The organism is bacterium (assembly GCA_026129405.1).
In the GTDB taxonomy this organism is placed as follows: Bacteria; Desulfobacterota; Binatia; order DP-6; family DP-6; genus JAHCID01.
Map to the genome: position 1 here is coordinate 1 of JAHCID010000011.1, position 56709 is coordinate 56709.

Consider the following 56709-nt stretch of genomic DNA (forward strand, 5'->3'; position numbering starts at 1 on the left):
GCGGGGCCCCCCCCGGGGGGGGGGGGGGGGCCCCCCCCCCCCGCCGTCCCGCGCGACCCGCCTGCAAGCTACGGCAGGACCGTGTTCGACGACACGGAGACCGAGGTCATCGTCGCCAGCGCGATGTTGCTTATCTTGGCGTAGTGCGTGGCGTCATGGATCGGCTGATCGTCGGCGCTCGCCCAGTCGTCCTTCGAGTACAGAGCGGTTGCCGCCGTGAGACTCGCCTTGTCCTTGCAGTTGGCGCCGTTGGCGCCCGTCGCCCAGAACGTCACTCGCGGCGGGTTGTCGTCCGTAACGTCGAGGCACACGGTCCCTGGACCAGGGTGCGCAGGCGGCGGGACGTCCGACGCATCCCTGAATCCGTCGAAGATTGCAGGCACCGAGCAGGGGTTCGCCGCCGGCGAGGTGATGGCGCTGTAGCGGAAGTAGTTCCAGGAGAAGTTGCAGCTCACGCTCTTGCCGGCGGTGAAGATGAAGCGACCGTCGCCCGCCGTCGGGGTCGCCGGGTTGGTTGCCGTCGATTCCAATCCCGAGGGGAATCCCAGGGCGAGATAGACGAACCCGTTGTCGCTCAACCCCATGTAGATGCCCTCCATGCGGAAGTGACGACCACTGCCGGCGGTCGGGACGCACAGGGGCTGGTAGTTCGCAGTCGACGGGTCGATCGCCGTCGAGCAGAAGGTTCCCGCGGGACCGTCCAAGATCGGATCGATGACGCACGAGCAATCCGAGGCGCACGCGCCGCACTCGCCCAGCGCCTCGCCGTCACACGCCTCTCCACTCTCGAGGATTCCGTTCCCGCACACCGGCTCCGTGCAGGTGCAGTCACCGGCGCACGCATCACACTCGCCCAAGGCGGCGCCGTCACACGCCTCGTCGCCCTCGATGACACCGTTTCCGCACACTGCCACACCGCAGCTACAGTCCGGATTGCAGACGTCGCAGAGGCCGAGATCGCTCCCGTCGCAGCGCTCGGTTCCCTCACGGATGCCGTCGCCGCAGGTGCCGCACGGCGAGAGGGTGCCGGCGGGACTGTCGGGATCGGTCGGGTCCTCGCCGTTGAAGAGGGCGTCGGTGGTGGCGTTCAGGATCGCGGTCACCGCCGGCGTGATGGAGGCGGCAGGCTGTGTCAGCTTGAGCGCGGCCTTGGCCTCGCACTCGGTGACGGAGGGATGGACGTCCTCGTCGCCGACGAGGCATACGCCGGCATTGGTCGTGGCGCCGCCGCCCTTCTTCCCGGTCAAGTCCAGCTCACACTTCTGCGCACACTTGGAGACGACCCCGAAGTACTTGCTGAGCTGCTTGATGCCGGTCCTGACGCAGGCGATGCGCGCCTTGCCATCGGGCGCGCCCGTACTCGCGCACCCACCGTCCACGAGCACGGCGAGCATGCCGATCTGTCCCTTCACGCCGTCGGCGACCTCGAGGGCTGCCTCGTAGGCGGCGAGCGTGCCGCACTGCTGCACGCCAGGGGCGGCATCGCAGTCCCCCGGACAGCCGATGCCGGCGTAGTCGGTGCCCTTCTTGTCGAGGTCCTGCTTGGCGTCGCACTTGGCGATGGCCGCCTGGAACTTGACAGTCTGGGTGCCGGGCGTCGGCTCGTAGGCGACGGCGCCCGTCGACAGGTCGCATTCGGGACTCGACAGCACGCCCTGCGTCTCGCACTTGCTGGCGGCCTTCATGAGACAGAGCGTGTACCCCGTCACCTGCTTGGCGACGTCGGCGCGTAGCTTGAAGAGGACCTTGTCTCCTTTGGCGTCGAGCACGTGCGCCGACGCGATCGTGGATGACAGCAGCAAGACCGCAACCCCTGCCAGCCCCTTGCTCATAGACATGACGACTCGCTCCCCTCGTTTGTCTCGCGAAGCCGTCGCTCCCGCGCGCGGTGGCGCATCGTTCCCCGTGGTCGGTCCAGGCCGTCAATGCCCCTGATGGAATCGACCCGGGTCATGAGCGGGCAGCTCGTCGAGAAGTGGGCGGGGCAGCAGCGCATGACAGCGGCGGTATCAGATATTGATAATCAATTTCAATGAGAATCACGCCCGCTCGGGCCATTTCGGTCGACGCGCCGCCGAGGCCAGGTATGCTCATCGGCCCGAGGCGCCGATTCGCGGTGCGAAGAGGCAGCGCAGGCGCGCACGACGACGGAGGGTGACGGCGCCCGGCGGTTGTGGGGCGGAACGGCGGCGGGGCCGAGGTCGCGGGCTCGTTTGACGAGGTGACCACCAGAGACTACCCTGCGCCCGCATGAAAGCCATCGGCGTCAAACAGCTGAAGGCACGGTTGTCGGAGTACCTGCGACTCGTGAAGAGCGGCGAGACCATCCTGGTCACCGAGCGTACGGAGGTCGTTGCCGAGCTGCGGCCCCCACGGCGGAGTCTGCCCCGCGCCGACGAGCTCGGCGAGGTGCTCGACGCGCTCGCCGAGACCGGACAGCTCACCCGGGCCTCGCTCTCCAAGAAGGGGTGGACGATGCGGTGCAAGGGATTGGGGCTCCCGTCCGGAACGGCGACCACCCTTCTGGACGAGGTGCGAGGCGATCGGGCGTGAGCACGGCGCCGATCTACCTCGATACGTCCGCGGTCCTGCGCGCCTGGCTCGAGACCGGCACGTCTCCCGAGGTCGAAGCGCGCCTGCTCGCGGCGCCGGCCCTCGTCACCTCGCGGCTCGCGCTCGTCGAATCGGCACGGGTCATGCATCGGGTGCGGAGTCTCGGTGCACTCGCCGAGGCGCGACTGGCCGACGCCGAGCGGGGTATCGAGGAGGTATGGGCTCGGTGTGACGTCTGGGAGCTCACGCGCGAGGTCTGCGATCTCGCCCGAACTCTGGCCCCCTCCAGGCCGCTCCGTGCGCTGGACGCGCTCCATCTGGCGACCTTCGTCGTCGCGCGACGCAGGATAGAGGGGCTCGAGATGTTGACGACCGATGGCCGTCTGGCCGAGGTGTCCGGCTTGGTGTGAGCGGCTGAGTGGCCTCCTCGACCTGCTCCACTCGCCCGTCGCGCTGATGCACGCGTCAACGGCGCAACCTCGACTACACCGCCGTGCTCCGAGGCGCGAAGCTTCCCGTCGCCGGCCGCGCGCCCGAGGTCTGCTGGTTCGGTGGTGCCGAAGACGATCGTCGCGCAGGTCGTCGAGGGGACATGCTCGTCGGGGCACTGACGCTCGTCGTCCGGGCAAGCCGAGAGGAAGAGGAGAGGCCGCAAGGCCGGGCCGGCAACGTCCGACAAGGCCGCGCTCCGCCGACGTCCCAGGTTGTCCTTCCCATCGCCCGGGTGAAGAACGACGCTGTCCTCTTCTACGAGCTGCTCGCCGTCCGTCGAGCAGGAAGGCGACCACGTGCGGCTCCGCATCAAGCACTTTTCACGCGAAGCTCGTCGCCCGGGAGGAGCGTGACCGCGCCGCCGAGTGGCTGCTGGTGCATCTCGGCGAGCGCGAGGCGGCCTTCCTCGAGCTCGGTGTGCCGGTAGTGCGATGGGCCATCTATCGGCGCGAGACCGGCGATCGCCTGGTCTCATACTTCGCCAGCGAGACGGCGGCGATTACCGGCACCGGATGTTCGCATACGCCCGCAGCTGAAGACGCGCGCGCAGGAGGGTCCACAGAAAGCGCGCAGCGACCCGCGTCCGCCGTTCCCGCCGGCGCCGCCGCGCACTACGGTTCCTCGTCGCCACCATCCCGCCTTCGTGCGGTGTTGCTGTCCAGCCAGGCCACCTCGGCGTCCACGGCGGCGCGCTCGCGGGCGAGGTAGTCGGCGATGGCGCGGCGGAGACGCGGCTCGGCGACCCAGTGCATGCTCGTCGTCACGCGAGCATCGAAGCCGCGCAGGTGCTTGAACTCGCCGCCCGCTCCCGGCTCGAAGCGCCCGAGCCCGTGCGCGATGCAGTGCTCGACGGCGGCGTAGTAGCAGACGTTGAAGTGGAGGTGGCGCAGGGGCCGGAACGCGCCCCAGTAGCGGCCGTAGAGGGCCGGCCCCTTCTGGACGTTGAAGGTGCCCGCGACGATCTCGCCCTCCTGCCGGGCGAGGATCAGGCACACGCGCTCGCGGAACCGCTCCAGCACGAGTTCGAAGAAGCGGGGGTTCAGATACCGCTGGCCCCAGGCGTTGGTGTCCACCGTGGTGCGGTAGAGGCGGTACATGGTGCCCGCGAGGCCGTCCGGAATCGCCGCGCCGACCGCCGCGGCAATGACGACCCGCTGGGCGTCGAGCTCGCGGCGCTCCCGGCGCGCCTGGTTGCGGCGCTTGCTGCGCAGGCCCGCGAGATAGTCGTCGAAGGTGCGATGGCCGTCGTTCCACCACTGGTACTGGTAGCCGCTGCGCCGCAGCCAGCCGCGCGCCTCGAGCGCGTCTGCATCCTCGGGCCGACAGAAGTTCACGTGGGCCGACGAGAACTCCTGCGCTCCGCACAGCTCCTCGAGAACGCTGCCGAGCGCGACGGTGACACGGTCGTGATCCGCCGGCGCCGCGAGAAAGCGTGCACCGGCGACCGGCGTGAACGGCACCGCGACGAGCAGCTTCGGATACCAGCGCAGCCCCGCGCGATGGGCCGCCGCCGCCCAGCTCTGGTCGAAAACGAACTCGCCCATGCTGTGCCCCTTCACGTAGAGCGGGCACGCGCCGATGAGCCGCTCTCCCTCCCAGAGCGTCAGGTGCTGCGGCAGCCAGCCCGTCTCGGCGCCGACCGTGCCCGCGTCCTCGAGCGTCGCGAGCCAGTCCCACTCGAGGAACGGCGAGCCGTCGTCGCCCACGAGCGCGTTCCACGCCTCGCGTCCGACGCCCCGCATGCCGTCGAGGACTCGGACCTTCACGCGCCCGAACGCTCCCCGCGACGGCCCGTGTCGTGCGGCCGGCCGCTCACCACTCGGCGACCTGGCGCACGACCCCGGCCCAGCGATCGAGCTTCGGCAGCACCGTGTCGGCGCCCTCGGACGGCAGCGCGAAGATGCCCCGCGTGACGCCCGCGTCCCGCAGCGCACGCAGCGTGTCGGCGTCGCTGCGACCGCCGTAAACGCTCACCGACAGCGACGCCGGGTTGCGCCCCTTCTCGCGGGCCACGCGATGCAGTTCGGCGATGCCGGCCCGCAGGTCGCCGGCGCGCATGCCGATCGGCAGCCATCCGTCGCAGTAGTCGGCGACGCGCGCGATCGCCTTCGGCCCGTGCCCGCCGAGCACGATCGGCGGGTGCGGCCGCTGCACCGGCTTCGGCCAGACCCAGATCGGCTCGAACTCGACGTGCTTCCCGGCGAAGTGCGCCTCGTTTTCGCTCCAGATCGCCTTCATCGCCGCGACGCGCTCGCGCAGGACGGCCCACCGCTGCCGGAACGGCGTGCCGTGATGCTCCATCTCCTCCGCGTTCCAGCGCCGCCGACACCGAAGATCACGCGGCCGCCCGAGAGCACGTCGAGCGATGCGACCTCCTTCGCGGTGGTGATCGGATCGCGCTCGACGAGGAGACAGATGCCGGTGCCGAGCTTGATCGTCGTCGTCACCGCCGCCGCCATCCCCAGCGCCACGAAGGGATCGTAGGTGTGCGAGTACTCCTTCGGCAGCACCGGTCCGCTCGGCCACGGGCTGCGGCGTGACACCGGGATATGCGTGTGCTCGGGAAACCAGATCGACTCGAAGCCACGCGCCTCGGCCTCGCGTGCGAGCTCGTCGGGACGGATCGCGTACTGCGTCGGAAACATCGTGACGCCGAGCTGCATGCGATTCGGCTATGCCGCGCCCCACGCATCGTCAAGGCGCGCCGAAACGCGACGGCCCCGGACGGCGGTGCCGTCCGGGGCCGTCGAACCGTGCGGGGCGGCCATCGCCGCCCGCGCGCTCAGCGGATGTCGGCCTTGCGGTACAGCGTGACCACGGCAGCGCCGCCGAGACCGAGGTTGTGCTGCAGCGCGACCTTCGCGCCCGGCACCTGCCGCTTCTCGGCGAGGCCGCGGATCTGCCAGTTGAGCTCCGCGCACTGCGCGAGGCCGGTGGCGCCGAGCGGGTGGCCCTTGGAGATGAGGCCGCCCGACGGGTTCACGACCCACTTTCCGCCGTAGGTGACGGCGCCCGAGTCGATGAGCGAGCCCGCCTTGCCCTCGGGGCAGAGGCCGAGGCCCTCGTAGGTCACCATCTCGTTGGCCGAGAAGCAGTCGTGCAGCTCGATGACGTCGACGTTCTCCGGCCCGAGGCCCGACTGCTCGTAGACCGACTGCGCGGCCTTCTTCGTCATGTCGAAGCCGATGAGCTTGATGCAGCTCTTCTCGTCGAACGTGCTCGGCAGGTCGGTCGCCATCGCCATGCCGGCGATCTCCACGGCCTTGTCCTCGAGGTTGTGCTTCTTGACGAAGTCCTCGCTGGCAAGGATCGCGGCGCCGGCGCCGTCGGACGTGGGACAGCACTGCAGCTTGGTCAGCGGGTCGTACACCATCGGGGCGCTCAGGATGTCCTCGAGGGAGTACTCGTCCTGGAACTGCGAGTACGGATTGTTCACCGAGTGCTTGTGGTTCTTGTGGCCGATCTTGGCGAACTGCTCGCGCGTCGTGCCGTAGCGGTCCATGTGCTCGCGGCCGGCGTTGCCGAAGAACTGCGGCGCCGGCGGCGCCTGCGCGAAGCCGCGCAGCCCGACCATCACCTCGAACTGCTTGTCCATCGGGTTCGTGCGGTCGGTGAACTTCACGCCGAGCGAGCCCTTCTCCATCTTCTCGAAGCCGAGGGCGAGGACGCAGTCGGCGAGGCCACCCTGCACGAACTGGCGCGCCATGAAGAGCGCCGTCGAGCCCGTCGAGCAGTTGTTGTTGACGTTGTAGATCGGGATGCCGGTGAGGCCGAGCGTGTAGACGGCGCGCTGGCCGCAGGTCGAGTCACCGTAGCAGTAGCCGACGCACGCCTGCTCGACGGCGCTGTACGGGATGCCGGCGTCCGCGAGCGCCTTCTCGCCGGCCTCCTTCGCCATGTCCGGGTAGTCCCATGCCTTGGAGCCCGGCTTCTCGAACTTCGTCATGCCGACGCCCACTACGAAAACCTTACGGCCCATGCTGTCTCCTTCCGCCAGGGGGTAATGAACCGGGGCACTCTCGCCCGCCCCGCGCCCCTTTTGCAACCGCGCGCCGCGGCGCCGATCGGGCAAGCGACGCCGCGACCTCGGCTCGGGCCGGCGCATGCGCACCCGGAGCGGCGCCCGCGAACGCCGCCGGCCCCCGGGAGCCGCGCGACCACGCGCGCGACCCCCCACGACGCGCTCACGCGAGCGGGAACCTCCGCCGCAGCCAGTCGACCAGGAGCCGGTTCAGCTCGTCCGGATACTCCTGCTGCGTCCAGTGCCCGCAGCGGGGGATCTGGTGCATCTCGAGGTCGTCGACGAGCCCGCGCATCGGCGCGGCCAGCTCGGGCCGCAGCGCCGCGTCCCACTCCGCCATGATCATCAGCGACGGCACGCCGATGCGGGCGCCGTCGAGCTGCGGCGTCGTCTCCCAGTTGCGGTCCATGTTGCGGTACCAGTTGAGGCCGCCGGTGAAGCCCGTGCGCGCGAAGGTCTCGACATACGGCTGGAGCGCCGCCTCGGAGAGCAACGGCTCGCCCAGGTGCCGCTCCTCCTCGACCATCTCGACCATGTTCGGCATGCCGCCGCGCGCGACCATCGCGGCCTCGACGTCGGCGAGCGGCACGCCGCGCCGCATGAGCTGCGTGAAGACGCGGCGCACGTCCTTCGCGAGCCCTGCGTCGGCGACGCCCGGCTGCTGGAAGTGCACGATGTAGTGATTGTCGCCGAAGACGGCGCGGATCATCTGCACCGGCGGCATCGGCCCGCGCGGCAGGTACGGCGTGTTGACGCCGACGACCCCCGCCGTCCGCGCCGGATGCAGCAGCGGCATCTGCCAGGTGACGAGCCCGCCCCAGTCGTGGCCGACGAAGACGGCGCGCTCGATGCCGCACGCGTCGAGCAGCCCGGCGAGGTCGCCGGTGAGATGGTGGATGTCGTACGTGCCGACGTCGTCGGGCCGGTCGGTGTCGCCGTAGCCGCGCTGCTCGGGGACGAGGACGCGGTAGCCGGCCTCGACCAGCGCGGGCACCTGGAAGCGCCACGAGTACGCCAGCTCGGGGAAGCCGTGGCAGAGCACGACGGCCGGGCCGCGGCCCTCGTCGCGCACCGCCATGCGGATGCCGTTGGTGGAGACGACGCGGTTCGTGAAGGCGGCCATCGGCCGGGTTTGGCACGCGCGTGCGACGCCACGCAACGCGGGTCTCGCCTCGGCCCCCCGCGCCGCCTAAGAGACCACGCATGGGACGCGCCGTCGTCGTGCACGCAACCGGAGGCCCCGAGGTGCTCCGCGTCGAGGATCGGGACCCCGGGGTCCCCGGGCCCGGGCAGGTGCGCGTGCGCGTCGCCGCGGCGGGCGTCAACTTCATCGACGTCTACTTCCGCACCGGCCTGTACCCGCGGCCCGTACCGTTCGTGTCGGGTCTCGAGGGCGCGGGCGTGGTCGAGGCCGTCGGCGACGGCGTCGAATCGCTGCGCGCCGGCGAGCGCGTCGCGTGGGCCTCGGTGCCGGGCTCGTACGCCGACGTCGTGCTCGCCGTGCCCGACCTGCTCGTGCGCGTCCCGGACGGCGTGTCCGACGAGATCGCGGCCGCGGCGATGCTCCAGGGCATGACGGCGCACTACCTCGTGCACGGCACGCGCACGACGCGCCACGGCGACACGGCGCTCGTGCATGCGGCTGCCGGCGGCGTCGGGCTCCTCCTGGTGCAGATGCTGAAGGCGGCGGGCGCACGCGTCCTCGCGACCTGCTCGACGGAGGAGAAGGCGGCGCTCGTACGCGAGGCCGGCGCCGACGACGTCGTCGTCTACACCCACGACCCGTTCACCACCGCCGCGCACCGGTTCACGGGCGGCACCGGCGTCGACGTGGTGTACGACGCCGTCGGCAAGACCACGTTCGACGGTAGCCTCCTGTCGCTGCGCCCGCGCGGCCTGCTCGTCCTCTATGGCCAGTCGAGCGGCCCCGTGCCGCCGTTCGAGCTGCGCCGCCTCTCCGAGGGCGGCTCGCTCTTCGTCACGCGCCCCTCGCTCGCCCACTACACGGCGACACGCGCGGAGCTCGAGGAGCGCGCCGGCGCGGTGCTGGACGCAATCGCCGCCGGCGGGCTCCAGGTGCGCATCGGCGACCGCTTCCCGCTCGCGCAGGCCGCCGAGGCACATCGCGCCCTCGAGGGCCGACGCACCACGGGCAAGGTGCTGCTGATGCCGGTGCCGCGATGACGTCCCCCGCCGCCTACCGGCCGCCGACCGGCGTCGCCGCCTGGTTCAACCGTCTCGTGCGGGCGCTCGGAGGGCTCGGGCTGAGCCTCTACGGCTCGCGGAACCTCGCCGTGCGCGGCCGCCGCCCCGGCGCCTGGCAGGTCGTCCCGGTGAATCCGCTGTCGCACGACGGCGCCCGCTACCTGGTCGCGCCGCGCGGCGTGACCCACTGGGTGCGCAACCTGCGCGCCGGCGGCGAGGCCGAGCTGCGCCTCGGCCGGCGATCCGAGCCGATCCGGGCACTCGAGCTCGACGACGCCGACAAGCCGCCGATCCTGCGCGCCTACCTCGCACGGTGGCTCTTCGAGGTGAAGGAGTTCTTCCCGGGTCTCGGACCCGACGCGAGCGACGCGGCGCTGCGTGCCGCGGCGCCGCGATACCCCGTCTTCCGCATCGAGCCGCGCGCGTGAGCGACGCGCCGCCCGCGCATCCGAGCTGGACCGCCGACGCCCGCAGCGTCCTCGACCGCGCCTGCGAGCGCCACGGCGGCTGGACGCGCTGGCGCGCGCTGGAGCACGTCCGCCTCGGGGTCGCCGTGCTGCGCGGCGCCATCCCGTGGCTGAAGGGCGCCGGGCGGACCTTCCCGGTACCGCGCGCCGTCGAGGTCGCCCCGCACGCGCGACGCGCCTCGTTCGCGCGGTATCCCGACGACGCGCACGACGGCGTCTTCGCAGACGGCGGCGTCGCCATCCGCGCCCGCGCCGGATCCGCGCTGGTCGCGACCACGCCGACGCCGCGCACCGACGCCGCCCGGCATTGGCGCTGGACGCCGCTCGATGCCCTCTACTTCTTCGGCTACGCGCTCTGGCACTATCACACGCTGCCGTTCACGCTCGCCGCCGCTCGGCTCCTCGTCCGGCGGCGCGCCGGTGGGCACGACGTCCTCCAGGTCGCGTTCCCGCCCGACGTGCCGACGCACAGCCGCCGGCAGACGTTCTGGTTCGCCGCAGACGGTCTGCTCGTCCGACACGACTACCATGCCGAGGTCGTCGGCCGCTGGGCCCGCGGCGCGCATCTCTGGCGACGCCACCGCGACGTCGACGGCATCCCGATCGCGCTCGAGCGGCACGTCGTCCCCACGGTGGGCGACCACACGCTGCCGTTCCCCGCCCTCCACGCCGAGCTGGACGATGTCGCCGTCGCATTCAGCGTCGGCGGTTGACCCCGCGCGCCGCGAGCGCGTACGCCGTCCGCATGCGACTCCCGGTCCGGCCCGTCCTGCTCGTCGCGCTGCTGCTGCTCGCGCTCCCCGCCGCGGCTGCGGCGGCCAAGAAGCGGCCGAAGCCCGCGCCCTGTCCGCCGGCGCAGTACGCCGTCGACGGCGCCCCGCTCGGCGCCACCGGCGTCACCAGCGACACGATCGAGGTCGGCGCCCTCGCCGGCGTCGGCGACAGCTGCCCGCTCGCGGCCCCCGTCCGCGCGCGCACCAGCCGCAAGGGCGTGACCACGGTGCGGGCGCGCTGGAACGCCTGCCCGGGGTTCACCGGGCCCGTGCGGCTGCGTGCGCGCATCGTCGACGGCTGCACGCGCCTCGCCGGCAAGGTCCGCGCCCGCCGCCACCGGCGCGCCGTCACCGCGACGCGCGCGGACTGCGGCGACGGCATCCTCGACGCCGCGGCGCCGCCGACCCCGTACCTGCCCACGCGCGAGTCGCTCGCCAGCCACGAGATCCCGCGCTGGTTCCGCGACGCCAAGCTCGGGATCATGATCCACTGGGGCATCTTCACGATCCCGGCGTGGGCGCCGCTGACGATCGATCCGCACGAGTGGCTCTGCTGCGGCAAGCTGATCGAGCCGCCCGACTTCGGCGCCCCGTTCTTCACCAACATCCCGTACACGGAGTGGTACTGGAACTCGATCCTGATCGACGGCTCGCCGGCGCAGCAGCACCACGCGGCCACCTACGGCGCCGACTACCCGTACGAGGCCTTCCGGCCGCAGTTCGACGCGGCCGCCGCCCCGTGGTCGGGCGAGGCGTGGGCCGATCTCTTCCGCGAGGCCGGCGCGCGCTACGTCGTCTTCGTGACCAAGCACCACGACGGCTACTCCCTGTGGCCGACCGCGGTGCCCCACCCCACCCGCACCGGCTGGCACACGACGCGCGACTACGTCGGCGAGCTCGACGGCGCCGTCCGCCGCCGCTGCATGCGCATGGGGCTCTATTTCTCGGGTGGCCTCGACTGGTCGGTGAAGGCGGGGCCGATCGTGACCTCGCTCGACGGCGCCGTGGTCGCGCCGACGACGCCCGAGTACACCGCCTTCGCCGACGGCCAGTGGCGCGAGCTGATCGCGCGCTATCGCCCCTCGGTCCTCTGGAACGACATCACCTACCCGAGCGAGGACGCCGCGCTCCGGCTGTTCGCCGACTACTACAACGGCCAGCCCGACGGGCTCGTGAACGACCGCTTCTCGATCCTCCCCGGCCTCACCCATCACGACTACTCGACGCCGGAGTTCAGCGTCGTCGCCGACGTCTCGCCGCGGACGTTCGAGACCGTGCGCGGCATGGGCCGCGGCTTCGGCTACAACCGCAACGAATCCGACGCCACCCTCGACAGCGCCGACGCGCTGATCCACCTCCTCGCCGACGTCGTCAGCAGGAACGGCAACCTCCTGCTGAACGTCGGCCCGATGGCCGACGGCACCATCCCGGCGGCGCAGGTCGACCGGCTGCGTGCGATCGGCGCCTGGCTCGGCACCAACGGCGCGGCGATCTTCGCCTCGCGCCCGGCGACCACGCCGGAGGCCACGACCGCGGACGGCACGCCCGTACGCTTCACGCTCGGCGCGGACGGGACCACGCGCTACGCGATCCTGCTCGGCCCGCTGCCCGCCGGCACGGTCGCCTTCCCGCTCGCCGACGGCGCACCCGGCCGCGTGCGGCTCCTCGGCGACGACGCCCCGCTCGACTGGACGCTCGACGGCGGCGTCCTGCGCATCACCGTCCCCGCGACGCTCGCCGGGCGCGCCAATCCGGTGCTCGCGCTCGCGGCGCCTTGAGCCGCGCGGCTTGACGACGCGCGATCGGCTCCGCTAGCGCCGGAAGCGTCGATGCCCCGCCCGCCCGCCGACGCGCCCATCACCGAGGACGACGCCTTCCTCGCCGAGGCGCTGTCGCACGCGAGCGTGCCGACGCTCATGATGTCGCTCGTCCACCTGACCGGCGACGCCGCGCTGCTGGACGGACCGATCCGTCCCGGGACGGCCACCATGGGCGCGGTCGACGGCGGCCTCTCGCGCGCGGACAAGGCTGTCGTACGGGCGACGGCGCTGGACGCGCTGCGGGCCTACCGCGACCGCGGCTGCACGCTGCCGCCGCCCCCGTCCGCCGACACGATCCGGCGGATGATGAGCTTCATGGTCGGCGAGGAGGTGCCGGCCGAGTACGTCCCGATGATGCGCGAGGAGATGGCGCTCGACGGCCGCGACGCGCGCGACGTCGCCTGGGACGCCGTGCCGGCGGCGCGCCGGCAGGCGTTGCGCGTGGTCGTCGTCGGCGCCGGCATGTCGGGGCTGCTCGCCGCGATCAAGCTCGAGGAGGCGGGCCTCCCCTACGTGGTCATCGAGAAAAACGCGGGCGTCGGCGGGACGTGGCTCGAGAACGCCTATCCCGGCTGCCGGGTCGACGTCGCCAACCACTTCTACAGCTACTCCTTCGCGCCGAACCACGACTGGTCGGAGTTCTTCTCCCGCCGCGACGAGCTGCGCGACTACTTCGAGCGCGTCGCCACCGACTTCCGCGTCCGCGCGCACATCCGCTTCGGCACGGAGGTGATCTCCGCGACCTTCGACGACGCGACGAGCCGCTGGCGCGTCGTCCTGCGCACGCCCGACGGCCGGACGGAGGCGCTCGCGGCCGACGCGGTCGTGAGCGCCGTCGGCCAGCTGAATCGCCCGAAGCTGCCCGACCTCCCGGGACGGGACGGGTTTCTCGGCCCCGCCTTCCACTCGGCGCGCTGGCCGCGCGACTTCGACCCCACCGCCAAGCGCATCGCCGTCGTCGGCACCGGCGCCAGCGCGTTCCAGCTCGTCCCGGAGCTCGCCCCGGTCGCGAGCCGCGTCGTCGTCTTCCAGCGCTCCGCGCCGTGGATGGTGCCGAACCCGCGCTACCATGCGCGCGTCGGGCCGGCGAAGAAGTGGCTGCTGCGCCACGTGCCGTACTATGCGCGCTGGTACCGCTTCCTCCTGTTCTGGCCCGGCTCGGACGGCCTCATGCCGTCGCTCGTCGTCGATCCGACGTGGGAGCACCCGGCGCGCGCGGTCAACGCGACCAACGACGCGATGCGCGCCATGTTCACGCAGTACCTGGCCGCCCAGGTCGGCGACGACCCGGCGCTGCTCGCCAAGGTGACGCCGACCTACCCGCCGTTCGTGAAGCGCATGCTCCAGGACGACGGCAGCTGGCTCGGCGCCCTCACGCAGCCGCACGTCGACCTCGTCACCGACGCCATCGCCGAGATCGCTCCCGCCGGCGTCCGCACCGGCGACGGCACGCTCCACGAGGTCGACGCCATCGTCTTCGCGACCGGCTTCCACGCGACGCGCTTCCTCTGGCCGATGGCGGTGACGGGCCGCGACGGCGCCTCGCTGCACGCGCGCTGGGGCGACGAGCCGCGCGCCTACCTCGGCATCACCGTCCCCGACTTCCCGAACCTCTTCTGCCTCTACGGCCCGGGCACGAACCTGGCGCACGCGGGCAGCATCATCTTCCACTCCGAGTGCCAGGTCCGCTACGTGATGGGCTGCCTCGCCGCGCTCCTGCGGAGCGGCCACGCGACGATGGAGCCGCGCCGGGCCGTGCACGAGGCCTACGCGGCGCGCTTCGACGCCCGCCACGCGGAGCTGGTCTGGTCCCACCCCGGCGCCGGCAGCTGGTACAAGAACGCCGCCGGCAAGATCGTCACGACGTCGCCGTGGCGCCTCGTCGACTACTGGCGCTGGACCCAGGCGCCCGACCTCGCGGACTACGAGCTGCGCTAGTGTCCCGAGCCCGAAGTTCGTTGCCAAAGATCGGGTGGGATCGCGCCGCCCGGCGAGGCGCGACGACGAGGCATGGCCGTCGCCATGGTGAGGAGGCGCAACGCAGCCGGGCGGTGTGAGACCGCCCGAGATTTGGTGACGAACTTCGGACTCGGGACACCAGCGCCGGCGGCTTCCGATCCTGCCGGCGATCGCCACCGCGGCGAACCGTCGGCGCGGCGCTCTCCCAGGCCCGCGCGACGAGGCGTCACGCCGGCGGCGGCCGCCGGCCGCGCCTACGCCCCGCGCAGCACGTGGCCCGGCAGCGCGCCGGTCGGCGTACCGTTCTCCAGCACCACCCCGCCGTTGACGATCACCGCCGCGTAGCCCTCGGCGTCGACGACGTAGCGCTCGCTGCCGGCGGGAAAATCACGCGCGAGGCGCGCGTGGCCGGCACGCAGGCGGCTGCGGTCGATGAGGAGGACGTCGGCCCACGCGCCCTCGCGCAGGAAGCCGCGGCCGGCGAGCCCGTGCACGGTCGCCGGCATGCCGGCCAGGCGCCAGATCGCCTGCTCGAACGAGAGCGCGTCGGGCACCCAGTCGGTGAGCAGGCGCGTCGTGTAGTCGGCGCCGACGAACGACGCCAGGTGCGCGCCGCCGTCGCTCGATCCCGCCATGACGCACGGCTCGGCGATGCCCGCGCGCACGACGTGGGCGATGAACGCCTTCGCCATGTCCTCGAGCCGCGTCTGCCACTGCACGCCGAGGTCTTCCGCCAGCGAGCAGTCGAGGAAGGCGTCGAGCGACGTGACGCCGCGCGCGGCGGCCAGCTCGACGACGCTGCGGCCCACCCAGCCGGCGTGCGCCGGATCGCCCACCGCCTCGACCTCGAGCACGTCCCAGGTGAAGCCGGCGGCGCGGCCGGGGGCATCGAACTCGGCGGCGAGGCGCGCCCGCACCAGCGGATCGCGCAGCGCCGCCAGGCGCTCGGCCTGCGGCAGCGTCAGCGCTGCGCGCCAGGCCGGCATCTCGTCGAAGACGAAGGTGTCGGCGAGGCGGAGGTGCAGGCCCAGCTCGTTGGTCGCGAACTGCGGGTGCAGGCGCGCGCCCTGCGCCGTCGCCTCGCGCACGAAGCCGAGCGTCGCCTCCCAGCACATCGGGTTGTCCGGCGTCGGCAGGAGCAGGTTCAGCTCCACCGGGCGGCCCGAGGCGCGGTACATGTCCAGGATCAGCGCGCGGTCGGCGGCGTCGTAGCCGGCGGCGATGCTGCGCGGGATGATCTCGAGCGCGCCGCGCCCGAACTCCGCCAGCACCGCCGACAGCGCCACGATCTCGTCGGGCCCCGCGTGGTTCGACGGCACCTCGCGCCCGTCCTCGCCGACGTGGATGTCGAGCTGCGAGGTCGAGAACCCGATCGCTCCCTCGCGCATCGCCGCACGCACGACCTCCTGCATGGCGGCGATCTCCGCCGGCGTCGCGCGCCGCTCGGACGCCGCGTCGCCCATGACGAAGCGGCGCACGGCCGAATGGCCGACGTAGCTGCCGACGTTGACCCCGAGCGTGCCGTCGAAGCGCTTCCAGTAGTCGCCGAAGCTGCCGCCGCGAAAGCGCAGGCCGGCGCGCAGCGCCGCACGCGACATGCCCTCGACCCGGCTCAGCATGCCCGCGAGCCAGTCGACGTCCGCGGGCTTCGCGGGCGCGAGCCCGAAGCCGCAGTTGCCGGCCAGCACCGTGGTCGTGCCGTGCCAGCAGGACGGCGTCGCGAGGGGGTCCCAGTCGAGCTGCACGTCGTAGTGCGTGTGCACGTCGATGAAGCCCGGCGTGACGCTGAGCCCGCGCGCGTCGAGCGTGCGTCCGGCGGTGCCCGTGACGCGGCCGATGGCGACGATGCGGCCGTCGCGGATGCCGAGGTCGGCGTCCCAGCCGGGCATGCCGGTGCCGTCGTAGACGCGGCCGCCGCGGATCACGAGGTCGAACCTCATGCGCGCTCTCTCCCACGCCCGCTCCGGCGGCGGCAAGACCGGCGCGCCGACCGGCGCGCTGGCCGCCGCCGGACGCGCGCGCTATCGAGCCCGGATGCACGTCGGTCCCGCCGCGCCCGCCAGCGGCCCACGCCCGGACCCGCACGCCGGGCCGCTCCGGGCCGGCGCCGGCACGCTCGCGTGAGCGACCTCGTCGACGTCGCCGTCGTGGGCGGCGGCGCCGCCGGCCTCATGGCCGCGGTCACGGCCGGCCGCCGCACCACCGGCCGCCGCATCGTGGTGCTCGACGGCGCCAGGACGCTGGGCGCGAAGATCCTCATCGCCGGCGGCGGGCGCTGCAACGTCACGCACGACGTCGTCGGCGAGCGCGACTTCGCCGGCAGCTCGCCCAACGCGATCCGCAAGGTGCTGCGCCGCTTCGACGTGGCGACGACGGTCGCGTTCTTCGCCGAGCTGGGCGTCACGCTGAAGCGCGAGGAGACGGGCAAGCTCTTCCCCACGACGGACCGCGCCCGCACGGTGCTCGACGCGCTCGTCGGCGCGGCCCGCACGGCCGGCGCCGAGCTGCGCCATCCCTGGCGCGTCGAGACGATCGACCCGGCGCCCGACGGCTTCGCCCTCGCCGGCCCCGCCGGCCGCTTCCGCGCCCGCCGCGTCGTGCTCGCATCCGGCGGGCGCAGCGTCCCGACCACGGGATCGGACGGACACGGCTACGTCCTGGCGCAGCGGCTCGGACACGGGCTCACGCCGCGCGTCCTGCCCGCCCTCGTCCCGCTCGTGATCGCGCCCGGGCACTTCGTCACCGCGCTCGCCGGCGTCACCGTACCGGCGACGCTCACCGTCGAGCACCCTTCGGGAAAACGCATCGCGGCGTGCACCGGGTCGACGCTTTGCACGCACCGCGGGGTCTCGGGGCCGGCGGTCCTCGACGTCAGCCGCCACTGGCTGCACGCGCACCTCGACGTCCCCGACGCGCGGCTCGTCGTCTCCTGGCTGCCGGGCGAGCGTCCCGAGACGATCGACGCGGCGCTGCGCGACCTCGGCGCCACCAGTCCCGGCCGCTTCCTCGCCCGCCACCTGCCCGAGCGGCTCGCGCGCGCGCTCTGCGCCGCGGCGGGCGTCGAGCCGAGCGCCGCGGGTCGCACGCTGTCGCGCGCCGGCCGCCGAGCGCTGGCCGACACGGTGGGGGCGACCGTGCTCCCCGTCACCGGCGACCGCGGCTTCACGCACGCCGAAGCGACCGCGGGCGGCGTTCCGCTCGCCGAGCTGCGCCTCGAGACGATGGCCTCGCGGGTGGCCGCCGGGCTCCATCTCTGCGGCGAGGTGTGCGACGTCGACGGCCGCATCGGCGGCTTCAACTTCCAGTGGGCGTGGGCGAGCGGCTTCGTCGCGGGGGCCGGCGTCGTCGCGAGCGCCTGATCCCCGCCGGTGAGCGGCCAGCGGGGCCGCCGCTCGCGTCGACGTCGTGGCTCGAGGCGGATGCGCGACGCGCCTCAGGCGCGCCGCCACTGCGGCACGAGGTCGCCGTCGGGCGAGGGCGCGAAGTCGACGACCAGCGGCATGTCCATGCGCAGGTCCTCCGCGGCCAGGTCGAGGACGTTGCCCATCGTCCGCACGCCCTCCTCGCACTGCACGAGCACGACCACGTACGGCGCCCGCTCCTTCCACACCGCCAGCAGCGGCGGATGGCAGACGACCCACGAGAGCAGCGTGCCGCGGCCGCTCGCCCGTGCCCACTCGACGCCGAACGACTGGCACGAGGGACACATCGGTCCGGGCGGATGGCGCCACGTGCCGCAGTCGGTGCAGCGCTGGAAGCGCAGCTCACGCCGGCGCCCCGCCTCCCAGTATGGCATCCACCACTCGCCGCCGGTGCGGCGGACGAACGCCTCGGCCTGCTCGCTCATCTCAGTCTCCCCGCAGGAGCAGTGCACCCGTCGGCACCATGTTGCCGCTGGTCGCCATGGACAGCCGCGCGCCCGGCACCTGGTTGCAGGACGTGCCGCGGATCTGCCGCACCGCCTCGATGATGAGGTTGATGCCGTGCACGTAGGCCTCCGACAGGCTGCCGCCGCTGGTGTTGTTCGGCAGGTTGCCGCCGACGCCGAGGCCGTCGTGCTCGACGAAATCGCCCGCCTCGCCCGGCTTGCAGAAGCCGTACTCCTCGAGCGACGCGAGCACGAGCGGCGTGAAGGCGTCGTAGAGCTGCGCCACGTCGACGTCCTGCGGCGTCACGCCCGCCATGCGCCAGAGATCGCGCGCGGCATGGGCGCCGGGCGACTCGAGGATCGGGTCCTTGAAGAAGTTGTTCATCGTCACGTTGCGCGGCCCCATGCCCTGCGACGCCGCCATGATCCACGCCGGCTTCTGGCGGCAGTCGCGCGCCAGCGACGCCTCGGCGACGAGCACCGCGGCGGCGCCGTCGGTCTCGAGACAGTTGTCGAACAGCCGCAGCGGATCCGAGATCACCCGCGACGCGGCGTGGTTCTCGAGCGTCATGGGCTCGCGCATCATCGCCATCGGGTTGCGCATGGCGTGCTTGCGCGTGGTGACGGCGATCCAGCCGAGGTGCCGCGTCGAGTAGCCGCGCTCGTGGAGGAAGCGCCGTGTGAACATCGCCACCTGGTCGACCGGCCGCACGAAGCCGTACGGCGCGTAGATCGCGGTCTCGTTGCTCTCGCTCTGCGACTGGTCGCGCTCGCGCGAGGTGCCGGCCCACGGCCGGCCGCCGGAGCCGCGGTTGCGCGAGCGGTAGACGAGGACGCAGCGCGCCATCCCCGCCGCGATCGCCGCCGCCGCGTGCGCGACGACGCCGCACCCGCCGCCGCCGCCGTAGCCGACCTCGCCGAACCAGCGCAGGTTGGGGACGCCGAGATTGCGCGCGATCAGGTTCTCGGCGGTGTTCTGGATGCTCCACTTGCTCGTGCCGTCGATGTCCTGCGGCCGCAGGCCCGCGTCGTCGAGCGCCAGCCGCGCCGCCTCGAGCGCGGTCACCTCCTCGGGCCGGCCGATGTTCTTCGAGAAGGGGAGCTGCCCGATGCCGACGATCGCGGCCTTGTCCTTGAGCGACACGCGGGTCGTGTAGCAGGGGCACGTGCGAGCCGCCAAGACGGACGACGGACGCGCGGCGACGACCTCGCCGACGCGTCGGTCGTTTCACGCGCCATGCCGGATGCCTGGCCGCCCGCGTCTTGCTCGCGTGACCGCGTCTCCGGTACGCTCCGCGCCCGCAGCGATGGCACCATCCCTCAGGTCTTCCCGGTCGCGGTTCCACTGATGGCAGGCATCCGCGATCGCTTCGCTGCCCTCGTCGGCCCCGACCACCCCGTCGATCTCGCGCGTGCGGCGCTCGAGATCGCGCGCATCGCGTATCCCCAGCTGGAGCCCGAGGCGTGGCTCCAGTCCCTCGACGATCTCGCCGCAGCGGCGCGCCGGCATCTGCCCGAGGGAAATCTCGAGCAACGCGCGACGGCGCTGGCGCGCTTCCTCTTCGAAGACTGCGGCTTTCGCGGCAACCAGGACGACTACTACGACCCGCGCAACAGCTTCCTCAACGACGTCCTCACCCGACGCGTCGGCATCCCCATCTCGCTCGCGGTCGTGATGATGGAGGTCGGCCGCCGCGTCGGCGTGCCGCTCGAGGGCGTCGGCTTCCCCGGCCACTTCCTCGTGCGCGTGCCGAGCACCGGCGAGCCCATCCTGCTCGACCCCTTCCACGGCGGCACGCGACTCCGCGACGACGACCTGCTGGCGCGCCTGCACTCGCTGGCGCAGTCGAGCGGCCGCAGCGGACCGCGCTTCGCCGAGGTGCCGAGCGAGTTCGTCGAGCCGACGAGCCTGCGCGCGATCCTCGCCCGGATGCTCCGCAACCTGCTGCGCATCTACCAGGAGCGCGACGAGCATCTCGCTGCGCTGCACGCGGTCGATCTGCTCCTCGTCCTCACGCCGCGCTCGCCCGACGACATCCGCACCCGCGGCACGCTCTACGAGGCGCTCGAGTGTCCCGCCGCGGCGGCCGACGACTTCCGCCGCTACCTCGAGATCGCGCCCGACGCCGACGACGCCGACGACGTCCGGGGCCGTCTCGCCCGTCTCGCCGACCAGGAGCCGACGCTCCACTGAGCCGGCCGCACCGGTCCGCGGGTTGAACCCCGTGCGGGCGCCGTCTAGGGTCGGCGCCGGCGATGACGTGGTGGATGTGGGCACTGGGCGGGCTCTTCCTGCTCGGCATCGAGGTCGCGACCCCCGGCAGCTTCTTCACGCTGTTCTTCGGCGTGGCCGCGCTGGTCGTCGCCGGTCTCGCCCTCTTCGGTCTCGCCGGCCCGGACTGGGTGCAGTGGCTGCTCTTCTCGCTCGGGTCGGTCGGCTCGCTCGTGCTCTTCCGCCAGAAGCTGCTGCGCCGCTCGTTCGGCGGCGGAGCCCACGCGCCGGGCACGGTCGTGGGCGAGGTGGCCGTGCTCCAGGAAGACCTCGCGCCGGGCCAGGTCGGACGCGCGGAGCTGCGCGGGACCGTCTGGTCGGCGCGGCACGACGGCCCGGCGGCGCTCGCACGCGGCCAGCGCTGCCGCGTCGTGCGGATCGAGGGGCTGACGCTCTGGCTGCGCGCGGAATGACGCGCGGAAAGTGAGGACGGGATGTCGGGCGCGTTGACGGTGGTGGTGGTTCTCGCGGTGCTGGTCGCCTGGGTGGTGGCGAAGACCGCGGTCGTCGTGCCGCAGCAGAACGCCTACGTCGTCGAACGGCTCGGCAAGTATCGCGGCACGCTCCAGGCGGGCTTCCACATCCTGTGGCCGTTCCTCGACGTCATCCGCTACCGGCACTCGCTGAAGGAGACCGCGGTCGACATCCCGGAGCAGGTCTGCATCACACGCGACAACGTCCAGGTGCACGTCGACGGCGTGCTCTACCTTCAGGTGCTGACCCCCGAGCGCGCGTCCTACGGCGTCGCAGACTTCGGCTTCGCGATCTCCCAGCTGGCGCAGACGACGCTGCGCAGCGAGATGGGCAAGATCGATCTCGACCGGACGTTCGAGGAGCGCGGCCACATCAACGCGGCGATCGTGAGCGAGCTCGACAAGGCGTCGGAGCCGTGGGGCGTCAAGGTGCTGCGCTACGAGATCAAGAACATCACGCCGCCGAACGACGTGCTCGCCGCGATGGAGAAGCAGATGCGCGCCGAGCGCGAGAAGCGCGCCGTCATCCTCACGTCGGAGGGCACGCGCGATGCCGCCATCAACAACGCCGAGGGCGAGAAGCAGCAGGTCATCAAAGCGTCGGAGGCGAAGCGTCAGCAGCAGGTGAACGAGGCCGAGGGCGCTGCGCAGGCGATCGAGGCCATCGCCGCCGCGACCGCCGAAGGCATCCGGCGGGTCGCCGAGGCGACGCAGGTGCCGGGCGGCGCCGAGGCGGTGCGCCTGCGTGTCGCCGAGCAGTACCTGACGCAGTTCGGTCTGCTGGCGCGCGAGAACAACACGATGATCCTCCCCGCCAATCTCGCCGACGTCGGCGGGATGGTGGCCACCGTGATGGCCGCGCTCGACCAGACGCGTCCGCGCGGCTGACGCGCGTCAGCCGCGCAGCAGGCCGAGCGCACGGGCGCGGCGCAGCAGGCCGGCGACGTTGTGGACGCCGAGCTTCGCCATGATGTGCTTGCGATGGGTGTGGACGGTGCCCACCGCCAGCCCGAGCGTCGTCGCGATCTGCCGATCGGTCTGCCCGCGCGCGATCCGCTCGAGCACCTCGAGCTCGCGCGGCGTCAGGGGCCGCAGCCCCGGCGTCGGGACGTCGGACGGGGGCTTCTGCGCCTCGATCAAGGACCGGGCGACGATCGGACAGCAGTACGTGCGGCCGGTCTCGGCGGCTTGCACGGCGGTCAGCAGATCGGCGAGATCGGCCGACGTCGACACGCAGGCGCTGGCTCCGGCCTCGAACGCGGCGAGCACCTGCTCGCGGACGTAGTCGCGGCGCAGGACCACGACCCGCGGCGGCGTCCCCAGGCCGTGCAGCCGGCGTACGTCACCGAGCCCGTCGCCATCCCCATCCGACTGGAGGTCGACCAGGACGACCGCCGGAACAGCGCCCTCCCCGACCAGAGCCGCCGTTCCGTCGCAGTCCGCGCTGGTGCCGACCACCTCCACGCCATCGGCGCTGCGCAGGAGCGCTGCCATCCCTTCGCGCTCGAGCGCGTAGGGGTTCTGGATCACCACTCGAGTATGACTCGTCATGTACGGCCGATCGTCCAGCGACGACCAGACGTTTTCGCATAGCCCTAGATGCCTCCCTAGTGCAAATCAAATCCGACTTGCGCGTCAGTAGCCATCGAGACGAGCCACCCGATCACGATGGAATGCCGCGTCGCCGAAGGTCAGCTCGGCCGCGCGGGCGCGCTTCAGGAAGAACCCCACGTCGTGCTCGTCGGTCATGCCGATGCCCCCGTGCATCTGCACGCCCTCGTTGGCGATGAGGACGTAGGCCTCGGAGCAGCGGACCTTCGCGGCCGAGGCGAGGCGGGCCACCTGGCCGTCGTCGGCGCCGTCGTCGAGCGCACGCATCGCCGCCAGGACGATCGAGCGGACCAGCTCGGTCTCGACGAAGAGCCGCGCCGCCCGGTGCTTGAGCGCCTGGAACGAGCCGATCGGCATCCCGAACTGCCGTCGCGTCTTCAGATAGGCGAGCGTCATCTCGAAGCAGGCGACCATGCCGCCCAGCATCTCGGCGCAGAGGCCGATGATCGCGCGGTCGAGGACCCGCTCGAGCAGCGCCGCGCCCTGCCCCTCCGGACCCAGCACGGCGTCGGCCGACACGGTCACGCTGTCGAGGCGTACGATCGCCGCGCCGCGGGCGTCGACCCGACGCTGCGTGGTGACGGTGACACCCGGGGCGTCGCGCTTCACGAGGAAGAGCGTCACGCCGCCGGCGTCGGCGACCTCGCCCGCCGTGCGGGCCGAGACCACGAACCAGTCGGCGATCTGGCCGTCGAGCACGTGGAGCTTCTCGCCGCTCAGCTTCCAGCCGCTCCCCGCGCGCTCGGCGCGGGTCTCGACGTGGTGGACGTTCCAGCGGCTCTGCCCCTCCTGATAGGCGAGCGCGAGGAAGCGCTCGCCGGCCGCCACCGCGGGCAGATGCGCCTGCTGCTGGGCATCGGAGCCGGCGAGCTGGAGCGCCGTCGCGCCGAGGAGCACGGTGCCGACGATCGGCTCCGGCAGGAGGCCGCGCCCGAGCTCCTCCATGACCACGCCCAGCTCGGTCCAGCCGAGGCCGGCGCCGCCGTGGGTCTCGGCGATCGGGATGCCGACCCAGCCGAGCCGCGCCATCTCGGCCCAGAGGTCGCGCGAGAAACCGTCGGACTCGGGATCGTCGCGCAGCGCACGCAGGCGCTTCCACGACGAGCGGCCCGCGACCAGCTCGCGGGCGGTGTGCTGCAGGAGCTGCTGCTCTTCGGTGAGGACGAGTGCCATGGGTTCAGTCCGGAAGGCCGAGCACGTGCTTGGCGATGATGTTGAGCTGGATCTCGGAGGTGCCGCCCTCGATCGTGTTGCCGCGGGAGCGGAGCCAGTCGCGGGTGAGCGCGAGCTCGTCGTCGGCGAAGCCGGGGCCTTCCCAGCCGAGCGCCTGCGGGCCGGCGAGCGTCATCATCAGCTCGCGCCGGCGCTGGTTCAGCTCGGTGCCGTACAGCTTGAAGAAGGAGGTCTCGGCGCCGGGCGCCTGGCCGACCTTCAGCCGGTCGCGCGAGCGCGCGAGGGTGAGATCGAAGCAGAGCTGGTCGAGCTCGACCTGGGTGATGCGGTCGCGCAGGACCGGGTCGGCGACGCGACCGCCCTCGCTCGCGGGCAGGTAGCGGCGCGCCATCTTGAGGAGGCGCGAGCGGTCGTCGCGCTCCTTGAAGACGTCGGCGATCATATTGCGCTCGAAGCGCAGCAGCATCTTCGCGATGTTCCAGCCGGCGTTCTCCTGGCCGACGACGTTCGCGACCGGCACGCGGACGTCGGTGCAGAACGTCTCGCAGAACGGCGACGCGCCGCTGATCAGCCGAATGGGCCGCACCTGCACGCCGGGCGACGCCATGTCCATGAGCAGGAACGTGATGCCGCCGTGCTTCACCGTCGTATCGGTGCGGACGAGGATGAACATCCAGTCCGATTTGTCGCCGTACGACGTCCATACCTTCTGGCCGTTCAGGACGTAGTGGTCGCCGTCGCGCACGGCCCGCGTCTGGAGCCCGGCCAGGTCGGAGCCGGCGCCCGGCTCGGAGTAGCCTTGGCACCAGCGCACCTCGCCGCGGGTGATGCGCGGCAGGTGCAGCACCTTCTGCTCCTCGGTGCCGGCCTGGAGGAGGAGCGGCCCGATCATCTCGAGGCCGAAGCCGATGAGCGCCGGCCGCAGACGCAGCGCCGCCATCTCCTGCCCGAGGACCTTCGCCTCGTCTTTCGACAGCCCGCCGCCGCCGTACTCGCGCGGCCAGGTCGGCGCCGTGAAGCCGCGCTCCGCCATCACCGCGAGCCAGCGCCGCGTGTCGGGCGGATAGGTGCCCTTCTGCCCGCCCCAACAGACCTCGTCCGCCGACGTCGGCGGCGTGCGCATCGCGGCCGGCGCGTTCGCCTCGAGCCAGCGGCGCGTCTCTTCCCGGAACGTCTCGAGATCGGCCATCGGCGGACGCTAGCGTCGTGGCATCCCCGGTGCAACGACTCGGCGCGGCGCGCGCCTGCGCGGTGGCGGGCTCCTTTTCCGCGTGCTACCGCCGCGGGCGTGCCCACGCGCGACGCCCTCGCCCGGCGCGTCCACGAGCTCGAGACGGTCGTCGACGCCGTCCGCGCGATCACGTCGAGCCTCGACCTACCGGCCGTCCTGCGCGCGATCCTGGGGCGCATCAAGGCGCTCACCCAGGCCGAGGCGCTGTCGCTCCTGCTGCACGACCCCACGCGCGGGGAGCTGGTCTTCGCCGCGACCGAGACGCTGCGCGAGAACACGCTCGTCGGCGTCCCCGAGCCGTCACCGGCCGCGACCGAGCCCGCGGGCTGCGTGTGTACCGTCCCCCTCGAGCGCGACGGGCTCCCGCTCGGTGCCGTCGTTCTGCGCGCGCCGTTCGACGGCCAGCCGTTCGACGACGCGGCCCGCGCCCGCGCGGCGACGGCGGCCGGCGAGATCGCCGCGACGCTCGATCCGGAGCGCCTCACACGGGATCGCGCGGCCATGGCCGGCGTGTTCGCGCGGCTCGCGGCCGCGGTCCCGTGCGGCACCACCGAGCTGCGGCTGCGCGATCCGGAGGGCAACCAGCTCGCGCTGCGTGCCACGCGCGCGCTCGAGCCCGGCGTGATCGACGGCCTGCGACTGCCGATCGGCCAGGGCATCGCCGGCTGGGTGGCGGCGCACCGCACCCCGCTGCGGCTCGACGACGCGTCGGCCGATCCGCGCCACGACCCGACCGTGGCGGGCCTCACCGGCCTGCGCCCGCGCAGCATGCTCTGCGTCCCGCTCGTGAAACAGGGCACGCTCCTCGGCGTCGTCCAGGTCATCAACCGCTTCGACGGGCGCCCGTTCACCGAGGAGGAGCTGCACCTCGTCGAGCTGCTCGCCGAGCACGCCGCCCTGGCGCTCGACAACGCCGCCCTCTACCGCCGCGCCCATCTCGCCGCCCGCACCGACGACCTCACCGGCCTCGGCAACACGCGCTACTTCAACGAGGTCCTGCCGGCGCTGGTGGCGCGCGTCAGGCCCGTATCGCTGCTCGTCGCCGATCTCGATCACTTCAAGGAGGTGGTCGACCGCTACGGCCATCTCGTCGGCAGCGCCACCATCGCGCACCTGGGCGGGCTCATCGGCCGGCTGCTGCGGCCGGGCGACGTCGCCGCCCGCTTCGGCGGCGACGAGTTCGTCGTCGTGCTGCCCGAGACGCCGACCGCGGACGCGCTGCGCATCGGCGAGGCCGTGCGCGCGACGATCGAGAGCTGCCGCCGGCCGGGCGATCTCGACGTCGACGTGAGCGGGGTCACGGCGAGCATCGGCGTCGCGACCTATCCACTGCACGCCGCCGACGCCGACGGCCTGTTCCGTGCCGCCGACGGCGCGATGTACGCGGTGAAACGCGGCGGCCGCAACGGCGTCGCGCTGTCCACTCCGACGCTCACCAGCGCATGAGCTGCCAGCCGATGAACACCTGCAGGCCGGCGAGCAGCACGACGACGGCGCCGAGCCACGGGTGGACGCGGCGGGCCCAATCCGCGGTCGCCATCGACCGCGAGACCACCGCCGCCGCGACCACCGCGGCGAGCATCAGCGTGCCGAGACGGAAGTGCATGCTCGCCGCCGGGTGGAGGTCGTCGCGCACGAGCCACACCGTGAGCCAGCCGCCGAGCCAGCTGAGCACGACCAGCGCGACGAGCCAGGGACCGAAACGCGCATGTGCGCGGCGGGCGGCGCCGGCGCGCCGCCCGCCGCGCTGCATCGCCAGCCCGAGGCTCGCCAGCCGCAGCGCGAGCAGCACCGTCACCAGCCCGACCAGCGGATGCAGCCAGGAGACGAGGGTCGCGTCGGCGGTCACGCCCGGCAGAAGCGCGCGCCGATCTCGCGGACGCGATCCTCGAGGCCCTCGGGCCGCACCCGGGGCTGGACGATGAGGCGATGGATGCCGGCGGCCTCGGCGCGCTCGAGCAGCGCCTCGTCGAGCCGCTCGAAGGTCGTGAGCGAGATCTCGAACGGCGCCCCGTCCCGGCCGAGCTCGCGGCGCAGCCGTGCGAGCTCGCGCACGATGCCGGCGGTGTCGTCGACCGTGCGTGCGAAGCCGTACCAGCCGTCGTGGCGGGCCGCGCGCGCGAGCGCCGACGCACCGCCGCCGCCGATGACGATGGGCGGATGCGGCCGCTGGCGCGGCTTCGGCTCGAAGCGGACGTCGGCGAACGACGTGAAGCGGCCCCGATGCACCGGAACCTCCTCCGTCCACAGCGCGCGGATGGCGGCGAGCGCATCGTCGGTGATGGCGCCGCGCTTCGTGAAGTCGACGCCCAGCGCGCGGAACTCGGCCGCGACGTAGCCGCCGGCGAAGCCGGCGATGAGCCGGCCCTCGGAAACGACGTCGAGGGACGCCAGCGCCTTCGCGAGCACCACCGGGTTGTGATGCGGCAACACCAGGATGCCGGTACCGAGCTTCATCCGCGAGGTCAGCGCCGCGGCCCGCGTGAGCGCGACCAGCGAGTCGAGCATCGGCGTCTCGGGCGGCGTCGGCACGGGGTTGTCGCGAACCGGCAGGACGACGTGCTCGCCCGTCCACACGGAGTCGAATCCGCTCTCCTCGGCCGCACGCACGACGCGTGTCTGCGTCGCCGGATCGGCGCAGGCGCCGAAGTTGACGCCGAAGAGCCCGAATCGCATCCGGGCCGACGCTGGCACCGGGGTGCCGGAGCGTCAAGCTGCCGCCTCCCGCATCGTCGGCGCGCGCCTACCGCTCCGCCGGGAGGCGGAGCAACGGGTAATCCGATCGCCTCGGCGCGGCGCCGTCGCTACCGTCGGCGGGTGCAGCAGAACCATCGGCATCGCGTTCTCCTGGTCGAAGATCATCCGGCGACCCGCCGCGCCGGCGTCGCGGTGCTCGAGTACGGCGGCTTCGACGTCGTCGTGGCGCGCGACGGCGTCGAGGCCCTCCGCCGTCTCGCCGGCGCCCCCCTTCCCTGTGTCGTGCTGCTCGACCTGCACATGCCGCGGATGGACGGTACCGAGCTGCGCCGCGCCCTCCACGCCGACCCGCGGCTCGCCGCGCTGCCGGTCGTGCTCTGGTCCGCCGACGCCGAGCTGGCCGCGCAGGCGGTCGTCCTCGGGGTCGCCGCCGTCCTGCGCAAGTCGGTCGATCCCGACGAGCTGCTGGCGGTCCTCGCCCACCATACCCGCTGCCCTGGCCCGATCGACGGCGAGCCGCTACAGGGCGTGGCATGGCCCGGCGACGGCGACATCCGAGCCTCGTTCCGCTCTCCCACGACCACCGCGACGCCCTCGGGCTCGCCTTCCGACTGCGCCATCCCGCTCCGCCGGGTCCGGTGACGGCCATGACCCCCGCGAGCACGCCGGCGTCGCGCGCCGCCGAGACGCTCGCGTTCTGGGACCGCCACCTCGTCGGCCACTTCGCCGCCGAGGAGACGCTGCTCTTCCCGTTCCTCCGCACCCACCTCGCCGACGCGGCGCCGCTGCTCGATGCGCTCGTCGCCGAGCACCGGACGCTGGCGGCGCGACGCGACGCCGTCGCCACCGCGGCCGACGCCGGCGGCCCGGCGCTCGACGCCGCCCTGCTCGCCTTCGGCGAGGAGCTCGAGCGACACGTGCGCCGCGAGGAGCGTGAGCTGTTCGAGCACTTCCCCGACGTCGCCGCCGACGACGGCCAGCGCCTGGCCGACGCGATCCGCGAGGCCCTGCCGCCCCGGCCGGCGACGCGCTGAGCGCACGCCTCAGTCGAGCCGGCCGCCGGATCCCGTCTCGATCGGCAGACCGCTGTCGCCCCAGCCGGGCTCGAGCCGGCCGTCCGGCCCCTGCGCGCCGCCGAAGCCGGGGCGCAGGTGCACGAGGCGCGTGAAGCCCGCCGCCGCGAGGAGCTCGTACGCGTGCAGCGAGCGCACCCCGCTCTGGCAGGCGACCACGAGCGTCGTGGCCTTCGCGAAGTGCCGGCCGACGATCGCCGCGAAGTCGGGGTTCAGCATGGGACGCCCGCTCGCCGGATCGCGCACGAGCACCGACACGTTGCGGGCACCGACCGGATGCCCGGCTTCGAACTCGCCCGCCGTCCGCACGTCGAGGTAGACGGCTGCCGGATCGTTCGTCAGCACGGCGTGGGCCTCCGCCACGCCGACGTCGCGCCTCGTCATGCGACGAAGATGGGCGGGCCGTACGACGGCTGTCAACCGGTCTGGAGTCCGGCGGTGATCTGGGATCTCGTCGGCGGCGCGCGATGACGAACGACGCCTGGTGGAGCCGCTCGCGGGCCGTGGACGTGGACGACATCCGCTGGGACGACGTCCCGCGCACGCCGCTGCGGCCCGCGACGGTGCGCGCGCTGCGCTACATGCAGGACGTCGAAGCGCACACGATCGTCTATCTCCGCCAGCTCCTCGCGACGCGCGCGATCGACGAGCCGGCCGTCGCGACCTTCCTCGCCACCTGGTTCTACGAGGAGACCGCGCACGGCCGGGCGCTCGACCGCTTCCTGCGCGCGGCAGGGTATGCGCCGGCGGCGCGCGTGCGCTCGCACGCCCCGCCGATCCACCGCCTCCAGGAACGCGCCATGGCGGCGCTCAGCCGCACCTGGCCCGATTTCGTCGCCGTGCACATGACGTGGGGCGCGATCAACGAGCTCACCGCGCTCGCCGCCTATCAGCGTCTCGCCGCGCTGGCGGACCATCCCGTCCTCACGGCGCTGCTCGCGCGCCTGGTCCGCGACGAGGCCCGGCACTACGCCTTCTACGCCCGGCAGGCGTCCCGCCGCCTCGCTGCGCCCGCGGCGCGACGGATCACCCGCGTCCTCGTCGATCGCTTCTGGGCCCCGGTCGGCTCCGGGGTCCAGGCCGACGCCGAGGTGCGGGCGCTGGCGGACTTCCTCTTCGGCGGCCCGGAGGGTCATGCCGCCGCACGCCGCATCGATGCGGCGCTCGGACGGCTCCCCGGCTTCGACGATGCCCGCGTCGTCGAGCGCTGGCTCGATCGCGCGCACGTCTCGCCGGCAGCCCCGCCGATCGCGCTCGTCCCCGCCGGCTGACGCGCCGGCTCAGCCGGCACGCTCGAGCGGCGGCAACGGCGTCGGGGCGTACCAGGCCGCGCGCGTGCGCGGGGACCGCGCCGCGTCCGCACCGGCGGGCTTCGTGGCCAGCGTCTGGTAGAGCCCGATCGAGCCCTGCGCGAACGCCACCGAGGCCGAGACGAGGTAGGCCAGCCACACCCGATACGTCCGCTCGCCGACCAGCGCGCGCGCCTCGTCGGCACGCGCCCGGAGCCGCTCGGCCCACTGGCGCGTGGTCCGCGCGTAGTGCTCGCCCAGCCCTTCGACGTCGAGCAGCGCGAAGCGGGCACGCTCCACCTCGCCGGCGAGCGTGCTGATCGCCTGGAGCTCGCCGCGCGGGAACACGTGGCGGTCGAGGAAGCGCTGGAGGCTCGTGGGCCGCCAGCGCACGTCGCGGCTGATGGCCTGGACGAGCAGGCGCCCGCCGGGCCGGAGACACCGCCACGTGGTCGCCAGCAGCAGCGGGGTCGCCGCGATGCCGACGTGCTCGAGGAGGCCCACCGCGGCGACGGCGTCGAAGTCGGCCGCCGCGGGCGGGAGGGATCGCCAGTCGGCGAGCACGACGCGGAGCCGCCGCTCGAGCCCCTCGCGACGGATCGCCTCCTCCGCGAAGGCCGCCTGCGCCACCGAGAGGGTGACCCCGACGCCCTCGACGCCGTGGTGCCGGGCGGCCCACAGGAGCAGCCCGCCCCATCCGCAGCCGACGTCGAGCAGGCGCGCCCCCGGCCGCAGGTCGAGCTTGCGACAGACGAGCTCGAGCTTGTCCTCCTGCGCGGTGTCGAGGTCGACGTCGGGTGCGCGGTACCAGGCGCACGTGTAGACCATGCGCCGGTCGAGGAAGAGCGCGTAGAAGTCGTTCGAGAGATCGTAGTGGTGCGCGATCGCCCGCCGATCCGCGCCCCGAGCGAACCAGGTCATCCGCCTCAGCCCATCCCGAACGCGCCCTCGAGCACGAGACGGCGGCGGGTCCACGGCAGCGTGCAGGCGAGACGCGCCGCGGCGGTGACGAGCCGCATCGGCACGTGCCGCGCGACCGCCCGCGCGAGACGCGACGGTACACCGAAGGCGTCGGCGACGTGCTCGGGATACGCGTCGGCACGGTCGTCGTGGATCAGGCTGGCGGCGATGCGCGCGCTGCGCAGGGCCGGACCGATCCCTTCGCCCGACCAGTCGTGCGCCAGTCCGGCGCTGTCCCCGATCAGCACGAAGCACGACCCGCCGATGCGCCGCGGCCGATCGCGACGCACCGTGTAGGCGTGGCCGCGGAACGGCGTCAGCGCGACGCCGCCCGGCAGGCGGCCGAGCGCGCGCAGGCGCTCGAGGAAGCGCGCGAGGCGCTTCGCGATCGGCAGCCCGCCCACGGCGCCGACCCCCACGTTCAGGAAGTCGCCCTTGGTGAAGTACCAGCCGTAGCCGTGGAAGTCGGGCTCGGCGAAGAGCTCCGGCGTGCCGAAGCACGGCGTCAGGGGGCGCAGGCGGTCGGCCCCGATGCGCGTCTCGCTCTCCTGCGTGACGACGACCGCCTCGTCCGGATCGGGCGCCCCGAGCGCGCGCCCGACGGGACACTGGTAGCCGCCGGCGCCGACGACGAGCGGCGCGGTGAGGCGCTCGCCGTCGGTCTCGAGCGCGAGGCCGCCGGGCACGGATGCCACATGGCGAACCCGCTGGCCCTCGCGGACGTCGACCCCCGCCGCGCGCGCGCGGGCGAGGAGATGGGCGTCGAACTCCGCGCGCACGATGCCGTAGCTCGCTGCCCGCGCCCAGCGCGTCTCGTGCGTGCGATCGTCGACGTCGACGGTCACGGCGTCGAAGGGCTGGATCGTGTGCGGATAGCGTTGCGGATCGACCTCGGCGTCGTCCAGCGCCGCCGGCGTCACCCAACCGGCGCAGAGCTTCACGCGCGGGAAGCGTGCCGCATCGAGCAGGCGGACGCGCCGCCCGCCCTCTGCCAGCTTGCGCGCGACGGTGCTGCCCGCGGGCCCGCCGCCGACGACGAGCACGTCGGCGGTCACGGCCGCACCGCCTCGAGCAATGCCGCCGCGCGCAGCACGAGCGACGGCCGCAGCCCCTCGAGGTCCTGTCCGGCGGTCATGGCCGCGAACAGGTCGCCCTCGAGGTCGAGCCCGCCGTCGATCCACGCCGTCCCGAAGGCGAGCGGCGTGGGACGCAGCAGGAGCCGCCGCAGCACGCGCCGGCGCGGCAGCACGACGGTGAATGCGGGCACGCCCGCGGCTCCGGCGGTGACGGTCGATCCGTCCCAGAGGCGGAACGCGACCGGCACCCGCAGCGGGGCGAACACCCGCCGCAGGAGCGAGCCCGCGCGCACCGCGCTCGTCGCCATGCCGTCCGTGTAGCGCACGACCGCGCAGGCGGGAAGCCGCGCGCCCACCGTGGACGCGCCCGCAGCCGCCGGGCGCGCTCAGTTCGCCCCGCGTTGACGCAGGTCGATCGCCTTGCCCGTGCGGTCGGCCTCCTCGATTTCCTCGAGGCTGATGCTGTCGTCGCCGGTGCCGAGGAGGTCGCCGACGCGAATGCCCTGCGTCTCGGGTCGCTTCTGGATGGCGTAGAACGCGACCAGGCGCTGCACCTCGGCCTCGACCTGCTCCGGGGTGCGGCGCGGCGCGCCGTCGGGGCGATCGCGCAGCATGTCCTGCTGGTAGGTCGTGTAGACGTACGCCGACCAGTTCAGCGACATCGCGCCGGTGGCGGCACGCGACGAGAGCGCCGTCACCACGTCGAAGAGCTCGGGCACGATCGCGTCGGGCGCCGGGCCCATGAGCAGCATCCGGTTCATCTGCGCGACCACCCGGCGACGCTTCTCGAGGCCGCCGGCGTCGCCCTCGCTCGACGCCATCCGCGTCAGGTACCAGCGGGCGCCGAAGCCGATCAGCTCGCTCTGCCAGTACCAGGCGGCCCCGCCGAGCAGGACGAGGACGACGAGGCTCCCCACGAGCACGCGACGCATCCTTTATGGCTTGCTCCCCGGGCCCGAGGGTCGTCAAGCTTCGCCGGCCGATCGGCCGCCGCCGCCGCTCGTGCGGTCCCGAACGGGCCGCGATACAACCGCCGCATGGTCCTCGCCGAACGACATGCCCTCGTGACCGGTGGCGGGTCCGGCATCGGCCGGGCCGTCGCGCTCCGCCTCGCCGCGCTCGGCGCCGCGGTGAGCGTCGTCGATCGCGACGCCGCCTCGGCGACCGCCACCGCCGAGGCGATCACGGCCGCCGGCGGCCGCGCCGCGTCCACGACCGCAGACGTCGCCGACGGCACGGCGGTGGCCGCGGCCGTCGCCGCCGCCCGCGCGGCGCACGGTCCGCTCCTCGTGCTCGTGAACAGCGCCGGCATCGCCGGCTTCGCGCCGCTCGTCGACCTCGACGAGGCCACGTGGGACCGCATGATCGGCGTGCACCTGCGCGGCACCTATCTCTGTGCCCGCGCCGTGCTGCCCGACATGCTGGCCGCGGGCTACGGCCGCATCGTCAACCTCTCCTCGGTCGCCGGCGTGCGCGGCGGTCCCCAGCTCTGCCACTATGCCGCGGCGAAGGCCGGCATCATCGGATTCACGAAGGCGCTGGCGCAGGAGGTCGGGCCGCGCGGGATCACCGCCAACGCCGTGGCCCCGGGCCCGATCGACACGCCGATGCTGCGCGGGTCGGGCATCCCCGACGCGGTGCTCGAGCAGTCGGTGCGCAACATGCCGGTCGGCCGCCTCGGCACCGCCGACGACGTCGCCGCGGCGGTCGCCTGGCTGGTCTCGCCCGACGCCGGGTTCGTCACCGGGCAGGTGCTAAGCCCGAACGGCGGCGGCTACATGTGACGCCGCCGCCGGCTCACTCGCCACGGAAGTGCGGGGGCCGCTTCTCGAGGAACGCGCGCACGCCTTCGGCGTAGTCCGCGCTCGCGAAGCAGTCCGCGATCAGCCGCTGCACGGCCGCCGTATCCCGCGTCCCGGCCGGACGCAGGCTCTCGCTGATGGCCCGCTTCGCGGCCCGCAGCGTGAGCGGCGCGTTCCCGGCGATCATGCCCGCGGTGCGGGCCGTCTCCGCATCGAGCTCTGCCTTCGGCACCACCCGGCTGAGGAGCCCGAGGGCGAGCGCGCCCGCCGCGTCGAAGGTGCGTGCGGTGAAGAACAGCTCCGCCGCCCCCGATGGTCCCACGAGCTGCACGAGCCGCTCGACCCCGCTCTGGTGGTACCCGAGCCCCAGCCGCGCCGCCGGCAGGGCCAGGCGCGCGTCGGCAGCGGCCAGCCGCAGATCCGCGCACGCTGCGATTGCGAGCCCGCCGCCGACGCAGACCCCGTGGATCGACGCCAGCAGCGGCTGCGGCAGCCCGAGCATGGCCTCGAACGCGCGCGCCGTGACCGCCTCGTACGCCGCCGCGGACGTGGGATCGGCCCGCCGGGTCGCGAACTCCGAGATGTCGGCGCCCGAGGCGAACGCCTCGGTCCCGTGGCCGCGGAGGACCACCACCCGCACGGACCGGTCCGCCGCGAGGCGCGCCATCGCCGGCGGCAGCGCCTCCCACATCTCGAAACGGACGGCGTTGCGGCGCGCGGGGTTGCGCAGCGTCACCGTGCCGACGCCGTCGGAGGTATCCACGTCGATGCCGAACTCGGACATCCGCCGCGCATACCATGGCGATCGGAGCGGGGCACCCCGGCCGGGGCCGAGGCCGCACGTGCCTCAGAAGCGCTGCATGACGCATGCTCGCCGAACGCAGCACTACATCGGCCCATTCACGGCGCATTGCGCGCGGCGGGCCAAACCCAGTGCCAAGAGCGCAAGCGCTACCCGTAGATTAATCTCTTCGTGTACCCCTTCCTTATTCTTGACGCGGTACCGTCGGACATGATCTTACGCCGCGCGACGTTCGGATGGACGTCGTGCAGCCAGGACGATCCGTCCCGGCCGCGCGCGGCACACGATCGACCGAGTCCACACACCTTCGCCACAGTCTCGCGACGATCGCAACTTATTGAATTTCCCAACATTTTCACCACACCCCCCGCAAGAGTACTTTCCCAAGGTCTCCTCCATGCATATGCGTCACGTCGTCTTCGGCTCGATCCTCCTCGCCTCGCTCGTCGCCGCCGCTCCGGCGCTGGCGCACCACATCAGCGGCAAGGTGTACTGCGATGACGACTACAACGGCGTCATCGGCACCGGGGACACCCTCCTGTCGGGCATCACGGCGCGGGCCACGTCGCTCGACGCTTCGCCCGGCTCGACCTGGTCCAACAACACGAACGCCAGCGGCTACTACGAGATCGGCCTGCCGGCGCGAAACGACCGCTACCGGGTGCAGCTGATCGGCCTCCCCGGCGGCTGGACGGTGGTGGATCCGGCAAGCGGCCAGCACATCGTCCAGATCATCACCGGCAGCTCGTCGACCGACCACAAGGACAACGTCAACTTCCTCGTGCAGGGCTGCAAGCCGCCGCCGACCACGACGACGACCACCACCTCGACCACCACGACGACGAGCACCACCACCTCGACCACCACGACGACCAATCCGACGACGACCACCACCAGCACCACCACGCTGCCGACCACGACGACGTCGACCACGACCACGAGCACCAGCACCACCACCTCGACCACGACGATCCTGGACCCGGCCTCCTGCGGCTGCGACGGCGTGCCGTTCATGGTGAACCGGCGCGGCCGCTTCAACAACGACGGCGACCTGCGTGCGAGCATCGGCGCCAACGCGCCGGACGGCCAGATCCAGATCGGCAAGTCCGTGTACATGGCCGACGGCACGAAGATCGTCGCCGACCTCGTCGCCGTGAGCGACGGGTCCTCGGTCGATCACATCTCCGCAAACAAGGTGAAGGTCGTTCGTACGGCCACGCTCCGCAACGGCACGAGCGTGCCGACGCTCCCGATCGTGCAGCCCTACTGCCAGATTCCCCCGATCGACTGCGGGCACGAGACCGTGGTGGTGAAGACGGGCGTCGTCCAGAGCCCGCTCACGCCCGGCGTGTACGGCCACCTGCGGGTGATGAACGGCGCCACGCTGCGGCTCGCACCGGGCGACTTCACCTTCTGCGACATCAAGACCGGCCGCGGCGCCGCGATCCTCACCGAAGGCCCGGTGACCATCGGCGTCGAGAAGAGCGTCGCGATCGGCTCCGGCTCGAAGCTGATGGCGCCGATCGGCCAGCCGCCGATCCTCGTCAACATCGCGGGTAAGAAGATCCGCGTCTCGCAGGGCGCCGTCGCGCAGGCGCAGATCCGGGCGCCGTTCGCGAAGGGCCAGTTCGGCCGCGACTCGACGGTGCTCGGGTGCTTCTGCACGGACGAGACCCGCACCGACAAGCACATCACGCTCGCCTGCCAGTAGGCGGCGGCGGGCGGACGGCGATCGCCGCCCGCCCGTCAGTCAGTCTGCCGCCGCGTCGTGGGTCGGCATCGTGAGCTCGACCACGACGGCGGGACGCGCGGCGGGACCGTCGTCCTCCTTCACGATCGCCGCCGCCACGACGCACGGCTCGCCCGGGCGGACCCAGGCGACGCGCCGGTAGGCCTCGCCGCGAAAGCACGGCTTGCGGTAGACGATGCGGGCCGACGCGGCCCATCGGCGGCGCAGGTCGTCGCCGCGGGCGAACAGGACGGCGGCCGCGAACGCCTCCAGCACCCGCAGGTAGGCGACGCCGTTCACGTGCCGGTTGGCGTCCGTCTGGCCGAGGTGCCAAACCTGCGGCTCCGCGTCGCGCGCGTCGGGCGGACGCGCCTCGACGAGCAGATCGCCGAGCGTCGGTGCCGTCGTCGTCCGCGACGGGCTCGGCCCGAGGCCGAGCGACGCGGGGAGCGTCGCCACGCGGCGGCGGGCCGGATCGGGATCATAGCGCGTGAAGGTGTTCACGTAGCGTCCCCGGGCGACGCGGGTGCCGTCGGCGCGGTGCAGCGCGTGCAGGCCGTCGCGCACGAGATGGCGCACCGCGCCGTCCGCGCCGAGGACGCGCGCCAGCCCGCTCTCGCCGCGCACCGCCAGCCTGCCGCCGAGATCGCACGGCACGTCGTCGACGGCGATCTCGACGTAGGTGAGCGGCGTGAACACCCCGGTCATGCCCGCGAAGTCGGGGGCGCCGAGGATCCGGTGCCAGGGCGCGAAGTGCGAGCGCGCGGTGTAGCGCGGCACCGCGGACAGGCGCAGCGTCAGCCGCTCGGTGAGATCCGGGAAGTGCAGCGTCTCGCGGAGGCGCGTGCGCACGATGCGGTCGGCCGGATTCGAGCCGCGCGCCACGGATCAGAAGAGCCGGCGCGCGGCCAGGTCGGCGCCGGCCCGGAGGGCGCGCAGCTTCGCCCAGACGACGTCGTCGGCCACCGCGCCGAGGCCGGCCGCGGTGTCGAAGCCGCAGTCGGTGCCGGCGACGACGCGTTGCGGATCGCCGATCACGTGCGCGAGCCGCTCGAGGCGCTCGGCGATCAACGCCGGATGCTCGACGTAGTTCGTCGTCGTGTCGATCACGCCGGCGACCAGCTGCCAGCTGCGCGGCGGCGGCGCGTCGCGGAAGCACCGCCACTCGTGCTGGTGGCGCGGGTTCGCCAGCGCCAGGACGAGGCCGCCGACGCGGGCGCGATAGAGGTGCGGCAGCAGCGGCTCGAGGTCGAGGTCGCAGTCGTGGGGCCCCTCATAGTTGCCCCAGCAGACGTGCAGGCGCACCCGCTCCGGGGGAATGCGCGCCAGCGCCCGGTTGAGCGAATGGATGACGAGGTCGACGAAGTCGAGGAACTCGTCGAGCGGGCGATCGGCGAAGCGCGTGTGTCGCTCCATCGCCAGATCCGGCGCGTCGATCTGGAGCACGAAGCCCTGCGCGACGATCGCCTGGTACTCGTGACGCAGTGCCTCCGCGAGCCCGGCGACGTAGTCCTCGAAGCGTTTGTAGTGGCGGTTCTCCATCGCGCAGGCGACGATGCCCGGCGACGGCGCGGTCATGAACGACTCGGTGAAGCCGGGCGCCTCCTCGGCGAGCACGCGCCGGTAGAGGTCGGCCTCGCGCTCGACCGCCGCGGCGTCGGCGTACTCGACCGCCGCGGTCGCCTGCGGTGTGCGCACGAGGCTCACCATGGTCCGCGAGAAGTCGGGCAGCTTGTGGCGCAGGAAGCCGGGATAGCGCACGAGGTCGCGCATCAGCGGCCGATCCCACGCGCCGGAGAAGCCGTGCATGCGATGCTGGAGATGGGTGAAGAAGCTCTCGCGCTGCTGCTCGCCGTCGTTGCCGACGTCGATGCCGCAGTCGAGCTGTGCGCGCACCACCCGCCGGGTCGCGTCCTCGACCGCGGTCGCGAGCGCCGCAGCGTCGTACGGCTCGTGCCGGCTCTTCCTGACGAAGAGCTCCACGAGCTCGGGCGGGCGCGGCAGGCTTCCGGCGTGGGTCGTCAGGATGCGCCCGACGCTGCGTTGCATGCGCCCTCATAGCGGCGCGCCCGGCCCCAGGCGAGGGCCGGCGTGCGCCGGGGCCGACACGCTCGCCGATGCATCATACGGCCCGGGCCCGACGCGCGCGCCCGGATTGCCGCGCACCACACCTACGCCCGGCGCGCAGGGACGCTGCTCGCTCACCTCGCCGCCGACCGACGCCGCCTTGTCGGCCGCCGCCGGAGGGCGCTACAGGTCGCGCATGCACGTGGGCATGGCGACGATCTTCCAGAACCCGCACGACCAGCGACCAGACGGCGACGTCTACGCCCTCGACGCCCGCCTCGCCGACCTCGCGGAGCCGCTCGGCTTCGACTCGGTCTGGGGCGTCGAGCACCACTTCACCGACTACACCATGTGCCCCGACGTTCTGCAGTGGCTGACGTGGGTCGCGGCCCGCACGACGCGCGTGCAGGTGGGCTCGATGGTCGTCGTGCTCCCGTGGCACGACCCGGTGCGCGTCGCCGAGCAGATCGCGATGCTCGACCACCTGAGCCGCGGGCGCGCCGTGCTCGGCATCGGACGTGGGCTCGGCCGCGTCGAGTTCGACGGCTTCCGCATCCCGATGGAGGAGTCGCGGGCGCGCTTCGTCGAATCGGCGACCATGCTGCTGGACGGCCTCGAGAGCGGCGTGCTGGCGGCCGACGGGCGCTACGTCCGCCAGCCCCGCGTGCCGATTCGTCCGCGCCCCGCCGGCACCTTCCGCGGCCGCACCTACGCCGCCGCCGTCTCGCCCGACTCGATGCCGATCGTGGCGCGTCTCGGCTGCGGCCTGCTCGTCATCCCGCAGAAGCCGTGGGAGGTGGTCGAGGCCGAGCTGGTCGAGTACCGCCGCGTCTACCGCGAGGTGAACGGCACCGAGGCGCCGCCGCCGCTGGTCGCCGGCTGGGTCTTCTGCGACCCGGACCCCGCCCGCGCCCGCGCCGGTGCCGAGCGCTTCATCGGCGGCTACTGGGAGTCGGTCGTGCGCCACTACGAGCTCGACGGCGACCACCTCGCGCGCACCGCGGGCTACGAGAGCTACGGGCGCATGTCCGAGATCGCGCGCCAGAAGGGCGGCATCGACGCGCTCACCGAGTTCTTCCTCGGCCTGCAGATCTGGGGCACCCCGGCCGAGTGCCGCGCGCGCATCGACGACATCCACCGGCGCGTCGGCAACGCCGGCTTCGTCGCCGTGTTCAGCTACGCCGGCATGCCCGCCGACGTCGCCGAGCGGAACATGCGCTGCTTCGCGGACACCGTGCTGCCCGGCCTGCGCGAGGTGGCCGGCGTGCGCGGCGCGCTCGGCCCCCTCGCCGCGGTCCCCTGAGCACTCCCGGCCCGGAGCGTCCCCGAGGGGTGGGGACGCTCCGGGCCGCCTCCTCACAGCTGCGAGCGCACCTGGCCCGGCAGGCTGATCGCCGCCGGACCCGGCAGCCCCGCCGGCGCGTCCAGAAGGACGTTGCCGGTCGCCGGAACGCAGAAGACGGACGCGAGCGTCGCGGGCTGCGGCACGAGCGACGACAGGGCAGCGTTGGGTGCGCTGCCCGTCTCGGTGATCGAGCGGCAGCTCGGATTGCCGAAGCAGCCCGGCACCGTCTGGCCGGGGCAGAAGAGCCCGCTCGGATTCGACAGGCTGACGCTGCCGGTCGTCACCGGGCTCAGGTTGGCGTTGATGCTGCCGACGTCGACGCTGCTGTCGCCACCGCCCGGCAGGCAGTCCTTGGAGAGGCCCTGCGAGTTCGTCGTGCTGCACGCGAGGCCGGCGCGCGCCCCGCGATCGCAGGTCCCCGTGCCGATGGCGCCGGGCGCGCCCGTGGCGCTGCACCGCGGACACGGCTGCGCGGCGTTGCCGGTCACGTAGACGTGCAGCGACAGCGGCACGTTCGTCGTCGTCGCGCCGGTGAGGAGGTTCACGGAGCCGCTCACCGGACCCGAGAAGGTGTTGACGCTGCACGCCGACAGCCCGCCGTTCGGGATCGGCACGGGGGCGCCGAAGAAGCAGCCGGTCGTCGTGCAGTCGTAGCCGGCGCCCGCCGTGGGCTCGGGTCCGAGCGCGCAGGTGAGCAGCGGCAGCACGGAGCAGCCGCCGAGCTTGAAGTGCACGACCGCTCCGTCCGGCAGCGCCGACGGCGGCAGCGAGCCGCCGCCGTGCCCGAGCGCGAGATCGCCGCAGGCGAGCGTACCCACCACCGCGCCCGAGCCGTTGCGCATCGTGCCGCAGCTGCCGCTGCCGGCGAGGCTCGCGAACTCGACCGTGAGGGGAAGGAGCGGCGGCAGGAGCGTCGTCGTCGTGGTGCTCGTCGTGGTCGTCGTCGTGGTGGTCGGGCCGGCGACCGTCGTCGTCGTGACCAGCGTCGTCGACGTGGTCGTCGTGGTCGGGCCGCCGGGGAGCGTGCGCAGCGCGATCGAGCCCGGCAGGCTCGCCGCGCCGGGCCCGGGCAGGCCGGCGGCGCCGTCGATCACGATGTTGCCGACCGCGGGGATGCAGAACGCCGACGCCAGGCTGACGGCCTGCGGCGTGTCGGGCACGATCGGACCGGCCGGGAGGCCGTCGACCTGGAAGCTGCGGCACGCGGTGGCGCCGAAGCAGCCGGCGTTGCCGCCCGCGGTCTGTCCGGGACAGAAGAGCCCGGCCGGATTCGCGGCGCTCGCGGTGGTGGTGACGAGCGGCGAGAGGTCGACGGAGATCGAGCCGAGGTCGGAGCTGCCGTCCGCACCGCCGGGCGCGCAGTCGGCCGATAGGCCCTGCGAGTTGGTCGTGCTGCAGGACTGCCCGGCGCGCGCGCCGCGGTCGCAGGTGCCGACGCCGGGGTTGCCCGGCGAGCCGGTCGCGGAGCAGCGCGGACACGGCTGCGCCGCGTCGCCGGTGAGAAAGACGCGCGTCGCCAGCGGCACGGCGAGCGACAGCGCGCCCGTCGCCTTGTCGAGCGTGCCGTGGCCGTTGCTCGCGAACGTGTTGACGATGCAGGTCGAGAGGCCGGCGTTCGCGATCGGCAGCGGCGGCCCGAAGCGGCAGCCCGCCTGGGTGCAGTCGATGCCGCCGGGGGCACCGGCCGTGGCGACGAGCGTGCAGCTGGACCCGTCGCAGCCGACGACCTGGAAGCGGCTGGTCGCACCGTCGGGGATGAGGCCCTCGGGCACCGTCGCCGCGCCGCCGCCGATGTCGAGGCCGCCGCACGCGATCGGTCGGATCGTGCTCGACGAGCCGTCGCGCACGACGCCGCACGCGCCCGTACCGAGCAGCGTGGTGAAGTCGAGCACCTCGGCGCCCGGCGGCAGCGTCGTCGTGGTCGTGGTGGCGAAGATGGTCGAGGACGTGGTGGTCGTCGCCGGGAGCGTGGTCGTGGTCGTGCCGGGTTCGAGCGTCGTGGTGGTCGTCGTCCCCGGCGCCACCAGCTCGCGCAGCGTGATGTTGCCGACGAGGCTGTTCGCCCCGGGGCCCGGCAGGTTGGCCGCGAAGTTCACCAGCGGGCTGGTGGTGGTCGGAATGCAGAAGATCGACGCGAAGGTGATCGGCCGCGTCGTCCCTGCCGGCAGGAGCGCCCCCGCGGGCACCCCGCTCTCCTCGATCGCCGTACAGTTCGCGCCGCCGATGAAGCAGCCGCGCTGGCCCGCGGCCTGCCCCGGACAGAAGAGCCCGTTCGCCGCCGTGCGCGACACCGCGCCGGTGGTGAGCGGCGTCAGGTCGATGGGGATGGCGCCGAGGTTCTGGCTGCCGTCGGTGCAGGTGGCGCCCGGCGTGCACGGGTTGCCGCTGCCGGCGCCGCCCGGCGGGCAGTCGCGCGACAGGCCCTGCGAGTTCGTGCTGGCGCAGGCGAGGCCGCTGCGGGCACCGCGGTCGCACGTGCCGGCGCCGGGCGCCTCGGGCGTGCCGCTCGCCGAGCAGCGCGGACACGGCTGCGTCGCGTTGCCGGTGAGATAGAGCGACGAGGAGAGCTTCAGGCTGAGGTCGCTCGTCGTCCCCGTGGCGAGATCGAGGCTGCCGGCGACCGGCGCCGAGAGCGTGTTGACGACGCAGGTCGACGTGCCGGCGTTCGCGATCGGCAGCGGCGGCCCGAAGCTGCACCCGGTGGTGGTGCAGTCGAAGCTCGGCCCCGGCGCCGCCCACGGCCCGAGCGTACAGACGTCGTCCGTGCAGCCGGTGACGGCCATGCGGTTGGTGCCGCCGTCGGGCGTGATGCTCTCCAGCACGGTCGAGTTGCCGCCGCCGATGTTGAGCCCGCCGCAGGTGAGGCTCTTCAGGACGGCGTCGCTGGCGTCGCGCGTGACGCCGCACGCGCCGGTGCCCACGACGGTGGTGAAGTCGAGCACCGTGGCGTTGCCGGCGGGCAGCGTGGTCGTGGTGGTCGAGGTCGCGCCGCCGCCGAGGCTCGCGTCGGAGCAGTCGGCGATCGCCGGTGCGGCGGCGTTGACGGCGGTGAAGCTGCCCGCGACGTCGCGGCGGATCGCACCGGCGGCGAACACCGCACAGCTGCGCAGCGTGCCGGTCGTGACCCGCACCGCCACCCGGCCCTGCGGTCCCGCGAGCGCGAGCCCCGTGGCGGCGGCGGTGATCTTCAGCAGCTTGCCCTGCTTCAGCACCGCCACCTTGACGGGCGACGGTCCGGCGGGCGCGGCGCCGTTGGCGTAGCGGTAGGAGTCGGTCGCGGCGTCGGTGACCTTCCAGCCGGGCTTGCCGATCCCCGGCGGAACGCTCAGCGCGTGCGGTCCCCCCTCGGTCTGCGAGAACAGCTCGACGGTCATGCCGCCGGGCGTGCCGCTGGCCGGATCGTCGGCGCTCCCCACGGCGGGGAACGGGAGGCCGGCACCCTTCACCAGGAAGACCAGCTTTTCCCGCCCCGAGCCGGCGCGCTTCAGCAGCAGCTTCTTGGCGGCGACCGGCGCGTCGGCGGCGGCGGCCAGGATCGGCAGCGCCGCGGTGGCGATCAACACGAGCGCGGTGGTGCGGACCGCCGCGCGAGACGTGATGGACATGCTCCCCCCTCCGGAGCGGCACGCTTGGGCCGCCTCCGAGGGGCGTTAGCGAGGGCCTCCCGCCCGAACCATCCCGTCAACACGTGGTTTCCCACGCGGACGGCGGTGAAGGCTCTTCAGCGCCGCCGGGGCTCGGCCTTGGCGACGGCGGTCCCGCCCGCCTTGGCCCAGCCCGCCGAACCGGAGCCGCGACCGCTCGCCGCGCCGGACTTCGCCCAGCCGCCGGCGCCGCCGCTGCCGCCGCTCCTGGTCGCGCTGCGCGCCGCCGGCCCAGCCGCCCTTCGCGCCGGCGCCTGGCTCGCCCAGCCGGCCTTGCCGGACCAGCCGCCGGCTCCGGTGTGCCCTTACCGCAGCGCCGCCCATCGCGTCGCCGAGCGCCCCCGCCTTCGCGGCGCTGGACGCCCCGGCGCGGCCGAGGCCGCTGGCGACCCCGCCGCGCGCGGCCGCGGCGTTGCCGGCACTCGCCCCGGAGAGCGCGCCGGCGGTGTCGAGGGCCGCGCCGGTCTCGCCGAGCGTGAAGGCCGCGCCCGGCGCCGCCGCGCCGAGCACGAGCGCCGCACCCAGGATCGTCGTCGTCACCGATCGCCGCATGCGACGATGCTAGCCGCGGGGTGCACGGGTCGAAAGGTCCACGGTGCCGTGCGCCCTGCGCGGGGCGGGCTACAACGTCGCCCGCACCGCACCCTGGAGGCTGATCGCCGCCGGCCCCGGCAGGCCGGCCGGCCCGTCGAGCACGAGGTTGCCGGTCGCCGGCACGCAGAACGCCGACACCAGCGTCGCCGGCGCCGGCAGCAGCAGCGAGGTGATGGCGAGCCCCGGTGCCGAGCCGGTCTCGACGATCGAGCGGCAGGCGGGATTGCCGAAGCAGCCGGCCGTCGCCTGTCCGGCGCAGAAGCTGCCGCCGGGGTTCGAGCGCGTCACCGTCCCCGTCGTGACCGGGCTCAGGCTGGCGGCGATGGTGCCCGCCTCCACGCTGCCGTCGCTGCCGCCGGGGAGACAGTCGCGGCTCAGGCCCTGCGAGTTGATGCTGGTGCACTCGAGGCCGGCGCGCGCGCCGCGATCGCACGTACCGCTGCCGGGAGCGCCCGGCGCGCCGGCCGCGCTGCATCGCGGGCACGGCTGCGCCGCATCGCCGGTGACGAACACCTGGAGGGCCAGCGCGACGTTGGCCGAGGTCGCGCCGGTGAGGAGGTTCACCGTGCCGCTCGCCGGAGCGCTGAAGCGGTTCACGCTGCACGCCGACAGCGCGCCGTTCGGGAGCGGCACCGGCGGGCCGAAGAAGCAGCCGGTCGTGGTGCAGTCGTGCTGCGCGCCCGCCGTGTCCTCCGCCGCGAGCGCACAGGTGAGCAGCGGCAGCAGCGAGCAGCCGCCGATCCGGAAGTGCACGACCGCGCCGTCGGGGAGGGCGGCCGCGGGGACCAGCCCGGCGCCGTCGCCGAGCACGAGGTCGCCGCACGCGAGGGGAGCCAGCGTCGTGCCGGCGCCGTTGCGGATGCTGCCGCAGCTGCCGCTCGGCGCCTGGCTCATGAACTCGAGCGTCAGCGGCAGCAGCGCGGGCAGGAGCGTCGTCGTCGTGGTGCTCGTCGTGCTCGGCGTCGACGTGGTCGTCGTCGAGCCCGCGAGCGTCGTGGTCGTGGTGGTCGACGCCCCGCCGCCCGGGTCGGTGGTCGTGGTCGTCGTCGTCGGGCCGCCGGCGGTCTCGCGGCGCGTGACCGTCACCGAGAGGCTGGCCGCACCCGGGCCCGGCAGGCTCGCCGCGCCGTCGATCACGATGTTGCCCACCGCGGGGATGCAGAACGTCGAGGCGAGGTTGGCGGCCGCGGGCGTGTCGAGCGCGAGCGGGCCGGCCGGTAGGCCGGACACCTCCATCGCACGGCAGGCCGGCTTGCCGAAGCACCCGGCGTCCCGCTGCGTGCCGCAGAACGCTCCGGCCGGGTCGCTCGCCGTCGCCGTGGTCGTCGCCAACGGCGTCAGATCGACGGCGATGGCACCGAGATCCGCGCTGCCGTCACCGCCGCCGGGAGGGCAGTCCGCCGACAGCCCCTGCGCGTTGGCCGAGCTGCACGGCTGTCCCGCGCGGGCGCCCCGGTCGCAGACGCCGGCCCCCGGGCTCTCCGGCGTGCCCGAGCCCGAGCAGCGCGGACACGGCTGCGTCGCGTTGCCGGTCAGGTGGACGCGGGTGCCGAGCGGGACGACGAGCGACAGCGTGCCGGTCGCGGTGTCGACCGTGCCGCCGCCGGCGCCGGCGAAGATGTTGACGACGCACACCGACAGCCCCGCGTTGGGGATGGGCAGCGGCGGTCCGAAGCGGCAGCCCGCGGCCGTGCAGTCGAAGCCGTCGCCGGGCGTCGCCGTGGGGTGGAGCGTACAGCTCGAGCCGGTGCAGCCGCCGACGACGAAGCGGTTCGTCGCCCCGTCGGGGATCAGCCCTTCGGGCACGCTCGAGCCGCCGCCGCCGATGTCGAGACCGCCGCACGCGATGGTGCCGATCGGCGTCGCGCTCGCGTCGCGCAGCTCGCCGCACACGCCCGCGCCGGCGCCGATCGTCACGTCGAGCAGCGGCGTGCCCGGGACGAGCGTCGTGCTGGTCGTGGTCGGCGCGGATGACGTCGTGCTGGTCGTCGTGGCGCCGCCGCCCGGCGCCGTCGTCGTGGTCGTCGCGCCGACGCCGGGAGCCATGGTGGTGGTCGTGGTCGCGCCGCCCGCGTCGTCGCACGTGCCGGCGCCCGCGGGCGCGTCGGTGCCGACGAAGCGGCCCGGCCGGTCGCGCTTCACGCTCGCACCCGCGAAGGTGACGCACCGGCGGATGCTGCCGACGGTCACGCGCACGCGCACCTGCCCGAGGGGCGCCGTCTGCGCGAGCCCGGTCTCACGCGCCACGAGCTTGAGGAGTCGCCCCGGCTTCAGCACCACGAGGCGCAGCGGCGACGGGCTCGCCGGTGCGCGCGGATTCGCGAAGCGGAACACGCCGCCGCGCACCTTCCATCCCGGGCGTCCGGCGCCGCCCGGCGCCGTCAGACGCGCCGACTCGCCCGGCGTGAAGACCTCGACCACGATGCCGCCCGGCGTGCCGGCCGGGTCGTCGGCCCCGCCGACGCGCGGACCCGGCACCTCGACGTCGCGGGCGACGAGGACGAGCTTCGCGCGTCCATTCTTGGCGCGCGAGAGGAGCAGCTTCTTCGCGCCGATGACCGCGTCCGCGGCGAGCGCGGACGAGGCCAGCAGCACGACGACGGTCACCAGGGTCGGGACGAGCGGGCGACGGGGCATGGGGTCCTCCGATGGCCAGGCGAGGCGTGAATCAACGCCGCATGCACGACTGTATGCAGATCGCGTCGAGTCACCAGCACCGCATCGACGTCCGCCGCGCGGAGATGGGGGATTCGGCGACCAGGAAAGTCGGGGGCTTGCATGGCGCGCGGCGCCCGCGTTGACGGTCCCGTGCGCCTCTGCCAACCGTCGTCGCGCACATGCGCCGGCGCCTGCGACCGTGGATATGGCTGCTCTTGGCGCTGATCGCGGTGGTCGCGGTCGCCGTCGCGCTGGTCACGCGCGAGGCCGCGCGCGTCGTCGCCGCGCGCCTGAGCGCCGCGAGCGGCCTCGAGGTCACCATCGCCGACCTCGACCTCTCGCTGTGGCCGTTCGGCGTCGCCGCCGACGACGTCGTCGTGCGCTTCCCCGGCGCGCCCGAGCCGTCCCTCAGCGCCGAGCGCCTGGTGCTCGCGATCGACGCCCGGACGCTGCCGCAGCGCCTGTGGGAGGGCCAGCCGCACGTGCGCCGCGCGCGTCTGGTCGGCCCGCGGCTGCACCTCGAGCGCGCCCGCGACGGGCGCCTCGTGCTCGCCGGCGCACCGGCGGCGCCACCGTCGAGGCGCGCCTGCCGAGATCCGCCCGCACACCGCCGCCGCCGGTGGCCCTGCTCGTCGATCGGCTCGACGTCGTGCGCGGCACGCTCGTCTTCGACGACGCCACCCGGACGCCCGCACGCAGCACGACGCTCGATCTCGACGCCGTCCGCGTCCGCGGCCTCGCGGTACGCGGCGACGGCAGCCTCGCCGACGCCGCCTTCGCGGAAGCACGCTGGCGCGCAGTGACGCCCGTGGCGCCCTCGCCGGCCGCTACGCCGCGCGCACCGACGGCGTGCGCCTGCGCCTGCGCGCCGACCTGACGCGTCTCGCGCTCGCCGACGCCGCGCCCTACCTCGGTCCCGACCTCCTGCACGGCGGCACCGTGAGCGGCCGCATCGACTATCGCTGGCGCGCGGACACGGGCATGCCCGCGCTGCGGCTCGAAGGTCCGGTCGTGGTCGAGAACCTCGACGTCGGCGACGGCCGCAGCGTGCCGCGCACCGCGGTGCGCACGCTGCGCGCGCGCGGCACCGACATCGACCTCGCGGCGCAGCGCGTTCGCGTCGCGCGTCTCGTGCTCGAAGGCGTGCGCATGCAGCTGCCGCCGCCGGCCGCGAAGCCCGCGAAGGCACGGCCCGCGGCCGGCGGGCCGGCATGGGACTTCGCGGTCGACCGCCTCGCCGTGCGCAACGCCGGCGTCGAGCCGCCCGCCGGCGCCGGCTGGCCGGTCACGGTGCACGCCCTCGCCGGCCGCGACCTCGCCTCGGGCTGGACGAGCGGCGGTCTCACCGCCGCCGCCGCGCTCGCCACCGGCGGACGCCTGCGCGCGCGCATCGTCTTCGATCCGCGTGACGGCTGGACGTGGATGCGCGTCAAGGCGGACGCCGTCGCGCTGCCGACGCTGGCGCGCGACCTGCTGCCGGCGCGGCTGCGACTCGACGCCGGCGTGCTGCGCGGCCAGGCGACGGTGGTGACACCTCCCCTGCGCGTCTCCGCCGGACGCGTCGCCGTCGACAAGCTCTCGCTGGTCGCACCCCGCAGCGGCGGCAGCGACCCGGTGCTGGCGCTCGACGCCGCCCGCCTGCGCATCTGGTCGCTCGGGCTCGATCCGCTCGACGCCTCGCTCGGCCCGCTCGAGCTCGCGTGGCCCTACCTCGTCGTCCGCCGCGATCCCGAGGGCGTCTATCCGCTGCACCTCCTCGACGACGCTCCCGCCCGCGGCCCCGCCCCCGCCGCCCGCGGCCCCGCCGCCGGCCGCGTGATGCTCCAGTCGCTCGCCGTGCGCGACGGCACCGTCTTCTTCGAGGACCGCGTCGTCCCCGGCGGCTTCTTCGGCAGCACGAGCCAGATCCGGGCGACGGCATACGGCCTCTACGGTCTGCCGGTCCGCATCGGCGACCTGACCCTCGCCGGCAGCCTCAACGAGGTCGCGCCGATCACGCTCGCCGGCTACCTGAGCGACACGACCTCGGCCCGCGGCGACGTCACGCAGCTCCCGCTCGCGCCGCTCAATCCCTACGTCGCGCCGGCCACCGGCTGGGCCGCCGACGCGGGCACCGCCGACCTCGGCGCGACGGTGGCGCTGCGCGACGGCCGCCTCGACGCCGACGCCCGGGTCGTGCTCGTGCACGCGGGCCTGCGCCGCGCCGGCGACGTCGACGTGCTCGGACATCTTGTCGGCGTGCCGCTGACGACCGCGCTGCGCCTCATGCAGGACACGCGCGGCCGCGTCACGCTCGACTTCCCCGTAGCGGGCGCGCTCGACGCGCCGGGCGTCGAGCTGAACGGGCTCATCGTCGGCGCGATCGGCCGCGCCATCGCCGGGGCGGTCACCAGCCCGCTGACGCTCCTCGGCTCGGCGTTCGCGCGCGGCGAAGCGCCGCCCGAGCTGGTGCTGGCGCCCGTGCTGTTCGCGCCCGGTGCGGCGGCGCTCGACGTCACCGCCGAGCGGCGCCTCGACCTGCTCGCCGTCCTGCTCGGCCAGAAGCCCGACCTGGTGCTCGATCTCACCGGCAACGCCGGCGCCGCCGACGCCGCGGCGCTCGGCGCCGGCGCGGCGCCCACGACTTTGCGCTCACGCGACGCTGGCGCGCCGCGCGGGCCGACGCGGTCGTGCAGCGCCTCGTCGAGCGCTATCGCGTCGCGCCGGCCCGGCTGCGGGTCGCGGCCGCCGCGCGCACCGACGCGGAGGCGAGCGTCGTGCTCACGCCGGCCCGCTGACGAGCGGCCCGTTCGCGCCCGTCGTCACCGCGATCACGGTCATCGTCGCGTCGAGCGCCGCTTCGGGCACGCGGACGAGGACGTCGCAGACGGGATCGCGACCGAAGAGCCGATCGACCGCGGAGAGACGCAGCTCGAGCTCGAGCGACACGCCGGTGCCGAGCGCCCGCACGCCGGTGATGCGCCGGCCGTGCACGCCGCGCAGCACCACCAGCTCCTGCGGCCGCATCGGGCAGAGGAGGAAGGTCGTGTCGCCCCGGCGCGTCGTCGGCCCATAGAACTGCCACGGCGCGAGCCCGCGCTGGGTACCGAGGATGGCGTCGCGGTGGCGCGCCATCCAGTCCGCCATGCCGTCGAGACGCTCCGCCTGCCAGTCGGGCAGCCGGCCGGCGCCGTCGGGCGAGACGTTGACGAGGAGGTTGCCGCCCCCGCTCGCCGTGTCGGCGAGCATGCCGAGCAGCTGGCGCACCGACTTGCGCTCGCGGTCGGCGTCGACGTTGCCCCAGCTGTGGTTCATCGTCACGCACGTCTCCCACGGCCCGTCGGGCGGGTGCGCCGGCAGCGCCTGCTCGGGCGTGGCGTAGTCGCCCGTCCCCGGCAGGCGGTCGTTCAGCACCACGTCGGGCTGGAGCGCGCGGATCGTCGCGACCAGCTCGTCGGTGCCCCACTCGTCCGCGCTGCGCTCCCAGCCGCCGTCGAACCACAGCAGGTCGATCGGCCCGTAGGCGGTGAGAAGGTGGCGCAGCTGGCGCAGGAGATGGGTGCGGAAGCGCGCCCAGCGCTCTGGCTCGGGGCGCGGATACGCCACCAGCGCATACGGCCGCATGGCATCGGTGAAGGCCGGGTAGTCGGGATGGTGCCAGTCCGACAGCGAGAAGTAGAAGCCGACGCGCAGGCCCGCGTCGCGGGTCGCGGCGACGAAGTCGGCGACGAGGTCGCGCCCGCCCGGGACGCGGCCGACGCCGAGCTCGCCGTCGGGATCGGGGAAGAGCGAGAAGCCGTCGTGGTGCTTCGTCGTCAGCACCGCGTACTGCATGCCGCAGCGCCGCGCATGCGCGAGCCAGGCGCGCGGCGCGTCCGCCGGCGGCGCGAAGCGCAGCACGTCGCGGTAATAGGTGGCGACGGGGACGTCCTGCCCGTGCGGAAAGGCGGCGCTGCCGCCGACGAGCGGCCACGACGGCTCCCAGCCGTGCATGCTGTATGCGCCCCAGTGCACGAAGAGCCCGAGACGCGCGTTGCGGAACCAGTGATCCTCGCGCACGACGTGCCGAGTGCTAGCTGCGTCCGCGGGCGGGCGTCAACGCACTCCGCATGGCGCACCCCGCACGACCAACGGCCCGCGATCTCGCGCTCCTGCGTCGGGCGTGCAGTCGTGCATGCCCCGGCTCTTCCGAGGCCCCGTGGGATCGTGGCGGCGGCACGGCATAGCCTTCGCACTCCCGCGAGCCGAGCCTTGACACCAACCGGCGGGATGCGGTTCCCTCCCCCCACTCGCGAAAGACCGTCCACGGAATGACGACCCGCACGATCCGTCTCGCCACCCTCACGCTGCTCGCGCTCACCGTCGCCACCCCGGCCGTGGCGAAGCATCGGCAGACCGCGCCCGTGACGCCGCTCACGGTCGCCGGCGACACGCCGCTGCCGCGCACCATATCCCCAGCCAAGCGCATCCTGACCCTCGCCATCGGCGCCCCCGGCAACCAGCGCATCGTCACCGTGAGCCCCTTCATCGACCCCACCAGCCCCGCGCAGCTCGCGCCGCTCGGCGACAACGCCAACCCGGCGATCTCGTACACCGGGCGCTCGGTGGCCTGGGACACGACCGAGGACCCGCTGGGCACGGGCCTGCCCGGACGTCAGGTCGTCGCGCAGATCAACGGCATCCTCACCCAGGTCTCGAGCGACCCGAGCGGCACGAGCGCCAATCCGAGCCTCGATACCGTCGGCCGTACGATCGCCTGGGAGTCGAGCGGGAACCTGACGGGCGACAATCCGAGCGGCGCCTCCCAGATCTTCCTGAAGGATCGCGTCGCCCTGGTGCGTCAGCTGAGCGCCGGCTCGGGCACCAGCCGCAACGTCGTCGTCTCCGCGCGCAAGGGCTGGATCGCGTTCGAGTCGAGCAGCCACCCGATCACCGGCGCCGACACGGGCGTCCCGCAGATCTGGTTCGGCAACGCCTCGAGCCAGATCCCCGCGCCCCTCACCGCCGGCCTCGGCTCGAGCCGCAACGCCGCGATCAGCGACGACGGCCGCATCCTCACCTTCGAGAGCGAGGCCGACCTCGCCGGCAACGGCGCCGACACCGGCGTGCCGCAGATCTTCGTCTACGACACCAAGACGGCGACGTTCGCCCGCGTCACCAACGACGCCGGCGGCTGCACCCTGCCCGCCGCCGCCAAGGTGAAGCGCGACTACCGCATCGCCTTCGTCTGCGGCGGTACGCCGTACTTCTACATGCTCCGCGCCGAGAGCCGCTTCCAGGTGCAGACCGGCGGCGGCCACACCCAGCGTGTCGCCGGCGAGCTCGGCATCCACTTCATGGCCCTCAGCACCACCGGCAACCTCGCCGCCTCCGGCACCACCCCCGGCCATCAGGTGTACCTGGTGAACCTGTACAAGCGTCCCGCGCAGCCGGTGGCAGGCCCGCTCGCCGTGTGGTGGCCGTTCCGCGGCCTCTCGGCGTTCTGATCCCGCGCCGGGGTCGGGCCGCGGGATCGCTGCGGGCGCAGGACGAAGGGACGCGTAGCGGCCGCACGCGCGGCGGAGCGCTGCGCGCACCGAGACCGCGCCGCCCGCTCCCGCGCCCCTCGGTTCGGGGCGCGGGGGGCGGACGTAGGTTTCAGGCCGACACGCGGTCGAACAGGGTCGGAACTTCGCTCGGCTCCGGATCGTAGGCCGGGGGCGGGAGGATGGTCGGGATGTCGTCGTCCATCGTCGACGGCAGCGGCTCCGGCGGGGCGCCGCCGAGGAGAGCGACGAGGGGGCTGCCCTGGGCGCGCTTGCGCTTCAGCTTCTCGAGGAGCGTCGTGCGGTTCACGCGCAGGAGGCGCGCGGCCTCCTTCTTGTTGCCGCCGGAGAGACGGAGGGCCTGGGCGATGATGCGGTCCTCGATCGCTTCCATCTCGCGGTAGAAATCGATGCCGCCGGCGCCGAACTGCCAGGGCATCGACGGCGTGCCGTCGAGGAGCTCGCGCGGCGAGACGAGGTGCGGCGGGAGGTCGGCGACGGCGATCACCCCTTCGGGGCGGCCGAGGACGACCAGCTGCTCCAGCAGGTTGCGCAGCTCGCGCACGTTGCCCGGCCAGTTGTAGCGCTGCAGGACGTCCATCGCGGCCGGCTCGATGACGAAGCGCGGCAGCCCCTTGCGGACGAGGCCGGTGAGGATGTGCTCGGCGAGGAGCGGGATGTCCTCGCGGCGGCGGCGCAGCGGCGGCATCTCGATCGGCACGACGCGCAGCCGGTAGAACAGGTCTTCGCGGAAGGTCCGATTCGCGACCGCCTGCTCGAGCGTGCGGTTCGTCGCCGCGACGACGCGGACGTCGACCTGCTGGGTGAGCACGCTGCCGACCGGCTCGAAGCGGCCGTCCTCGAGGACGCGCAGCAGCTTCACCTGGAGCTTGGGGCTCATCTCGCCGATCTCGTCGAGGAAGATCGTACCGCTGTCGGCGAGCTTGAAGCGCCCCACCCGGCTCGCGACCGCACCCGTGAAGGCGCCGCGCTCGTGGCCGAACATCTCGCTCTCGAGCAGGTCCTCCGGAATCGCGCCGCAGTGCACCGGCACGAAGCGCTGCGACCCGCGGCGCGACAGCCGATGCAGCGCGGCGGCCACCAGCTCCTTGCCCGTGCCGCTCTCGCCCGTGATCAATACCGTCGCATCCGTCGCCGCCACGCGACGGATGATCTCGAAGATGGCCCGCATGCTCGCATGCTGGCCGATGATCCCGGCGAAGCCCGGGAGCTCCGTCCCTGCCACCACCCCCTCGTCCCCACCACCCACACAGTGCGCGTGATCCATGTCCCTCGTCCCCTCCTGGGCGCGTCGTGTCGCCCGGGAGGGCGCAGTAGCAAGACGCACTCCCAACACCGGGACGACACCGTTTTGACCGTGTCGGGTGTCAGGGAACCGCCGCCAACCCAGCGGGAACCTTGACATTCCCATTCGCCGACGGGGTGCGTCCCGGCTTCGGGGGAGGCGGGGATCCGTGCCCCGGGGGCGCACCACTTTGTACGGCGGCCGTCGGCAATGCGACGGACCTGTACGATGCGCCCCCGCGGCGCGGCGCGAAACCTCAGCGCGATTCGGCGCCGGACACGGACTCGGGAGCCGCGAGCAGCGGATGACGCGTCGACCAGCCGCCGCTCTCGAGCACGACCTGGCGACCCGCGCGCGTCGTCCCGTCGATCACGAGGGGAGCCATCAGGTTGGCCGTCATGCGCCGCGCCTCGGCGGGCACGGTCACGATGGTCAGGACCGCCGACTCGGGCCCCGCCCCGGCCGAGCGCGGCAGGCGCCCCGCATAGCCGGGGAAGAACGCCTCGGGGTCGCAGACGAGGAAGCCCAGCTCGGGCTCGTCGAAGGAGACGAGGTAGCGGAACGGGGAGCCGTCCTGGGCCGGCTCGAGGAGCGCGAAGCGCCGCACGTGCGGCAGGCCGACCAGCCCGTCGGCCAGCTCGACCACGCGGTCCGCCGGTACGTCGTAGGTGCCGAACCGACGCGACCGCAGGGGCACTGCGGCGCCGCTGGTCACGGTTTCTCCTGCTGTCGCTGCTTCCACAGCTCGGTGGCCTCGTCGAGACGGGCCCGCTCGGTGACGGCCGCGTCCTCGTTCTCTCGCTGGATGGCTCGGTAGATCTCTTCGCGGTAGATGCGGACCTTCGCCGGGGCGTCGACCCCGATCCGAACCTGATTGCCTCGAACCTCGAGCACCCGGATCGCGATCTCGTCGCCGATCCGGATCACCTCTCCCGACTTCCGTGTCAGTATGAGCATGCGGGGACGCTCCTTGTCGCCCGTTCGTCTTCTCGGCCGATCCGGCCGAGAGCTTTAGCTCTGCCGCGGCATGTCCCTCAGAGCCGGAGCAGCCCGACGAGGCTGTTGTCCTTCATCTGAACGGCGGCGGCGAGCAGCGCCTGGAGCGCCGTCTGCGCCTGCGCCAGCTGCGTCGCGACGACGGTGAAGTCGGCGTCGCGCGCCGCGGACCGCACGCCCGCCTCCTGCGCCGTCAGCGCCTTCACCTGCGCCGAGCGCGTGGTCAGCTGCGCCTGCCGTGCGCCGACGCTCGCCCGCTCGGCCGCGAGCCCGTCGCGCGCCGCCGCGAGACCGCCCAGCGTCGCGCCGACGTCGCCGTCGTTGGCGAGCGCCTGGTCGAGCGCCTCGACCGCCTGCAGCGCGCTGCCGAACACCGTGCCGCCGTTCGTCGTCAGCCGCACGCGGTCGCCGTTGTTGCCGATCGTGGTTTCGAACTCGTGCGTCGAGCCGCTGTACGCCGTCGCCGCCGTGTAGCCCGGCGCATCGGGGTCGGCGAACGGCGCCGGCGCGTCGAGCGCGAGGCCGCCGAAGAGCCGCCGGCCGGCGAGCTCGGAGTTGCCGAGCGTGGTGAGCCCCTGGAGGATGCCGTGCACCTCCTCGCGCGCCGCCGCGCGCTGCGCCGGCGAGTAGAGCCCCGACGCCATCTGCGACGCGATCTCCTCGGCACGCACGAGCAGGTTGTTGGCCTGGCCGAGCGCCGTGTCCTCGGAGTGCAGCACGCGAACGCCGAACTCGGCGTTCTCGTCCCATTGCGACAGCGCGCGCAGGCTGGCGTTCGAGCGCACCACCTGCCCCGCGCCGAGCGGATCGTCCGACGACGCGAGCAGCCGCCGGCCGCTCAGGATCTGCTCCTGGAGGCGGCGGATGTCGACCTGCACCTCGACCGTGCGGCGCTGGAAGAAGTCGAAGGTGTTGGCGTCGCTGACGCGCCCGATCATCGCACCAGACCCATGAGCTCGCCGAGCACGTTGTCGGCGACGCTGATGACGCGCGCGGCCGCCTGGAACGCCCGCTGCGCCTTCAGGAGGTTCGTCAGCTCCTCGTTCAGGTTGACGCCCGAGACGGCGTCGCGCTGCGCCTGGACCTGCTCCGCGAGGAGCGTGCTGGCGCGGGCGACGGCCTTGGCCTGCGCGGCGTCCTGGCCGAGACGCGACTGCTCGGTGGCGAGCCAGCCCTGGAACGTCGTGTTGCCGAGCGCGGCCTGCGCGGTCGTGCGCAGGTCGGCGAAGGCGAGCGCGTTCTGGTTGTCGCCGGGCTGCGCCGAGCGCGCGGCCGCGATCCGACGCGGATCGGTGATGACGACGGCGATCGTCCCCGCCGTGGTGCCGGTGAAGAACGGCACCGCGGCGGTCGGGTTGCCGTCCTGGTCGACGGCCGCGGCGTGCTGCTGCACGGCGTTCACCGCCGAGGCCAGCGACGCCGCCAGCGTGTCGAGGTTGGCCTGCGCCTTCGGGATGTCGCCGTCGCGCACGCCGAGCAGGGCCGCGATCTCGCCGCGCTGGAACATGCCGGGCAGCGCCATGAAGCCGCCGTTGGCGTCGGCGACGCCCACCTGATGCAGCGGCAGCCCGTCGATGCCGTTGCCGCTCGTCTGCGTCGTCAGCTGCCGGGTGACCACGCCGGCGTCGACCAGCACGAGGCCGTTCTCCGCGGCGACGCGCACGCTCCCGTTCGGGTACTCGGTGACGCTCACGCCGAGCGTCTGCGCGAGGTCCCGGAGCGCCCGCTCGCGCTCGTCGCGCAGGCTGTTCGCCGACTGCCCGGTCGACTCGGCGTCCGCGATGCTGACGTTCAGGTCGGCGATGCGCTGGAGCGCGTCGTTGCCCTCGCGCACGAGCGAGACGAGCCGCTCGTCCGCCCCGCGCTGGAGCTGCCCCAGCGCGACGTTGCGGCGGTTCAACTCGGTGGCCACCGAGCGCGCCGCGCCGAGCAGCGTCTCGCGCTCCGGGCCGCCGTTCGGATTGCGCCCGAGCGCGTCGGCGGCGTCGAAGAAGGCGCCCACCGCCTCGGCGAGCGACGGTTCGCCGAGGTCGCTCAGCACGCCTGCCAGACGCTCCAGCTGGTCGCTGCGTGTCGCGGCCTGACGCTGGTCGCTGATGAGCGAGCGCAGGCGGCGGTCGAGGAGCGGATCGACGATCTGCTCGACGCTGCGGATGCGCACGCCGCGGCCGACGAGCACGCCGGTCCCGTCGGCGTACGGCTCGATCGCCCCCTGCACCACGCGCTGGCGCGAGTAGCCCGGGGTGTTC

Annotated in this window: 49 protein-coding genes and 2 pseudogenes (1 of these 51 only partly in view); 21 read left to right on the top strand and 30 right to left on the bottom strand. The window is 73.6% G+C overall.

Translation table 11 applies throughout. The features are described 5' to 3' along the window. Positions 1-68: 68 nt before the first annotated feature. On the bottom strand, positions 69-1802 hold the full coding sequence (locus tag KIT14_24455) for a hypothetical protein (GenBank protein MCW5893679.1): 1734 nt from the start codon (positions 1800-1802) through the stop codon (positions 69-71). Between the two features lie 448 nt (positions 1803-2250). Here KIT14_24455 and KIT14_24460 point away from each other — a divergent pair, with 448 nt between their 5' ends. Next, positions 2251-2553 (top strand): type II toxin-antitoxin system Phd/YefM family antitoxin, encoded by a 303-nt coding sequence (locus KIT14_24460; protein ID MCW5893680.1) that lies wholly within the window; start codon positions 2251-2253, stop codon positions 2551-2553. Continuing rightward, on the top strand, positions 2550-2963 hold the full coding sequence (locus KIT14_24465; protein MCW5893681.1) for a type II toxin-antitoxin system VapC family toxin: 414 nt from the start codon (positions 2550-2552) through the stop codon (positions 2961-2963). The genes KIT14_24460 and KIT14_24465 overlap by 4 nt, the downstream gene beginning before the upstream one ends. A 693-nt stretch (positions 2964-3656) precedes the next feature. Here the strand turns inward: KIT14_24465 and KIT14_24470 are convergent. The 4 genes and pseudogenes from KIT14_24470 to KIT14_24485 form a co-directional block, all read right to left on the bottom strand. Then, on the bottom strand, positions 3657-4811 hold the full coding sequence (locus KIT14_24470) for a GNAT family N-acetyltransferase (GenBank protein ID MCW5893682.1): 1155 nt from the start codon (positions 4809-4811) through the stop codon (positions 3657-3659). 46 nt (positions 4812-4857) lie between these two features. Then, a pseudogene (locus KIT14_24475) lies at positions 4858-5708 on the bottom strand (LLM class F420-dependent oxidoreductase). 119 nt (positions 5709-5827) lie between these two features. Further along, positions 5828-7024 (bottom strand): lipid-transfer protein, encoded by a 1197-nt coding sequence (locus tag KIT14_24480; GenBank protein MCW5893683.1) that lies wholly within the window; start codon positions 7022-7024, stop codon positions 5828-5830. Between the two features lie 205 nt (positions 7025-7229). Continuing rightward, positions 7230-8189 (bottom strand): alpha/beta hydrolase, encoded by a 960-nt coding sequence (locus KIT14_24485; protein ID MCW5893684.1) that lies wholly within the window; start codon positions 8187-8189, stop codon positions 7230-7232. Positions 8190-8269: 80 nt separating this feature from the next. On the opposite strand from KIT14_24485, the gene KIT14_24490 reads away from it, so the two are divergent. The 5 genes from KIT14_24490 to KIT14_24510 are packed head-to-tail and all read left to right on the top strand — an operon-like array spanning position 8270 to position 14269. Continuing rightward, the gene (locus KIT14_24490) at positions 8270-9250 is read left to right on the top strand and encodes a quinone oxidoreductase (protein ID MCW5893685.1); all 981 of its coding nucleotides are present in this window, start codon (positions 8270-8272) and stop codon (positions 9248-9250) included. Continuing rightward, the gene (locus KIT14_24495) at positions 9247-9699 is read left to right on the top strand and encodes a nitroreductase family deazaflavin-dependent oxidoreductase (GenBank protein MCW5893686.1); all 453 of its coding nucleotides are present in this window, start codon (positions 9247-9249) and stop codon (positions 9697-9699) included. Before KIT14_24490 ends, KIT14_24495 begins: the two co-directional genes overlap by 4 nt. After that, positions 9696-10451 (top strand): hypothetical protein, encoded by a 756-nt coding sequence (locus tag KIT14_24500; GenBank protein ID MCW5893687.1) that lies wholly within the window; start codon positions 9696-9698, stop codon positions 10449-10451. The genes KIT14_24495 and KIT14_24500 overlap by 4 nt, the downstream gene beginning before the upstream one ends. 32 nt (positions 10452-10483) lie before the next feature. Then, positions 10484-12289 carry an alpha-L-fucosidase gene (locus KIT14_24505; GenBank protein MCW5893688.1) on the top strand — a complete coding sequence of 602 codons (1806 nt, stop codon included), beginning with the start codon at positions 10484-10486 and terminating at the stop codon, positions 12287-12289. A 51-nt stretch (positions 12290-12340) separates the two neighbouring features. Continuing rightward, the gene (locus tag KIT14_24510; protein ID MCW5893689.1) at positions 12341-14269 is read left to right on the top strand and encodes an NAD(P)/FAD-dependent oxidoreductase; all 1929 of its coding nucleotides are present in this window, start codon (positions 12341-12343) and stop codon (positions 14267-14269) included. 275 nt (positions 14270-14544) lie between these two features. Here the strand turns inward: KIT14_24510 and KIT14_24515 are convergent, their stop codons facing one another. Further along, positions 14545-16230, bottom strand: a complete 1686-nt coding sequence (locus KIT14_24515; protein ID MCW5893690.1) for an amidohydrolase family protein — start codon at positions 16228-16230, stop codon at positions 14545-14547. Here KIT14_24515 and KIT14_24520 point away from each other — a divergent pair. Together KIT14_24520 and KIT14_24525 are read left to right on the top strand one after the other, a co-directional pair. Then, complete coding sequence (locus tag KIT14_24520) at positions 16229-16414, top strand: hypothetical protein (GenBank protein MCW5893691.1); 186 nt, start codon at positions 16229-16231, stop codon at positions 16412-16414. The genes KIT14_24515 and KIT14_24520 overlap by 2 nt on opposite strands. A gap of 47 nt (positions 16415-16461) precedes the next feature. After that, complete coding sequence (locus tag KIT14_24525) at positions 16462-17649, top strand: aminoacetone oxidase family FAD-binding enzyme (protein MCW5893692.1); 1188 nt, start codon at positions 16462-16464, stop codon at positions 17647-17649. Between the two features lie 74 nt (positions 17650-17723). Here the strand turns inward: KIT14_24525 and KIT14_24530 are convergent, their stop codons facing one another. Then, on the bottom strand, positions 17724-18137 hold the full coding sequence (locus KIT14_24530; GenBank protein ID MCW5893693.1) for an OB-fold domain-containing protein: 414 nt from the start codon (positions 18135-18137) through the stop codon (positions 17724-17726). A 1-nt stretch (position 18138) separates the two neighbouring features. Then, positions 18139-19302 carry a lipid-transfer protein gene (locus KIT14_24535; GenBank protein MCW5893694.1) on the bottom strand — a complete coding sequence of 388 codons (1164 nt, stop codon included), beginning with the start codon at positions 19300-19302 and terminating at the stop codon, positions 18139-18141. A gap of 204 nt (positions 19303-19506) precedes the next feature. Between KIT14_24535 and KIT14_24540 the strand changes: the two genes are divergently transcribed. The 3 genes from KIT14_24540 (at position 19507) to KIT14_24550 (ending at position 21791) form a co-directional block, all read left to right on the top strand. After that, positions 19507-20352, top strand: coding sequence for a tetratricopeptide repeat protein (locus KIT14_24540; GenBank protein ID MCW5893695.1), 846 nt, complete (start codon positions 19507-19509; stop codon positions 20350-20352). A gap of 62 nt (positions 20353-20414) precedes the next feature. Further along, positions 20415-20843: an NfeD family protein gene (locus KIT14_24545; GenBank protein ID MCW5893696.1), complete on the top strand. Its 429-nt coding sequence runs from the start codon at positions 20415-20417 to the stop codon at positions 20841-20843. A gap of 21 nt (positions 20844-20864) precedes the next feature. After that, positions 20865-21791, top strand: coding sequence for a paraslipin (locus KIT14_24550; GenBank protein ID MCW5893697.1), 927 nt, complete (start codon positions 20865-20867; stop codon positions 21789-21791). 6 nt (positions 21792-21797) lie between these two features. Here the strand turns inward: KIT14_24550 and KIT14_24555 are convergent, their stop codons facing one another. From KIT14_24555 to KIT14_24565, 3 genes are all read right to left on the bottom strand, one after another. Beyond that, positions 21798-22454 (bottom strand): response regulator transcription factor, encoded by a 657-nt coding sequence (locus tag KIT14_24555; GenBank protein MCW5893698.1) that lies wholly within the window; start codon positions 22452-22454, stop codon positions 21798-21800. Between the two features lie 84 nt (positions 22455-22538). After that, entirely contained in the window at positions 22539-23687 is a 1149-nt protein-coding gene (locus tag KIT14_24560) for an acyl-CoA dehydrogenase family protein (protein MCW5893699.1), read from the bottom strand. Between the two features lie 4 nt (positions 23688-23691). Further along, entirely contained in the window at positions 23692-24876 is a 1185-nt protein-coding gene (locus KIT14_24565; GenBank protein MCW5893700.1) for an acyl-CoA dehydrogenase family protein, read from the bottom strand. A gap of 99 nt (positions 24877-24975) precedes the next feature. On the opposite strand from KIT14_24565, the gene KIT14_24570 reads away from it, so the two are divergent. After that, complete coding sequence (locus KIT14_24570) at positions 24976-26364, top strand: sensor domain-containing diguanylate cyclase (protein MCW5893701.1); 1389 nt, start codon at positions 24976-24978, stop codon at positions 26362-26364. Here the strand turns inward: KIT14_24570 and KIT14_24575 are convergent. After that, the gene (locus KIT14_24575; GenBank protein MCW5893702.1) at positions 26351-26767 is read right to left on the bottom strand and encodes a DUF4079 family protein; all 417 of its coding nucleotides are present in this window, start codon (positions 26765-26767) and stop codon (positions 26351-26353) included. The genes KIT14_24570 and KIT14_24575 overlap by 14 nt on opposite strands. Continuing rightward, positions 26764-27594 (bottom strand): TIGR03619 family F420-dependent LLM class oxidoreductase, encoded by an 831-nt coding sequence (locus tag KIT14_24580; protein MCW5893703.1) that lies wholly within the window; start codon positions 27592-27594, stop codon positions 26764-26766. The genes KIT14_24575 and KIT14_24580 overlap by 4 nt, the downstream gene beginning before the upstream one ends. A gap of 141 nt (positions 27595-27735) precedes the next feature. Here KIT14_24580 and KIT14_24585 point away from each other — a divergent pair, with 141 nt between their 5' ends. Both KIT14_24585 and KIT14_24590 read left to right on the top strand, forming a co-directional pair. Then, a complete protein-coding gene (locus KIT14_24585; GenBank protein ID MCW5893704.1) occupies positions 27736-28257 on the top strand; it encodes a response regulator in 522 nt (173 codons plus the stop codon). Then, positions 28149-28649, top strand: coding sequence for a hemerythrin domain-containing protein (locus KIT14_24590; GenBank protein ID MCW5893705.1), 501 nt, complete (start codon positions 28149-28151; stop codon positions 28647-28649). Before KIT14_24585 ends, KIT14_24590 begins: the two co-directional genes overlap by 109 nt. Positions 28650-28658: 9 nt before the next feature. On the opposite strand, the gene KIT14_24595 is transcribed toward KIT14_24590, so the two are convergent. Continuing rightward, the gene (locus KIT14_24595) at positions 28659-29072 is read right to left on the bottom strand and encodes a rhodanese-like domain-containing protein (GenBank protein MCW5893706.1); all 414 of its coding nucleotides are present in this window, start codon (positions 29070-29072) and stop codon (positions 28659-28661) included. An 83-nt stretch (positions 29073-29155) separates the two neighbouring features. On the opposite strand from KIT14_24595, the gene KIT14_24600 reads away from it, so the two are divergent. After that, complete coding sequence (locus KIT14_24600) at positions 29156-29959, top strand: acyl-ACP desaturase (GenBank protein ID MCW5893707.1); 804 nt, start codon at positions 29156-29158, stop codon at positions 29957-29959. A 9-nt stretch (positions 29960-29968) separates the two neighbouring features. On the opposite strand, the gene KIT14_24605 is transcribed toward KIT14_24600, so the two are convergent. The 4 genes from KIT14_24605 to KIT14_24620 are packed head-to-tail and all read right to left on the bottom strand — an operon-like array spanning position 29969 to position 32945. Beyond that, entirely contained in the window at positions 29969-30898 is a 930-nt protein-coding gene (locus KIT14_24605; GenBank protein ID MCW5893708.1) for a class I SAM-dependent methyltransferase, read from the bottom strand. A 5-nt stretch (positions 30899-30903) separates the two neighbouring features. Next, positions 30904-31992 carry an NAD(P)/FAD-dependent oxidoreductase gene (locus KIT14_24610; protein ID MCW5893709.1) on the bottom strand — a complete coding sequence of 363 codons (1089 nt, stop codon included), beginning with the start codon at positions 31990-31992 and terminating at the stop codon, positions 30904-30906. After that, positions 31989-32339 carry a hypothetical protein gene (locus KIT14_24615; GenBank protein ID MCW5893710.1) on the bottom strand — a complete coding sequence of 117 codons (351 nt, stop codon included), beginning with the start codon at positions 32337-32339 and terminating at the stop codon, positions 31989-31991. The genes KIT14_24610 and KIT14_24615 overlap by 4 nt, the downstream gene beginning before the upstream one ends. A 60-nt stretch (positions 32340-32399) precedes the next feature. Then, positions 32400-32945, bottom strand: a complete 546-nt coding sequence (locus KIT14_24620; GenBank protein MCW5893711.1) for a hypothetical protein — start codon at positions 32943-32945, stop codon at positions 32400-32402. 105 nt (positions 32946-33050) lie between these two features. Between KIT14_24620 and KIT14_24625 the strand changes: the two genes are divergently transcribed. After that, positions 33051-33797, top strand: coding sequence for an SDR family oxidoreductase (locus tag KIT14_24625; protein ID MCW5893712.1), 747 nt, complete (start codon positions 33051-33053; stop codon positions 33795-33797). Positions 33798-33810: 13 nt separating this feature from the next. On the opposite strand, the gene KIT14_24630 is transcribed toward KIT14_24625, so the two are convergent. Continuing rightward, positions 33811-34599 (bottom strand): enoyl-CoA hydratase/isomerase family protein, encoded by a 789-nt coding sequence (locus tag KIT14_24630; protein MCW5893713.1) that lies wholly within the window; start codon positions 34597-34599, stop codon positions 33811-33813. A gap of 415 nt (positions 34600-35014) precedes the next feature. Here KIT14_24630 and KIT14_24635 point away from each other — a divergent pair, with 415 nt between their 5' ends. Further along, the gene (locus KIT14_24635) at positions 35015-36328 is read left to right on the top strand and encodes a hypothetical protein (GenBank protein MCW5893714.1); all 1314 of its coding nucleotides are present in this window, start codon (positions 35015-35017) and stop codon (positions 36326-36328) included. Positions 36329-36367: 39 nt separating this feature from the next. Here the strand turns inward: KIT14_24635 and KIT14_24640 are convergent, their stop codons facing one another. Both KIT14_24640 and KIT14_24645 read right to left on the bottom strand, forming a co-directional pair. Further along, positions 36368-37198: a hypothetical protein gene (locus tag KIT14_24640; protein ID MCW5893715.1), complete on the bottom strand. Its 831-nt coding sequence runs from the start codon at positions 37196-37198 to the stop codon at positions 36368-36370. Between the two features lie 36 nt (positions 37199-37234). Next, positions 37235-38395 carry a cobalamin-independent methionine synthase II family protein gene (locus KIT14_24645; protein MCW5893716.1) on the bottom strand — a complete coding sequence of 387 codons (1161 nt, stop codon included), beginning with the start codon at positions 38393-38395 and terminating at the stop codon, positions 37235-37237. 214 nt (positions 38396-38609) lie between these two features. Here KIT14_24645 and KIT14_24650 point away from each other — a divergent pair, with 214 nt between their 5' ends. Next, entirely contained in the window at positions 38610-39716 is a 1107-nt protein-coding gene (locus KIT14_24650; GenBank protein MCW5893717.1) for an LLM class flavin-dependent oxidoreductase, read from the top strand. Positions 39717-39769: 53 nt separating this feature from the next. Here KIT14_24650 and KIT14_24655 read toward each other — a convergent pair whose 3' ends face one another. From KIT14_24655 to KIT14_24665, 3 genes are all read right to left on the bottom strand, one after another. Continuing rightward, positions 39770-43363 (bottom strand): hypothetical protein, encoded by a 3594-nt coding sequence (locus tag KIT14_24655; GenBank protein MCW5893718.1) that lies wholly within the window; start codon positions 43361-43363, stop codon positions 39770-39772. 45 nt (positions 43364-43408) lie between these two features. Beyond that, entirely contained in the window at positions 43409-43942 is a 534-nt protein-coding gene (locus KIT14_24660) for a hypothetical protein (GenBank protein ID MCW5893719.1), read from the bottom strand. An 81-nt stretch (positions 43943-44023) separates the two neighbouring features. Further along, a complete protein-coding gene (locus KIT14_24665; protein MCW5893720.1) occupies positions 44024-46633 on the bottom strand; it encodes a hypothetical protein in 2610 nt (869 codons plus the stop codon). A 1002-nt stretch (positions 46634-47635) separates the two neighbouring features. Here KIT14_24665 and KIT14_24670 point away from each other — a divergent pair. Further along, positions 47636-48850, top strand: a pseudogene (locus KIT14_24670) (DUF748 domain-containing protein). A 564-nt stretch (positions 48851-49414) separates the two neighbouring features. On the opposite strand, the gene KIT14_24675 reads toward KIT14_24670, so the two are convergent. Next, positions 49415-50692: an alpha-L-fucosidase gene (locus KIT14_24675; protein MCW5893721.1), complete on the bottom strand. Its 1278-nt coding sequence runs from the start codon at positions 50690-50692 to the stop codon at positions 49415-49417. Between the two features lie 251 nt (positions 50693-50943). Here KIT14_24675 and KIT14_24680 point away from each other — a divergent pair, with 251 nt between their 5' ends. Further along, positions 50944-52119: a PD40 domain-containing protein gene (locus tag KIT14_24680; GenBank protein MCW5893722.1), complete on the top strand. Its 1176-nt coding sequence runs from the start codon at positions 50944-50946 to the stop codon at positions 52117-52119. A gap of 151 nt (positions 52120-52270) precedes the next feature. Here the strand turns inward: KIT14_24680 and KIT14_24685 are convergent, their stop codons facing one another. The 5 genes from KIT14_24685 to flgK all read right to left on the bottom strand — a co-directional run. Then, the gene (locus tag KIT14_24685; GenBank protein MCW5893723.1) at positions 52271-53404 is read right to left on the bottom strand and encodes a sigma-54-dependent Fis family transcriptional regulator; all 1134 of its coding nucleotides are present in this window, start codon (positions 53402-53404) and stop codon (positions 52271-52273) included. 316 nt (positions 53405-53720) lie between these two features. Beyond that, positions 53721-54179 carry a flagellar assembly protein FliW gene (gene fliW, locus KIT14_24690; GenBank protein MCW5893724.1) on the bottom strand — a complete coding sequence of 153 codons (459 nt, stop codon included), beginning with the start codon at positions 54177-54179 and terminating at the stop codon, positions 53721-53723. Beyond that, on the bottom strand, positions 54176-54421 hold the full coding sequence (csrA, locus tag KIT14_24695; GenBank protein MCW5893725.1) for a carbon storage regulator CsrA: 246 nt from the start codon (positions 54419-54421) through the stop codon (positions 54176-54178). Before csrA ends, fliW begins: the two co-directional genes overlap by 4 nt. Before the next feature lie 77 nt (positions 54422-54498). Continuing rightward, positions 54499-55398, bottom strand: a complete 900-nt coding sequence (locus KIT14_24700) for a hypothetical protein (GenBank protein MCW5893726.1) — start codon at positions 55396-55398, stop codon at positions 54499-54501. After that, positions 55395-56709: the 3' portion of a flagellar hook-associated protein FlgK gene (gene flgK, locus KIT14_24705; GenBank protein MCW5893727.1), read on the bottom strand. It continues 92 nt past the right edge of the window; 1315 of the gene's 1407 nt are visible here — the last part of the coding sequence; its start codon lies beyond the right edge, outside the window; the stop codon is at positions 55395-55397. Before flgK ends, KIT14_24700 begins: the two co-directional genes overlap by 4 nt.

Bases quoted from the DNA above. Each gene is read 5' to 3' on its own strand.
- KIT14_24460 (MCW5893680.1), top strand. From the start codon at position 2,251: ATGAAAGCCATCGGCGTCAAACAGCTGAAGGCACGGTTGTCGGAGTAC.
- KIT14_24480 (MCW5893683.1), bottom strand. From the start codon at position 7,024: ATGGGCCGTAAGGTTTTCGTAGTGGGCGTCGGCATGACGAAGTTCGAG.
- KIT14_24485 (MCW5893684.1), bottom strand. From the start codon at position 8,189: ATGGCCGCCTTCACGAACCGCGTCGTCTCCACCAACGGCATCCGCATG.
- KIT14_24490 (MCW5893685.1), top strand. From the start codon at position 8,270: ATGGGACGCGCCGTCGTCGTGCACGCAACCGGAGGCCCCGAGGTGCTC.
- KIT14_24495 (MCW5893686.1), top strand. From the start codon at position 9,247: ATGACGTCCCCCGCCGCCTACCGGCCGCCGACCGGCGTCGCCGCCTGG.
- KIT14_24505 (MCW5893688.1), top strand. From the start codon at position 10,484: ATGCGACTCCCGGTCCGGCCCGTCCTGCTCGTCGCGCTGCTGCTGCTC.
- KIT14_24510 (MCW5893689.1), top strand. From the start codon at position 12,341: ATGCCCCGCCCGCCCGCCGACGCGCCCATCACCGAGGACGACGCCTTC.
- KIT14_24520 (MCW5893691.1), top strand. From the start codon at position 16,229: ATGCGCGCTCTCTCCCACGCCCGCTCCGGCGGCGGCAAGACCGGCGCG.
- KIT14_24515 (MCW5893690.1), bottom strand. From the start codon at position 16,230: ATGAGGTTCGACCTCGTGATCCGCGGCGGCCGCGTCTACGACGGCACC.
- KIT14_24525 (MCW5893692.1), top strand. From the start codon at position 16,462: ATGGCCGCGGTCACGGCCGGCCGCCGCACCACCGGCCGCCGCATCGTG.
- KIT14_24530 (MCW5893693.1), bottom strand. From the start codon at position 18,137: ATGAGCGAGCAGGCCGAGGCGTTCGTCCGCCGCACCGGCGGCGAGTGG.
- KIT14_24540 (MCW5893695.1), top strand. From the start codon at position 19,507: ATGGCAGGCATCCGCGATCGCTTCGCTGCCCTCGTCGGCCCCGACCAC.
- KIT14_24545 (MCW5893696.1), top strand. From the start codon at position 20,415: ATGACGTGGTGGATGTGGGCACTGGGCGGGCTCTTCCTGCTCGGCATC.
- KIT14_24550 (MCW5893697.1), top strand. From the start codon at position 20,865: ATGTCGGGCGCGTTGACGGTGGTGGTGGTTCTCGCGGTGCTGGTCGCC.
- KIT14_24555 (MCW5893698.1), bottom strand. From the start codon at position 22,454: ATGACGAGTCATACTCGAGTGGTGATCCAGAACCCCTACGCGCTCGAG.
- KIT14_24560 (MCW5893699.1), bottom strand. From the start codon at position 23,687: ATGGCACTCGTCCTCACCGAAGAGCAGCAGCTCCTGCAGCACACCGCC.
- KIT14_24565 (MCW5893700.1), bottom strand. From the start codon at position 24,876: ATGGCCGATCTCGAGACGTTCCGGGAAGAGACGCGCCGCTGGCTCGAG.
- KIT14_24580 (MCW5893703.1), bottom strand. From the start codon at position 27,594: ATGCGATTCGGGCTCTTCGGCGTCAACTTCGGCGCCTGCGCCGATCCG.
- KIT14_24590 (MCW5893705.1), top strand. From the start codon at position 28,149: ATGGCCCGGCGACGGCGACATCCGAGCCTCGTTCCGCTCTCCCACGAC.
- KIT14_24595 (MCW5893706.1), bottom strand. From the start codon at position 29,072: ATGACGAGGCGCGACGTCGGCGTGGCGGAGGCCCACGCCGTGCTGACG.
- KIT14_24600 (MCW5893707.1), top strand. From the start codon at position 29,156: ATGACGAACGACGCCTGGTGGAGCCGCTCGCGGGCCGTGGACGTGGAC.
- KIT14_24605 (MCW5893708.1), bottom strand. From the start codon at position 30,898: ATGACCTGGTTCGCTCGGGGCGCGGATCGGCGGGCGATCGCGCACCAC.
- KIT14_24620 (MCW5893711.1), bottom strand. From the start codon at position 32,945: ATGCGTCGCGTGCTCGTGGGGAGCCTCGTCGTCCTCGTCCTGCTCGGC.
- KIT14_24625 (MCW5893712.1), top strand. From the start codon at position 33,051: ATGGTCCTCGCCGAACGACATGCCCTCGTGACCGGTGGCGGGTCCGGC.
- KIT14_24630 (MCW5893713.1), bottom strand. From the start codon at position 34,599: ATGTCCGAGTTCGGCATCGACGTGGATACCTCCGACGGCGTCGGCACG.
- KIT14_24635 (MCW5893714.1), top strand. From the start codon at position 35,015: ATGCATATGCGTCACGTCGTCTTCGGCTCGATCCTCCTCGCCTCGCTC.
- KIT14_24645 (MCW5893716.1), bottom strand. From the start codon at position 38,395: ATGCAACGCAGCGTCGGGCGCATCCTGACGACCCACGCCGGAAGCCTG.
- KIT14_24650 (MCW5893717.1), top strand. From the start codon at position 38,610: ATGCACGTGGGCATGGCGACGATCTTCCAGAACCCGCACGACCAGCGA.
- KIT14_24655 (MCW5893718.1), bottom strand. From the start codon at position 43,363: ATGTCCATCACGTCTCGCGCGGCGGTCCGCACCACCGCGCTCGTGTTG.
- KIT14_24665 (MCW5893720.1), bottom strand. From the start codon at position 46,633: ATGCCCCGTCGCCCGCTCGTCCCGACCCTGGTGACCGTCGTCGTGCTG.
- KIT14_24680 (MCW5893722.1), top strand. From the start codon at position 50,944: ATGACGACCCGCACGATCCGTCTCGCCACCCTCACGCTGCTCGCGCTC.
- csrA (MCW5893725.1), bottom strand. From the start codon at position 54,421: ATGCTCATACTGACACGGAAGTCGGGAGAGGTGATCCGGATCGGCGAC.
- KIT14_24700 (MCW5893726.1), bottom strand. From the start codon at position 55,398: ATGATCGGGCGCGTCAGCGACGCCAACACCTTCGACTTCTTCCAGCGC.